This window comes from Streptomyces zingiberis, from assembly GCF_012034935.1.
Taxonomy (GTDB): domain Bacteria; phylum Actinomycetota; class Actinomycetes; order Streptomycetales; family Streptomycetaceae; genus Streptomyces; species Streptomyces zingiberis.
The window spans coordinates 1-57,671 of sequence record NZ_JAATEN010000003.1 but is presented as its reverse complement, the minus strand read 5'-3'; the positions used below and the strand labels follow the sequence as shown (position 1 = coordinate 57,671).

43 protein-coding genes, 1 tRNA gene and 2 pseudogenes (1 of these 46 running past the window's edge) are annotated in these 57,671 nt (G+C 74.7%); 33 read left to right on the top strand and 13 right to left on the bottom strand.

Features of this window, described 5'->3' with window-relative positions; translation table 11 throughout:
- The 3 genes from pfkB to HCK00_RS04505 form a co-directional block, all read left to right on the top strand.
- A protein-coding gene (gene pfkB, locus HCK00_RS04515) for a 1-phosphofructokinase (protein WP_168100448.1) crosses the window boundary here: on the top strand, positions 1 to 393 show its 3' end. Its footprint begins 558 nt before the window's first position; the window shows 393 of its 951 coding nt (coding positions 559-951); the start codon falls outside the window, past its left edge; its stop codon occupies positions 391 to 393.
- Positions 394 to 449: 56 nt separating this feature from the next.
- Positions 450 to 2,615 (top strand): PTS fructose transporter subunit IIABC, encoded by a 2,166-nt coding sequence (locus HCK00_RS04510; protein WP_168100447.1) that lies wholly within the window; start codon positions 450 to 452, stop codon positions 2,613 to 2,615.
- Between the two features lie 114 nt (positions 2,616 to 2,729).
- The gene (locus HCK00_RS04505) at positions 2,730 to 2,912 is read left to right on the top strand and encodes a hypothetical protein (RefSeq protein ID WP_168100446.1); all 183 of its coding nucleotides are present in this window, start codon (positions 2,730 to 2,732) and stop codon (positions 2,910 to 2,912) included.
- Positions 2,913 to 3,082: 170 nt separating this feature from the next.
- Here HCK00_RS04505 and HCK00_RS04500 read toward each other — a convergent pair whose 3' ends face one another.
- The 5 genes from HCK00_RS04500 to HCK00_RS04480 form a co-directional block, all read right to left on the bottom strand.
- On the bottom strand, positions 3,083 to 3,523 hold the full coding sequence (locus HCK00_RS04500; RefSeq protein WP_206319965.1) for a large conductance mechanosensitive channel protein MscL: 441 nt from the start codon (positions 3,521 to 3,523) through the stop codon (positions 3,083 to 3,085).
- 1,689 nt (positions 3,524 to 5,212) lie between these two features.
- Positions 5,213 to 6,148 (bottom strand): S-methyl-5'-thioadenosine phosphorylase, encoded by a 936-nt coding sequence (locus tag HCK00_RS04495; protein WP_168100444.1) that lies wholly within the window; start codon positions 6,146 to 6,148, stop codon positions 5,213 to 5,215.
- A gap of 409 nt (positions 6,149 to 6,557) precedes the next feature.
- Positions 6,558 to 6,938 (bottom strand): FmdB family zinc ribbon protein, encoded by a 381-nt coding sequence (locus HCK00_RS04490; protein WP_168100443.1) that lies wholly within the window; start codon positions 6,936 to 6,938, stop codon positions 6,558 to 6,560.
- 67 nt (positions 6,939 to 7,005) lie between these two features.
- Complete coding sequence (locus HCK00_RS04485; RefSeq protein ID WP_168100442.1) at positions 7,006 to 8,529, bottom strand: MFS transporter; 1,524 nt, start codon at positions 8,527 to 8,529, stop codon at positions 7,006 to 7,008.
- Between the two features lie 518 nt (positions 8,530 to 9,047).
- Positions 9,048 to 10,550: a potassium/proton antiporter gene (locus HCK00_RS04480; protein WP_168100441.1), complete on the bottom strand. Its 1,503-nt coding sequence runs from the start codon at positions 10,548 to 10,550 to the stop codon at positions 9,048 to 9,050.
- 183 nt (positions 10,551 to 10,733) lie between these two features.
- Here HCK00_RS04480 and HCK00_RS04475 point away from each other — a divergent pair, with 183 nt between their 5' ends.
- Positions 10,734 to 13,523 carry a penicillin acylase family protein gene (locus HCK00_RS04475; protein ID WP_168100440.1) on the top strand — a complete coding sequence of 930 codons (2,790 nt, stop codon included), beginning with the start codon at positions 10,734 to 10,736 and terminating at the stop codon, positions 13,521 to 13,523.
- Positions 13,524 to 13,835: 312 nt separating this feature from the next.
- On the opposite strand, the gene HCK00_RS04470 is transcribed toward HCK00_RS04475, so the two are convergent.
- Complete coding sequence (locus HCK00_RS04470) at positions 13,836 to 14,453, bottom strand: 5-formyltetrahydrofolate cyclo-ligase (protein WP_168100439.1); 618 nt, start codon at positions 14,451 to 14,453, stop codon at positions 13,836 to 13,838.
- An 82-nt stretch (positions 14,454 to 14,535) separates the two neighbouring features.
- On the opposite strand from HCK00_RS04470, the gene galU reads away from it, so the two are divergent.
- The 16 genes from galU (at position 14,536) to HCK00_RS04390 (ending at position 32,032) form a co-directional block, all read left to right on the top strand.
- Entirely contained in the window at positions 14,536 to 15,438 is a 903-nt protein-coding gene (galU, locus tag HCK00_RS04465) for a UTP--glucose-1-phosphate uridylyltransferase GalU (protein ID WP_168100438.1), read from the top strand.
- Between the two features lie 243 nt (positions 15,439 to 15,681).
- Complete coding sequence (locus HCK00_RS04460; protein WP_311765169.1) at positions 15,682 to 17,190, top strand: molybdopterin molybdotransferase MoeA; 1,509 nt, start codon at positions 15,682 to 15,684, stop codon at positions 17,188 to 17,190.
- 54 nt (positions 17,191 to 17,244) lie between these two features.
- Positions 17,245 to 17,811, top strand: coding sequence for a cyclic pyranopterin monophosphate synthase MoaC (gene moaC, locus HCK00_RS04455; RefSeq protein WP_206319949.1), 567 nt, complete (start codon positions 17,245 to 17,247; stop codon positions 17,809 to 17,811).
- A complete protein-coding gene (locus HCK00_RS04450; RefSeq protein ID WP_168100437.1) occupies positions 17,808 to 18,449 on the top strand; it encodes a MogA/MoaB family molybdenum cofactor biosynthesis protein in 642 nt (213 codons plus the stop codon). The genes moaC and HCK00_RS04450 overlap by 4 nt, the downstream gene beginning before the upstream one ends.
- Positions 18,450 to 18,463: 14 nt before the next feature.
- Positions 18,464 to 19,069, top strand: coding sequence for a GNAT family N-acetyltransferase (locus HCK00_RS04445; protein WP_168100681.1), 606 nt, complete (start codon positions 18,464 to 18,466; stop codon positions 19,067 to 19,069).
- Positions 19,070 to 19,221: 152 nt separating this feature from the next.
- On the top strand, positions 19,222 to 20,433 hold the full coding sequence (sepX, locus tag HCK00_RS04440) for a divisome protein SepX/GlpR (protein WP_168100436.1): 1,212 nt from the start codon (positions 19,222 to 19,224) through the stop codon (positions 20,431 to 20,433).
- Between the two features lie 85 nt (positions 20,434 to 20,518).
- Positions 20,519 to 20,592 (top strand) — tRNA-Ala (locus HCK00_RS04435).
- Positions 20,593 to 21,199: 607 nt separating this feature from the next.
- Complete coding sequence (locus HCK00_RS04430) at positions 21,200 to 22,507, top strand: ABC transporter substrate-binding protein (protein ID WP_168100435.1); 1,308 nt, start codon at positions 21,200 to 21,202, stop codon at positions 22,505 to 22,507.
- On the top strand, positions 22,504 to 23,475 hold the full coding sequence (locus HCK00_RS04425) for a carbohydrate ABC transporter permease (RefSeq protein WP_168100434.1): 972 nt from the start codon (positions 22,504 to 22,506) through the stop codon (positions 23,473 to 23,475). The genes HCK00_RS04430 and HCK00_RS04425 overlap by 4 nt, the downstream gene beginning before the upstream one ends.
- Before the next feature lie 65 nt (positions 23,476 to 23,540).
- A complete protein-coding gene (locus HCK00_RS04420; RefSeq protein ID WP_168100680.1) occupies positions 23,541 to 24,365 on the top strand; it encodes a carbohydrate ABC transporter permease in 825 nt (274 codons plus the stop codon).
- Positions 24,366 to 24,451: 86 nt separating this feature from the next.
- Positions 24,452 to 26,845: an alpha-xylosidase gene (gene yicI, locus HCK00_RS04415; RefSeq protein WP_240965258.1), complete on the top strand. Its 2,394-nt coding sequence runs from the start codon at positions 24,452 to 24,454 to the stop codon at positions 26,843 to 26,845.
- A gap of 213 nt (positions 26,846 to 27,058) precedes the next feature.
- On the top strand, positions 27,059 to 28,084 hold the full coding sequence (locus tag HCK00_RS04410) for a LacI family DNA-binding transcriptional regulator (RefSeq protein ID WP_311765144.1): 1,026 nt from the start codon (positions 27,059 to 27,061) through the stop codon (positions 28,082 to 28,084).
- Between the two features lie 173 nt (positions 28,085 to 28,257).
- Positions 28,258 to 28,638, top strand: coding sequence for a VOC family protein (locus HCK00_RS04405; RefSeq protein ID WP_168100432.1), 381 nt, complete (start codon positions 28,258 to 28,260; stop codon positions 28,636 to 28,638).
- Positions 28,639 to 29,156: 518 nt separating this feature from the next.
- Positions 29,157 to 30,083, top strand: a complete 927-nt coding sequence (locus HCK00_RS04400; RefSeq protein WP_168100679.1) for a GNAT family N-acetyltransferase — start codon at positions 29,157 to 29,159, stop codon at positions 30,081 to 30,083.
- Between the two features lie 149 nt (positions 30,084 to 30,232).
- Positions 30,233 to 31,369, top strand: coding sequence for an AAA family ATPase (locus HCK00_RS04395; RefSeq protein WP_168100431.1), 1,137 nt, complete (start codon positions 30,233 to 30,235; stop codon positions 31,367 to 31,369).
- 24 nt (positions 31,370 to 31,393) lie between these two features.
- Positions 31,394 to 32,032, top strand: a complete 639-nt coding sequence (locus HCK00_RS04390) for a DUF4276 family protein (protein ID WP_311765143.1) — start codon at positions 31,394 to 31,396, stop codon at positions 32,030 to 32,032.
- Positions 32,033 to 32,123: 91 nt separating this feature from the next.
- Here the strand turns inward: HCK00_RS04390 and trxA are convergent, their stop codons facing one another.
- A complete protein-coding gene (gene trxA / locus HCK00_RS04385; RefSeq protein WP_168100429.1) occupies positions 32,124 to 32,543 on the bottom strand; it encodes a thioredoxin in 420 nt (139 codons plus the stop codon).
- 419 nt (positions 32,544 to 32,962) lie between these two features.
- On the opposite strand from trxA, the gene HCK00_RS04380 reads away from it, so the two are divergent.
- Positions 32,963 to 34,474, top strand: a complete 1,512-nt coding sequence (locus tag HCK00_RS04380) for a dihydrolipoyl dehydrogenase family protein (RefSeq protein WP_168100428.1) — start codon at positions 32,963 to 32,965, stop codon at positions 34,472 to 34,474.
- Positions 34,475 to 34,918: 444 nt separating this feature from the next.
- On the opposite strand, the pseudogene HCK00_RS04375 reads toward HCK00_RS04380, so the two are convergent.
- Positions 34,919 to 35,416, bottom strand: a pseudogene (locus HCK00_RS04375) (GNAT family N-acetyltransferase); the annotation flags it as partial.
- A 108-nt stretch (positions 35,417 to 35,524) separates the two neighbouring features.
- On the opposite strand from HCK00_RS04375, the gene HCK00_RS04370 reads away from it, so the two are divergent.
- Positions 35,525 to 36,331 carry an exodeoxyribonuclease III gene (locus HCK00_RS04370; protein ID WP_168100426.1) on the top strand — a complete coding sequence of 269 codons (807 nt, stop codon included), beginning with the start codon at positions 35,525 to 35,527 and terminating at the stop codon, positions 36,329 to 36,331.
- On the opposite strand, the gene HCK00_RS04365 is transcribed toward HCK00_RS04370, so the two are convergent.
- A complete protein-coding gene (locus HCK00_RS04365) occupies positions 36,306 to 37,472 on the bottom strand; it encodes a MerR family transcriptional regulator (RefSeq protein WP_375781912.1) in 1,167 nt (388 codons plus the stop codon). The genes HCK00_RS04370 and HCK00_RS04365 overlap by 26 nt on opposite strands.
- A 446-nt stretch (positions 37,473 to 37,918) precedes the next feature.
- On the opposite strand from HCK00_RS04365, the gene HCK00_RS04360 reads away from it, so the two are divergent.
- The 5 genes from HCK00_RS04360 to HCK00_RS04340 all read left to right on the top strand — a co-directional run bounded on the left by HCK00_RS04360 (position 37,919) and on the right by HCK00_RS04340 (position 45,381).
- A complete protein-coding gene (locus tag HCK00_RS04360; protein ID WP_168100425.1) occupies positions 37,919 to 39,514 on the top strand; it encodes a flavin-containing monooxygenase in 1,596 nt (531 codons plus the stop codon).
- Positions 39,511 to 40,524: an alpha/beta fold hydrolase gene (locus HCK00_RS04355; RefSeq protein WP_168100424.1), complete on the top strand. Its 1,014-nt coding sequence runs from the start codon at positions 39,511 to 39,513 to the stop codon at positions 40,522 to 40,524. The genes HCK00_RS04360 and HCK00_RS04355 overlap by 4 nt, the downstream gene beginning before the upstream one ends.
- Positions 40,521 to 41,432, top strand: a complete 912-nt coding sequence (locus HCK00_RS04350; RefSeq protein WP_168100423.1) for an SDR family oxidoreductase — start codon at positions 40,521 to 40,523, stop codon at positions 41,430 to 41,432. Before HCK00_RS04355 ends, HCK00_RS04350 begins: the two co-directional genes overlap by 4 nt.
- A 587-nt stretch (positions 41,433 to 42,019) precedes the next feature.
- On the top strand, positions 42,020 to 42,652 hold the full coding sequence (locus HCK00_RS04345; protein WP_168100422.1) for a TetR/AcrR family transcriptional regulator: 633 nt from the start codon (positions 42,020 to 42,022) through the stop codon (positions 42,650 to 42,652).
- Positions 42,653 to 42,969: 317 nt separating this feature from the next.
- Positions 42,970 to 45,381: an MMPL family transporter gene (locus HCK00_RS04340; RefSeq protein ID WP_168100421.1), complete on the top strand. Its 2,412-nt coding sequence runs from the start codon at positions 42,970 to 42,972 to the stop codon at positions 45,379 to 45,381.
- A gap of 97 nt (positions 45,382 to 45,478) precedes the next feature.
- Here HCK00_RS04340 and HCK00_RS04335 read toward each other — a convergent pair whose 3' ends face one another.
- Positions 45,479 to 45,775 (bottom strand): GntR family transcriptional regulator, encoded by a 297-nt coding sequence (locus HCK00_RS04335; protein WP_240965257.1) that lies wholly within the window; start codon positions 45,773 to 45,775, stop codon positions 45,479 to 45,481.
- A gap of 159 nt (positions 45,776 to 45,934) precedes the next feature.
- On the opposite strand from HCK00_RS04335, the gene HCK00_RS04330 reads away from it, so the two are divergent.
- Positions 45,935 to 46,288, top strand: a complete 354-nt coding sequence (locus tag HCK00_RS04330; RefSeq protein ID WP_168100420.1) for a hypothetical protein — start codon at positions 45,935 to 45,937, stop codon at positions 46,286 to 46,288.
- Positions 46,288 to 46,662: a hypothetical protein gene (locus tag HCK00_RS04325; protein WP_240965256.1), complete on the top strand. Its 375-nt coding sequence runs from the start codon at positions 46,288 to 46,290 to the stop codon at positions 46,660 to 46,662. Before HCK00_RS04330 ends, HCK00_RS04325 begins: the two co-directional genes overlap by 1 nt.
- Positions 46,663 to 46,819: 157 nt before the next feature.
- On the opposite strand, the gene HCK00_RS04320 is transcribed toward HCK00_RS04325, so the two are convergent.
- Positions 46,820 to 48,106, bottom strand: coding sequence for a DUF6357 family protein (locus HCK00_RS04320; RefSeq protein ID WP_168100419.1), 1,287 nt, complete (start codon positions 48,104 to 48,106; stop codon positions 46,820 to 46,822).
- 325 nt (positions 48,107 to 48,431) lie between these two features.
- Between HCK00_RS04320 and HCK00_RS04315 the strand changes: the two are divergent.
- Positions 48,432 to 48,632, top strand: a pseudogene (locus tag HCK00_RS04315) (SDR family NAD(P)-dependent oxidoreductase); the annotation flags it as partial.
- 256 nt (positions 48,633 to 48,888) lie between these two features.
- Positions 48,889 to 50,103 (top strand): serine hydrolase domain-containing protein, encoded by a 1,215-nt coding sequence (locus HCK00_RS04310; RefSeq protein ID WP_168100418.1) that lies wholly within the window; start codon positions 48,889 to 48,891, stop codon positions 50,101 to 50,103.
- Positions 50,104 to 50,621: 518 nt separating this feature from the next.
- Here HCK00_RS04310 and HCK00_RS04305 read toward each other — a convergent pair.
- Positions 50,622 to 52,259 (bottom strand): penicillin-binding transpeptidase domain-containing protein, encoded by a 1,638-nt coding sequence (locus HCK00_RS04305; protein WP_168100417.1) that lies wholly within the window; start codon positions 52,257 to 52,259, stop codon positions 50,622 to 50,624.
- 89 nt (positions 52,260 to 52,348) lie between these two features.
- On the bottom strand, positions 52,349 to 54,352 hold the full coding sequence (locus tag HCK00_RS04300) for a dolichyl-phosphate-mannose--protein mannosyltransferase (RefSeq protein ID WP_375781911.1): 2,004 nt from the start codon (positions 54,350 to 54,352) through the stop codon (positions 52,349 to 52,351).
- A gap of 149 nt (positions 54,353 to 54,501) precedes the next feature.
- Here HCK00_RS04300 and rsmI point away from each other — a divergent pair, with 149 nt between their 5' ends.
- Together rsmI and HCK00_RS04290 are read left to right on the top strand one after the other, a co-directional pair.
- Positions 54,502 to 55,395: a 16S rRNA (cytidine(1402)-2'-O)-methyltransferase gene (gene rsmI, locus HCK00_RS04295; protein WP_168100416.1), complete on the top strand. Its 894-nt coding sequence runs from the start codon at positions 54,502 to 54,504 to the stop codon at positions 55,393 to 55,395.
- 453 nt (positions 55,396 to 55,848) lie between these two features.
- Positions 55,849 to 56,676, top strand: coding sequence for a TatD family hydrolase (locus HCK00_RS04290; protein ID WP_375781910.1), 828 nt, complete (start codon positions 55,849 to 55,851; stop codon positions 56,674 to 56,676).
- The last annotated feature ends 995 nt before the right edge of the window (positions 56,677 to 57,671 follow it).

Genomic DNA, 57,671 nt, shown 5'->3' with positions numbered 1-57,671 from the left:
GAGCTGGCGGAGGCCGTCGGCCGCCGGCTGCTGACCCTCGGCGACGTGGTGAAGGCGGCCTGCGAACTGCGGGACAGCGGCGCGCACGCCGTGCTCGCCAGCCTCGGCGCCGACGGACAGGTGCTCGTCGACGACGGTGGCGTCCGCCACGGCACCGCCCAGGTCACCGCCGTCCGCTCCAACGTGGGCGCGGGCGACGCCTCCCTCGCCGGCTTCCTCGGCGCCGGAGGCCACGGGTCCGCCGCGCTCGCCGCCGCCCTCGCCCACGGCGCGGCGGCGGTCCAGCTGCCGGGCAGCGCCATGCCGACCCCGGCCGACCTCGAACCGTCGGCCGTCACGGTCACGGCCGATCCACCCCTGGACCGGCTCCTGACCGAACCCGCGACCCCCTGATCTGTCCCCGCACCCCCGGCCGCCCCAGCGGCGGTGCACGAGCAACGGAGCACGAGATGAGCGAGCTGATCACCGCGGATCTGGTCGATCTCGGCCTGTCCGCCGACACGAAGGACGAGGCCGCCCGGTCGCTGGCCGAACGGATGGCCGCCGCGGGCCGCGTCACCGACCTCGACGGCTTCCTCGCCGACGTGGCCGCGCGCGAGGCGCAGATGCCGACCGGTCTGGAGGGCGGCATCGGCATACCGCACTGCCGGTCCGCCCATGTCACCGCGCCGACACTCGCGTTCGGCCGTGCCGAACGCGGCATCGACTTCGGCGCGGCCGACGGACCCGCCGACCTGGTCTTCCTCATCGCCGCGCCGGCCGGAGGCGACACCGATCACCTCGCGGTCCTCTCCGCCCTGGCCCGGCGCCTGATGGACGAGTCCTTCACCCGGGCCCTCCGGGAGAGCACGGACCCCGCCGAGGCCGCCGCGCTGATCGCCGGCGAACCGCCGGCACCGGCGGAGACGGGGCAGGCCACCGCCGCGGGCGGCACCGGGCCGGCGGCCGGCGTGACCGGGACGGCCGGGTCCGCCACGGCTGCCCAGGCCCAGGGCGGCCGACCGGAAGAAGCGGGCGGCGCCGCGCCGGACGCTCCCGCGGAGGAACTCCCGCTGAACCCCGCCCCGGCGGAGGCCGCCGCCGGTATTTCCGGGGAGGGCGCCTCCGGCGCCCCCTTCCGTATCGTCGCGGTCACCTCCTGTCCCACGGGGATCGCCCACACCTACATGGCGGCCGAGGCCCTGGAGCAGGCGGCGCGCGAGGCCGGCGCCGAACTCGTGGCGGAGACCCAGGGCTCCGGCGGCTTCACCCGGCTCGACCCGGAAGTGATCGCCGCGGCCGACGCGGTGATCCTCGCGCACGATGTGGAGGTGCGGGAGAAGGAGCGCTTCGCGGGTAAGCCGACCGTCGACACCGGGGTGAAGGCCGCGATCAACCGGCCCGCCGCGCTGATCGCCGAGGTACGCGCCAAGGCCGAACGCGGGGAGACCACCGCCGCCGCCCGCCCCGGTACGGACCCGTCCGAAAGCCCCGCGGGAAACCAGGAGGAGGGCTTCGGCTCCCGGCTGCGCCGGTACCTGATGAGCGGTGTGAGCTACATGGTGCCGTTCGTCGCCGCGGGCGGGCTGCTCATCGCGCTCTCCTTCGCGCTCGGCGGCTACGAGATCACCGAGGCGAAGCCCGTCGCCGAGCACTTCGCCTGGACCGAGGTGGCGAGCTGGGCAGCGCTGTTCAACCAGGTCGGAGGGGCCGCCTTCGCCTTCCTCATCCCCGTGCTGGCGGGATACATCGCCTATGGCATGGCCGACAGGCCCGGGTTGGTGCCGGGGTTCGTCGGCGGTTCCGTGGCCGTGACCATCGAGGCCGGATTCCTGGGCGGCCTGGTGGCCGGTCTCATCGCCGGAGCGGTGGTGCGGGCGATCCAGCGGGTCAAGGTGCCCACGACCCTGCGCGGCATCATGCCGGTGCTGGTGATCCCCCTGGTCGGCTCGGTGGTCGTCGGCTTCCTCATGTACGTCGTGGTCGGCGAGCCCGTTGCGGCGATCCAGCGCGGGCTGACCAGCTGGCTCAGCGGCCTCTCCGGCTCCAACGCCCTCATCCTCGGTGCCGTGCTCGGTCTGATGATGTGCTTCGACCTCGGCGGACCGCTCAACAAGGTCGCCTACACCTTCGCGGTCGGCGGGCTGGCCGATCCCACCAGCGGATCGCTGAAGGTCATGGCCGCCGTGATGGCCGCCGGCATGGTGCCCCCGCTGGCCATGGCGCTGGCCACCGCCGTCCGGGCCCGGCTGTTCACCGCCGCCGAACGGGAGAACGGCAAGGCAGCCTGGGTGCTGGGCGCCTCGTTCATCACCGAGGGCGCGATTCCCTTCGCCGCCGCCGACCCGCTGCGGGTGATCCCCTCCGCCATGGCGGGCGGCGCGGTCACCGGCGCCCTGTCGATGGCCTTCGGCTCGACCCTGCGGGCCCCGCACGGCGGGGTGTTCGTGGTCCCGCTGATCAGCGGCCCGCTGCTGTACCTGGTGGCGATCGCCGCCGGAACGGCCGTGACCGCCGGCCTGGTCGTGCTCCTCAAGGAGATCCGTAACCGGGCGGCCGAGGCCGGTCCGCGGCCCGAGGCCGCCGGAGACACCACGGCTTCGGAACGGGAACCCGCCGGAGCCACCGCCGGCTGAGCCGGTGGTGGCCGGGGAGGCGCCCCGTCGCGAGGAGCGGGGCGCGGCGGAGGGCGCCGGCAGGCCGTGCCCGGGCCGGGCCCGCACCGGCCCGGGCGGCCGTACCCTGGACGGATGAGCACCCCCGCCCCGGGCCCCGCGCCCCGCGACCCGGCCGCCCGCCTGACCTTCGACGACCCGCTCGCCGAGCGCTCCGCCGACGACGGCGACACCGGCTGGGGCGAACGGGCGCGCGGCGGTGACGGCGCCGCGGACCTCGCACGGTTCCTCGACGAGAAGCCGCCGCACCACCTCTGAGGGCCGCGGCGGCCCCTCCCCGCCGGGCCCGTGCCCCGGCCTGGCCACGGCGGCGGTGAGCCCGCACGCCGCACGGACCACGGTGAGGGCGAGCCCATGCGCCGTCCACCGCGACCGGCGGGCCACCGCATGCCGGAACAGCAGGCCGGCGGCTGCGTGGACCCGGACGATCAGGAGCGTGCTGCCGGGGGTGGCGGGTTCGCGCCGCCCCGCTGAGCGATCAGCTCGTCCCGGATCTCCCGCAGCAGCACGATCTCCGCCGCCTCGACCTCGACCTGCTTCTCCTCCGCCAGCTTCTGCCGGGCCGCCTTGCGGGCGAGGAAGCGCGCCATCGGCAGCACCATGAGGAAGTAGACGACCGCCGCCGTGATCAGGAAGCTGAGGGTGGCGCTCAGCACCGATCCCCACATGATCGGGATTCCCTTGACCACCTCGCCCGCCTGATTGGTCTCGCAGGGACCGTTCAGGCAGGACCGGTAGTGGTCGAGATCCTTGGTCCCGAACGCGCCCACCACCGGGTTGATGAGCCCCTTCACCACCGAGTTGACCACGTTGGTGAACGCGGTGCCGATGACCACCGCGACCGCCAGGTCGATGACGTTCCCCCGCATGAGGAAGGCTTTGAAGCCCTCCCATACGCTCTCCTTCTGCTCCTGCTGGTCCGCGCTCACGGAGCCCCTCTCCCATCGTTGCGTCGGAACTCTGCGTTCCCGGTACGGGCGGTGGCAACCCGGGGCCCGGCGCCCGTGAGATGCCCGGCGCGCGGCTCATCGCCCCGCCAGCGCGTCGAGAACGGACACCGACACCGCGACGGCCGCCGCCAGCGTCAGGGCGGCCGACCGCCCGCGCCGAACCGTATCCCGCAGCCGCCGCGGGCCGCCGCCCGGTCTCAACGGAGCGAACTGCGGCACCTCCCGGGCCGGGAGCACCGGACGCGGGGGCCCCACGGGGATGCCGTCGGCACCGTAGGGACGGGAGGTGGAGCCCCGGGGCGGGGACTGCCGGGGGTGCGGGGAAGTCGACTGCCGGGAAGCGGGTGGGCGGAGCGTGGGCGGGTGGGGCTCGGGCGGCTGCGCCGGCGCCGCGCACCCCGTGCCGGGCGGGCGGGGGCCGCCGCGCGCCGCCGGGCCCGGCGGCGGACCCGCGAACGCGGAGCGGCCCGGCTGCGGATGCCCGTTGGTGCCGATACCTCCGGGGGCCGCGGAGGGGCCGGCCCCTCCGCCGTGCCTGGCCTCATCGCCGTACCCGAACCCACCGCCGTACCCGAACCCACCGCCGTACCCGATCCCACCGCCGTACCCGATCCCACCGCCGTACCCGATCCCACCGCCGCACCCGGCCCCGGCCTCGCTTCCGGGTACGTCGCCGGCGCCGTACCCGGAAGCGGCGGGTGGTCCGGACGGAGCCGGGACGGCGTGCGCGGCTCCCGCGCCGCGCGGACCCGCGCCACCGGGCGGCGCCGCGGTCCCGGGCGGACGGGCGGCCCCCGGCGACGGCGGTGCCCCGTACGCCGGGTCGGGTGAACCGGTGGCCGGTGGCGTGACGCGAACCGACGCGGAGAAGGCCCCGGGAAAGGTGACGGGACCGGAAGGGGCGCCGCGCTCCGTGAGCGCGGCAGGCACACCCGGCGCGGACGTTCCCGGGAGTCCGGGCCTGTCCGGCGCCGGTTGCCAGGCCCACCCCGGCTGCCTGGGCGGTGTGGGCCGCATGGGCGGCACCGCTGGTGTGGGCGGAGTGGAGGGGTGCGTGGACATGGGTCATCACCTGCTCGAAGAGGGCTGGTCGCGATGCGGCCCTCACGATGCCGGGATTTCCGTCGCGCCGTCCGCGCCTGTGGACAACCCGCGGGTTGTGGACAACTCCGCCACCCACAGGAGTTGTCCACAGTGACGTGGACGCTGCTCGGCCGGCCCCGGGGCCCCGGGACTCCGGGCCATGGACCAGGAGCCTGGCACCAAGCCCCGGGCACCAAGTAGCCCCAGGAACGCTGGAACCAGGGCCCCGGACCCATGGGCGTCGGCCCGGGACCCCGCTGTTCCGAGACGCCGGAACCCCGGGTGCCCGGGAGCGCGGATCCCCTTGGCAGGTCAACCGGAGGAACCCCGGACCCATGAGCGCGCCGGCCCGGACCCCGGCCCCTCGCGCTGCCGGAGACGCGGAGACCCGAAACCCGGGAGCCCTGGCAGCCCAGGAGCCGTCGGCCGGCGGAGCCCCGGGCCCGTGACCACCTGGTCCGGTGACCACCCGGGCCTGTGCCCACCCGATCCGGTGACCACCCGGGCCCGTGCCCACGCCCCCTGTCAGGGCAGCGTGATCCCGGTGTCCATCCCGTCCAGCGCCGAGGCGCACAGGCAGTCCCGCTTCCCCGTCTCCGGCAGGGCGGCGACCGCGTCGAACAACACCGGCCGCAGTCGCCCGATGTTCTCCGCGAAGACCCGCAGCACCTCCTCGTGGGAGACTCCCTCGCCCGTCTCGGCCCCCGCGTCCAGGTCCGTCACCAGGGCGATCGACGTGTAGCAGAGCGCCAGTTCACGGGCGAGCACCGCCTCCGGGTGCCCCGTCATGCCGACGATCGACCACCCTTGCGCGGCATGCCAGCGGGACTCCGCGCGGGTCGAGAAGCGCGGACCCTCGATCACCACGAGCGTGCCGCCGTCGACGGGCTCCCAGTTCTGCCCCCGCGCCGCCGTCACGGCCGTCCGCCGGCCAGCCGGGCAGTAGGGGTCGGCGAAGGACATGTGGACGACCTGGGGCACCGAGCCGTCGGCCAGCGCCTCGCCGTCGTAGTACGTCTGTACGCGGGACTTGGTCCGGTCCACGAGCTGGTCCGGGACGAGGAGGGTGCCCGGTCCGTACTCCTCGCGCAGCCCGCCGACCGCGCAGGGTGCCAGAACCTGGCGCACGCCCACCGAGCGCAGGGCCCAGAGATTCGCCCGGTAGTTGATCCGGGCCGGCGGAAGGTGGTGCCCCCGGCCGTGCCGGGGAAGGAAGGCGACCTTCCGGCCGGCGATCTCGCCGACGAACAGGGAGTCGCTGGGACTTCCGTAGGGCGTCTCGACGGTGACCTCGGTCACGTCGTCGAGGAAGGAGTAGAAACCGGACCCGCCTATGACACCGATGTCGGCCAGGGGGTCGGCGAGGGTGCCCGTTCCCGCCGCGTGGGCGGCGTCCGCCACCTCGGCTGTGTCCGCCGGGGAACCGGTTCCGTTCGAGGAAATGCTGCTGCTCTCGGCCATGCCGCTCACCCTAATGCGGTCGCCGGGGGAGGCCGGGCGGGTCTGCCGGGAAGCTCGCGCGCCCGGTGCGGTGCGGCGGACGGTGCGCGTCACCCGGGCTCCCGGAGGCCCCGGGACAGGGGCGCGGTGATCAGCTGCGAGGACCCTCCGGCCGCAGGGCACCAGCGCCGTGGAGGGCGCTGTGGGTGGGACCGTCCGGCCGCAGCGGCCTGAGGGGCCGCGGGCCGGATCGCGTTCCTGCCGGGCGCGAGGCGGTGCGCGCCCCGCGCTCGACGGGGCCGTCCGCGCCCGGACTCACCACCAAACGGCCCCAACCACCGCGGCCCCCGCCGGAGCGGGGGCCGCGGTCGATGTTCAGGTGTTCCGGACCGCATCCGAGCGGCCGTCCGGCGTGCGTTCGCGCGGCAGGTCAGGCCGCCGACGAGCCGGACGAGGTGCTGGACGACGAGGACGAGGACGAGGAGGACGACGAGGCGGAGGAGCCGGTCGAGCCGGACGACCCCGCGGAGCCGGAGTCCGAGCCGGAGGACCCGCCGGAACTCCCCGAGTTGTCGCTCTTCGCCTTGGACGCGCCCGATGCCCCCGAGGAGGCGGACGAGCCTCCGGAGGACGAGCTGCGGCTGTCGGTCCGGTAGAACCCGGAGCCCTTGAAGACGACACCGACCGCGGAGAACACCTTGCGCAGGCGCCCCTTGCAAGCGGGGCACTCGGTGAGCGCCTCGTCGGTGAACTTCTGCACCGCTTCGAGGCCCTCGCCGCAATCGGTGCACTGGTACTGGTAGGTCGGCACGTACTCCTCCTGGCACTCTCACTCGTTGAGTGCTAACGACGCTCCATAGTGCAGCATTCCGGGGCTCTCAGTCCACTGCGGCGGTCCGACGGTGATCCACCCCACCCGTCGCCGGCCGCGCGGCGCGGCCCGGCACGAGCCGTTTCCGCAGCGCCAGCGCGATCAGCAGGGCGAGCCCGGTACCGGCCAGCGGCACCGTGAAACCGGCGCTCGCGCCGAAGCCGTCGGCGAGCTGCCCGGACGCCGTCACCGCGAGCGCCTGCCCCAGTGCTATCGCCCCGGCCAGCCAGGTGAACGCCTCCGTACGGGCCCGGGCGGGGGCCAGCGACTCCACCAGGGTGAAGCCCGTGATCATGGCCGGGGCGACACACAACCCGACGATCAGGCCGAGCGCCCCCAGCGTCCCCGGTGAATCCGCGGCCCACAACGGAGACGCCGCCAGCGCGAGCACCCCGTACGCCACGAGCAGCCGCCACTGCGCCGGGCGGCGCCAGGCGACGGCCCCGAACACGGCGGCCGCGAGCATGTTGCCGCCCGCGAAGACGCCGTAGAGCGCGCCGTTCAGCTCCGGCCGGCCGATCTCCTGGGTGAAGGCCGTCAGTGAGACCTGCATCCCGCCGAAGACGGACCCGATGCCGAGGAAGAGCACGGCGAGAACCCGCACGCCGGGCGCCGACAGCGCGGACGCCCGCTTTTCCCGCGCGCGACTCTCCGGGGACGGGCGCCCGGTGGCCCCGGACCCGGCGCCCGCCGCGGGGCCGGCCTGCGCGCCGCCGTCGTCCCGCGTGAGCTCGCCCCGCGGGAGCTCGTCCCGCGGGACGCCGTCCCGGCCGGAGGCGTCCCGCCCGGTGCCGTTCGGGTGCGCCCCGGCGCGTGCGCCCTCCGCCGCGCGCGCCACCGGCGGCTGGGTGCCCCGCTGCGCGGCGAACAGCAGGCCGCCCACCAGGGTCAGCGCGCCCTCGGCCAGCAGTCCGGCGGCGGGATGGATCCCGGTGCACAGGGCCGTCGCCAGGACCGGCCCGACCACGAAGGTGAACTCGTCGGTCACCGACTCGAACGCGGCGGCCGTCGCGAGCAGCGGCGAGCGCTCCGGGTGCCCGGCCCGCGCGCCCGCGCCGTCCTCTCGCGCCCCTGCGCCGTCCTCCACCGTGCCGGTGCCCAGCACCGCGGCCCAGCGGGAGCGGACCATCGGCGAGACCTGGGGTACCGAGGCACCGGCCGGGACGGCGGCCGCGAACAGCGCCCACAGCGGCGCGCCCAGCAGCGCCAGCGAGGTCAGCAGGGCGATGGCGGTGGCGTGCAGCAGGACGCCCGGGACCAGCACCGCGGACTGCCCGAAGCGGTCCGCGAGCCGGCCGCCCAACGGCGCGAACAGCGCCATGGAGATGCCCGTGGCCGCCGCCACCGCGCCCGCGCTGCCGTAGGAGCCGGTGGTGTCCCGCACCAGGAGCACGATGGCGAGCGTCAGCATCGCGAAGGGAAGCCGCGCCGCGAAGCCGGGTACCAGGAACGTCCACGCCCCGGGGGTGCGGAGCAGCCGGCCGTACCGGGATCGCCCGGTGTCCGGCGGCGGGGAGACCGTGGTCGCCACGGCCGTGCCTTTCTGCCGCCTGGTAGCGCGTCACGGCTGGGTCGTGCCGGTCGTGCCGGTCGCCGTGCGGCCGCGCCGAAGGCTGTCCTCTCGCGCTGGACCGGGGTAGATACCGGGTCCCCACCCCGAGGACCGGGACACCGGGGGACCGCGGCCGCCGAGCGGTCGCGCCAGCCTTGCGTCAGGCAGGGTGGGTTTCGATTGCCGGGTCATCCTACTAGGCCCCGGCCGTCCCGTGCCCGACTGCGCGGCCCCGGCCATCCCGTGCCCGCGCGGCGGGTACGGGGCGGGCGCGGGGTGACCGGGACGGATGCCGGAAGGGGACGGGCCCACGGCGTGCGCCGGCAGGCGGCGCCCCCGCCCGGGCGGGGGCGCCCTTGGAGCGTGCGGCGGCGCCCGCCGCCACCCACCGGGCGAGCTCCCACCGCCCGGCGCCCCGCGCCCGTCACGCACCCCCCGCCCGCGCACCCCGCCCGCTCCCGGTGGCACCCCGCTCAGCCGCTCAGCCGCTCAGCCGCTCATCCCGTCCCCAGCCACCCGGCCAGCTTGCCGCCCCGGGCGACGGCGCGAAGCCGCTTCTCCGCCGTGTCCCGTACCGGGTCGGTGGCGATGACCAGCAGTTCGTCCCCGCGGCGCAGCATCGTCGCCGGGGTCGGGACGAAGCTCGCGCCGTCCCGGACCACCAGAGTGACCGCCGCGCCCTGCGGCAGCCGCAGTTCGGCGACCTCCACACCGTGCAGCCGGGAGTTCTCGGCCACGGTGGTCGACAGCAGATGGCCGCGGAGCCGTTCGAGGGGAGCCGACTCGATCCCGAGGTCCGCCGCCGCCTCGGTGTCCCTGATCCGCAGCATCCGGGCGACCCAGGGCAGCGTCGGCCCCTGGACCAGCGTGTAGACGATGACCAGCAGGAAGACGATGTTGAACAGCCGCTGGCTGCCCGGGACGCCGGCCACCATGGGGATGGTGGCGAACACGATCGGCACCGCCCCGCGCAGCCCCGCCCAGGAGAGCAGCGCCTGGTCCCGCCACGGCATCCGGAACGGCAGGCAGGTCACCAGCACCGACACCGGCCGCGCCACCAGGGTGAGCACCAGCCCCACGACCACCGCGGGCCACAGGTCGGCCAGCAGTTCGTGCGGGGTGACCAGCAGGCCGAGCAGGATGAACATGCCGATCTGCGCCAGCCAGCCCAGGCCGTCGGCGAACCCCCGGGTCGCGGGGGAGTGCGGCAGCCGCGCGTTGCCCAGCACCAGCGAGGCGAGGTACACGGCGAGGAAGCCGCTGCCGTGCGCGAGCGCCCCCGCGGCGTAGGCGCTGACGGCGATGGCCAGGACGGCGATGGGGTAGAGGCCGGAGGCCGGCAGGGCCACGCGGCGCAGCGCCTGCGCGCCGAGCCAGCCCACCGCGAGCCCGATGGCCGCGCCGATGGCCAGCTCCAGCGCGATCTTCCCGACCAGGAGGTACCAGGCGTCGATCGGCCCGGCCGTGGCGAAGGCGACGACCAGGATGACGACCGGAGCGTCGTTGAAGCCGGACTCCGCCTCCAGCGCGCCGGTCAGCCGGGACGGCAGCGGCACCCGGCGCAGTACGGAGAAGACGGCGGCCGCGTCCGTGGAGGAGACCACCGCGCCGATGATCAGTGATTGCCGCCAGTCCAGGCCGACCAGGTAGTGCGCCCCGGCGGCGGTGATGCCGACGCTGACCGCGACGCCGACGGTGGAGAGCGCGGCGCCCACCCGCAGCACCGGCTTGATGTCTTTCCAGGGGGTGCCGAGGCCGCCCTCGGCGAGGATCACGACCAGCGCCGCGTACCCCAGGACCTGGGTGAGTTCGGGGTCGCTGAAGTCGATCCCGAGGCCGTCGGAGCCCATCGCGACGCCGATGCCCAGGTAGACGAGGAGGCTGGGGAGGCCGGAGCGCGAGGAGATCCGGACCGCGGCGACGGCGACGAGCAGCACGACGGAACCGAGCAGCATGAGCTCGTTCAGCTGATGGATAGTCAGGGGCCTGAACCCTTTCATGAGGTATCGGCCGACATGTCCCCCCGGCCGCCACAGAACTTCATTGCCTTACCTAATATTTTACGGGTTCTTGACGCCGCCGGAGACCGTACCGCGGGACCTGACTCCGTGTGGGGGCCGCCGGTGCCTGCGCCTAGAGTTGGCCCAGCACTCCAGGTCCCCCCTGCCCCGCGAAGGACAGCGATGCCCGCCAACACCAACGGCCCTTCCGGCAAGAAGAGGAAGAGCCGCGCGCGCCTCCTCGTGATCGTGACCGTGCTGGCCCTCCTGGCGGGCCTCGGCTACGGCGCGTTCTGGAGCGTGGACACCGTCCGGGCGTCCTTCCCGGAGACCACGGGCACCCTCCGCCTCAAGGGCCTGGCCAAGCCGGTGGAGGTCAAGCGGGACGCCCAGGGCATCCCGCAGATCTACGCCTCGACGGACGAGGACCTCTTCCGCGCCCAGGGCTATGTCCACGCGCAGGACCGCTTCTGGGAGATGGACGTCCGGCGCCACCTCACCGCGGGCCGGCTCTCCGAGATGTTCGGCGAGAGCCAGGTCGAGACCGACGCCTTCCTCCGCACCCTCGGCTGGCACCGGGTCGCCGAGCAGGAGTACGAGAACAAGCTCTCGTCCCGGACGAAGAAGTTCCTGCAGGCCTACGCGGACGGCGTCAACTCCTACCTGTCCGGGCGGGACGGCGCCCAGCTCTCCGTCGAGTACGCGGCGCTGGGCTTCACCAACGACTACCGCCCGGAGCGGTGGGAGCCGGTCGACTCCGTGGCCTGGCTCAAGGCCATGGCCTGGGACCTGCGCGGCAACATGCAGGAGGAGATAGACCGGGCCCTGATGACGAGCCGGTTCACCGAGAAGCAGATCGACCAGCTCTACCCGGCGTACCCGGCGGACCGGAACAAGCCCATCGTGCGGGACGGCGCGGTGGGCGAGCTGACGGACGAGTTCGACCCCGAGGCCACGGCCACGGAGAACACCGCGGGGAACGGCACCGGCACGGGCACCGGCGTGGGCGACGGCACCGGGACCGGCGCGGAGGCCGGCACCGGGGAGGCGGGCACGGGCACCGGCGAGGCGGGCGGCCTCCAGTCCCAGCTCGGCTCCCTCTCCCGCACGCTGGAGCAGATCCCCGCGCTGCTCGGCCCGGCGGGCAACGGCATCGGCTCCAACTCCTGGGTCGTCTCCGGAAAGCACACCACCACCGGCAAGCCCCTGCTCGCCAACGACCCGCACCTCGCCCCGCAGATGCCGTCCCTCTGGTACCAGATGGGGCTGCACTGCCGCGCGGTGAGCGAGGAGTGCGGCTTCGACGTCGCGGGCTTCACCTTCTCCGGCATGCCGGGCGTCGTCATCGGCCACAACCAGCAGATCTCCTGGGGCTTCACCAACCTCGGCGCCGACGTGACCGACCTCTACCTGGAGAAGATCACCGCCGAGGGCTACCTCTACGACGGCGAGCAGAAGCCCTTCACCACCCGCAGGGAGACCATCAAGGTCGCCGGCGGCCCCGCACGCAAGATCACCGTCCGGTCCACCGGGAACGGCCCCGTCGTCTCCGACCGCAGCGACGAACTCAACGACGTGGGGCGGTCGGCGCCCGTCGCCGACGGCTCGCCGGACCGCGCCAGCGGTTACGCCGTCTCCCTCCGCTGGACGGCGCTCACCCCGGGCCGCGCGATGGACGCGGTCTTCGCCCTCAACCAGGCGGGGGACTTCACCGAGTTCCGCAAGGCTGCCCGCTTCTTCGACGTCCCCGCGCAGAACCTCCTCTACGCCGACACCGAGGGCCACATCGGCTACCAGGCGCCGGGACGCATACCCGTCCGCGGCAAGGGGGACGGCCGCTACCCGGCCCCCGGCTGGGACCCGGAGTACCGCTGGACCGGTTACGTCCCCCAGTCCGCGCTGCCCTGGGAGAAGGACCCGGCCCGGGGGTACATCGTCACGGCCAACCAGGCCGTCGTGGACCCGGAGAAGTACCCCTACGCCCTCACCGAGGACTGGGGCTACGGCGCCCGCAGCCAGCGGCTCGACAACCTGATCCAGTCGAAGATCCGCGACGGCGGCAAGATCTCCACCAAGGACATGCAGACCATGCAGATGGACGACAGCAGTGAGATCGCCAAGCTGCTGACGCCCTATCTGCTCAAGATCGACGTCGCGGACCCCTACATCCGCGAGGCGCAGAAGCTGCTGGAGGGCTGGGACTACACCCAGGACTCCGACTCGGCGGCCGCCGCCTACTTCAACGGCGTCTGGCGCCACACCCTCAAACTGGCCTTCGGCAACAAGCTCCCCAAGGAGCTGCGGGTCACCGGCGAATGCGTGCGCGTCGCCCCGGCCAACGACTCCGGCCCGCTGGAGGACCTCGACGGCGACTCCCTGGTGCGCGAGTGCGGCGAGCGCGCCCCGGACGCCGCCCAGCCCGACGGCGGCGACCGCTGGTTCGAGGTGGTCCGCTCCATCCTGACCGACCAGGACAACGACTGGTGGCGGACGGACGCCGGCGACCCCGCCAAGGGCGACCGGGACCGGCTGCTGGCGCGGGCCATGAAGGACGCCCGCTGGGAGCTGACCGCGAAGCTGGGCAAGGACATCGACAGCTGGAGCTGGGGCCGGCTGCACCAGCTGACCCTCCGCAACCAGACCCTGGGGCTCAAGGGCCCCGCCGTGCTCCGCTGGGCCCTCAACCGCGGCCCGTGGAACCTCGGCGGCGGCGAGGCCGCGGTCAACGCCACCGGCTGGAACGCGGCCGGCGGCTACGGGGTGGTCTGGGTGCCGTCGATGCGGATGGTCGTCAACCTGGAGGACTTCGACAAGTCGAAGTGGATCAACCTCTCCGGGGCGTCCGGCCACGCCTATCACCCGAACTACAGCGACCAGACCACCAAGTGGGCGACGGGCGAGCTGCTGCCCTGGGCGTTCAGCCGGGACGCGGTCGCGAAGTCCGCCGAGGACTCGCTGGCGCTCATCCCGTGATCCCCGGCGCCATGCCCTGACCCTTCGGGGGACCCCCGGGCCCGGGGGTCATCCCGCGCCCCCGCGCCCCCGTGCCCTCCGGGCTCGCCGCCTGATCGCGGCGGCCCGTGCCGGGCAGGCGCGGGGGCGCGTCTCATGGGGGCCGCGTCGCGGCCCGGCCCTCCCGGCCCACGGCCTCGCCGGTGCCCCACGGCCGGGGCGGCGCCCCCGCCGCACGGGTACGCGTCCCCGGCGCCGGGCGGCCGGCCGTGGGGACGTACCGGACCGACGCCTGTGCCGCCCTCCGTGCCGGTCCCCGCCGCCCCGCGCGGATCAGCGGGGCCCGTCCGCGGGGAAGCGGTGTACCCCGGAAGGGGTCACCGCGGCCCGCACCGGCCGGTCGTGCGGCTCGGCCGGCACCGCGTCCACGACCTCGCCGTCGTACAGCAGAACGATCAGCGCAGGGTGTGCGCCGGCCTCCGCCAGCCGCTCCAGCACCCGGTCGTAGCTGCCGCCGCCGCGTCCGAGCCGCAGCCCGCGCCCGTCCACGGCGAGCCCCGGCAGCAGCAGGGCGTCCGCCGCCAGCACGGCGCGGCGGCCCAGCGGCTCGTCCGCCGGCTCGCGCAGCATCAGCCGGCCCGGCCGCCCGGCGGCCACCAGCCGCTCCGGCCCGGTGTACGGACCCCAGTCGAGGTCGTCGTCGTCCCGGAGGACGGGCAGCAGCACCCGCACGCCCCGCGCGCGCAGCGCGTCCAGCAGGGGCCCGGTGCCCGGCTCACGACCCACCGAGACATAGGCGCAGACCGTCCGTGCGGACGCCAGTTCGGGGAGACGCAGCGCGTGGCGCGCCAGCGCGGCCCCCGCCACCGTGATGTCATCCTCCGTCAACCGGGACCTCATCCGGCCGAGGGTGTGCCGCAACTCCGCCTTGCGAGTCTTCTGGGTGGACATCCGTTCCGGGAATCCTCTCGTATCCGGCCACACTTACCGGATCGTCACGTTCCGCCTATACGCACCGGTTATGGTTCTCCGCATGACTGAATCGCGTACCCGGATGAACAAGGCTGTCATTCCCGCGGCAGGCCTCGGGACCCGCTTCCTCCCCGCCACCAAGGCCACCCCCAAGGAGATGCTGCCGGTCGTCGACAAGCCCGCGATCCAGTATGTGGTCGAGGAGGCCGTCACGGCAGGACTCTCGGACGTCCTCATGGTCACCGGGCGTAACAAGCGCCCCCTGGAAGACCACTTCGACCGCAACTACGAGCTGGAGGAGATGCTCCGGCACAAGGGAGACGGGCACCGCCTCTCCCGGGTGCAGGAGTCCAGCGACCTGGCGACCATGCACTACGTCCGCCAGGGCGACCCCCGCGGCCTGGGCCACGCCGTCCTCTGCGCCGCGCCCCACGTCGGCCGGGAGCCCTTCGCCGTCCTCCTCGGCGACGACCTGATCGACCCCCGTGACCCCCTCCTCACCCGCATGATCGAGGTCCAGGAGCGGCACGGCGGCAGCGTCGTCGCCCTGCTGGAGGTCGACCCCGACCAGGTGCACCTCTACGGCTGCGCCGTGATCGAGTCCACCGGCGAGGACGACATCCACCGGGTCACCGGGCTCGTCGAGAAGCCCAGCCCCGACGAGGCGCCCAGCAACTACGCCATCATCGGCCGCTACGTCCTCGACGCCGCCGTGTTCGACGTGCTGCGGGAGACCGAGCCCGGCCGGGGCGGCGAGATCCAGCTCACCGACGCCCTGCAGACGCTGGCGCAGAACCCGGACCTCGGCGGCCCGGTGCACGGTGTCCTCTTCAAGGGCCGCCGCTACGACACCGGCGACCGGTCCGACTACCTCCGCGCCATTGTCCGGCTCGCATGCGAACGTGAGGACCTGGGACCGGAGTTCCGGACCTGGCTTCGGAGGTACGTCACGGAGGAGATGTAGACCTTGAGCACCGCTGAACAGGCCGCGGACCGGGCGGCCGAGGTCCCCGGCACCCCGTCCCCGGAGGGGGACCGCCCGCCGGGCGAGGGCCCCGCTCCCGCCGGCGCCCCGGCCGCCGGGAGCCCCGCCCCGCCCCCCGCCCGGCCCGGGGAGCCGGAGGGACCGGAGCAACCCGTGGCACCGGCAACGCCCGAGGCGCCGCAGGAGTCGCGGGGGCCCCAGGAGCCTGGGGAGGAGTCGCGGGTGTGGAGTGTCGACGAGCATCTGGCGGACATCCTCCGCCAGGTCAGCCCGCTCGAACCGCTGGAGCTCCAGCTGCTCGACGCCCAGGGCTGCGTCCTCACCGAGGACGTCACCGCCGCCGTGGCCCTGCCGCCGTTCGACAACAGCTCCATGGACGGCTACGCGGTCCGGGCCGAGGACGTCGAGGGCGCCTCCGCGGAGTCCCCGCGGACGCTCACCGTCATCGGGGACATCGCGGCGGGCAGCGGCGGGCTCCCCACCGTCGGGCCCGGCACGGCGGCCCGCATCATGACCGGCGCGCCGCTTCCCCCCGGGGCGGACGCCGTCGTACCGGTCGAGTGGACGGACGGCGGCACCGGCGGTGGCCCGGCCACGGCGATGAGGGCGCACAGCACCGCCCCGGAGGGCGCCACCGGCGAGGTGCGGGTGCACCGCCCCGCGCCCGCCGGGAGCCATGTCCGCCGCCGTGGCTGTGATGTCGCCGACGGGGACACCGTCCTCCGCTCGGGCACCCTGCTGGGCCCCGCGCAGCTCGGGCTGGCGGCCGCCATCGGCCGGGGCTCCGTCCGGGTCCGGCCGCGCCCGCGGGTGGTCGTGATGTCCACCGGCAGCGAACTCGTCCCGCCCGGCACCGAGCTGCCCCCCGGCCGGATCCACGACTCCAACAGCTTCGCGCTGACCGCCGCCGCCCGGGACGCCGGCGCTCTCGCCTACCGCGTCACCGCCGTCGCCGACGACGCCGCCTCGCTCCGCGCCGCCGTCGAGGAACAGCTCATCCGCGCCGATCTCGTGGTCACCAGCGGGGGTGTGAGCGTCGGCGCCTATGACGTGGTGAAGGAGGCCTTCTCGGGGCCAGGGAGGGGTGCCTTCTCCGGGGAGGGGCCGGAGGGAGGCGCACCCTCCGGCGAGGAGCCCGTCGCCGCCGGAGACCCCGGTGGCGGCCGGGGTGACGGCCGGGGCGACGGGGCCGCCACCGGAGTGGAGGAGACGGATCCGGGCGCCGAGCCCTCGCACACGCGGCCGGGCGGCGCCGGGACCGCCGGACGATCCGCCGCCGGCGGGAGCGGAAGTCCCGCGTCCGCCGCGCCGCCCCCGCCGCCCGCCGACCGTGTCGACTTCCGCCGGCTCGCCATGCAACCCGGCAAACCCCAGGGGTTCGGCCGCGTCGGTCCGGACGGCACCCCGCTGCTGGCCCTTCCCGGCAATCCGGTCAGCGCCTTCGTCTCCTTCGAGCTCTTCGTCCGTCCGGCGATCCGTGCCCTCATGGGCCTCCCGCCCCAGGGGCGCGGGACGGTCCGCGCGGTCTGCCCCGAGGGCGTCACCTCCTCGCCCGCGGGGAAACGCCAGTATCTGCGGGGCCGGTTCGCCGACGGGCGGGTCACCCCGCTCGGGGGCCCCGGCTCCCATCTGATGAAGGCCCTCGCCGACGCCGACGCGCTGATCGTCGTCCCCGAGGAGGCCACCTCCGTACCGCCCGGCGGGGAGGTCGACGTGATCCTGCTGCGCTGAACCCCCGTCGTCCCGGTACGGTTGCTGCCCAGAAATGACCGGACCGGGAGAACGATGAGCAGCGCCCAGCACCACCTCACGCACCTCGACGACCGCGGCGCCGCGCGGATGGTCGACGTCTCGGACAAGGACGTCACCACCCGCACGGCGCGCGCGAGCGGACGGGTGCTCGTCTCGCCCCGCGTCGTCGAGCTGCTGCGCGGCGAGGGGGTCCCCAAGGGGGACGCCCTCGCCACCGCGCGCATCGCGGGCATCATGGGCGTCAAACGCACGCCCGAACTCGTCCCGCTCTGCCACCCGCTGGCCGTCTCCGGGGTGACCGTCGACCTCACGGTCGCGGACGACGCCGTGGAGATCACGGCCACGGTACGCACCACCGACCGCACCGGCGTCGAGATGGAGGCGCTGACCGCGGTCACCGTCGCCGCCCTCACCGTCGTGGACATGGTCAAGGCCGTGGACAAGGGGGCCGTGATCACCGACGTCCGGGTCGAGGAGAAGACCGGAGGCGCGTCCGGCACCTGGACCCGGGAACCCGGGACTCCGGCCCCGAGCGGCCCGGCCCCGGGCGGGCCCACCCCCGCGGACCCCACCGCCACGGACCGAGGCGGGCGCGCATGAGCGGCTACCGGGCGCTGGCCGTGACCGCCTCCAACCGGGCCGCCGCCGGCGTCTACGCCGACAAGGGCGGGCCGCTCCTGGCCGAGGGGCTGACCGCGATGGGGTTCGCCACCGACGGCCCGCGGGTCGTCCCGGACGGCGAGCCCGTGGCGGCCGTCCTGCGGGAGGCCGTCGCCGCCGGCTACGACGTGGTGGTCACCACCGGCGGCACGGGCATCTCGCCGACCGACCGCACCCCGGAGATGACCCGGTCCGTGCTGGACAGCGAGATCCCCGGTATCGCCGAGGCGATCCGCGCCGAGGGGCTGCCCTCGGTGCCGACCGCCGCCCTCTCCCGCGGTCTCGCCGGGGTGGCCGGGCGGACGCTGATCGTCAATCTCCCCGGCTCCACCGGCGGGGTCCGCGACGGGCTCGCCGTCCTCGGCCGTCTCCTCGTCCACGCCGTCGACCAGCTCCGTGGCGGTGACCACCCCGGCCCGGCGGCGGAACACGGCGACGGCGCCCCGGCGGCGGACCAGGCGGACCGGGAGGACCAGGAGGAGCAGGAGAACCGGGAGGAGCAGGAGAACCGGGAGGGCCGGGAAGGCCGTCCCCGTCCTGCCGCGCAGGGCGACGATCCGCGCGCGGCCCGCCCATGACCCACGTCTGGCCGGTGGCGCTCGGGGAGGGGGACGTCACCCTGCGGCCGATCCGGATGCGGGACCAGCGGGACTGGCGCGAGGTCAACCGCCGCAACCGCGACTGGCTGCGCCCGTGGGAGGCGACGATCCCGCCGCCCGTCGCGGGCGGCCCCGCGGCCCAGCGGCCCACCTACCGGCAGATGGTGCGCCATCTGCGATCCGAGGCGAACGCGGGCCGGATGCTCCCCTTCGTCATCGAGTACCGGGGCCGTCTGGCCGGGCAGTTGACGGTCGCGGGAATGACCTGGGGCTCGATGTGCTCGGGGCACATCGGTTACTGGGTGGACCAGGACGTGGCGGGGCGCGGGGTCACGCCGACGGCCGTCGCGCTCGCGGTGGACCACAGTTTCCACACGGTGGGGCTGCACCGCGTCGAGGTGTGCATCCGGCCGGAGAACGGGCCGAGCCGGCGCGTGGTGGAGAAACTCGGATTCCGGGAGGAAGGGCTGCGCCCGCGCTATCTCCACATCGACGGCGCCTGGCGTGACCACCTCGTCTTCGCGCTGACCGCGGAGGAGGTGCCCGGCGGTCTGATGGCCCGCTGGCACCGGGCCCGCCCGGGAACAGCCCACAAATAAAATGTATGTTCGATAATTGCGGGCCCGATGGCGGCTTTCCCCACCTTTCCGGCCCGAAAATAAGAATAAACGTTCGAAAAGTCGTCCGGATTGTGCGACACACCGCGGCAATTGGCGGATGGCCTTGCGGCAACCCCTCTACCGTGTGAGGCGTGAGCAGCAGCGGCCTCATCTACGCAGTCATCGTCGGGGCCTGGGCCGCCTATCTGGTGCCGATGTGGCTCCGTAGGCAGGACGAACTCAACGAGGCTCGTCCAACGGAACGCTTCTCCACCGCCATACGGCTGTTGTCCGGCCGGGCGGCGATGGAGCGGCGTTACGCCAAGGACCTCGCCGGGCGCCACGCAGGGGAGGCGGACGGCGGCGCCGGCCTCGGCGCCGGATCCGCCACCCCGGGAACGGGCGCCGGTGACCCGGACGCGCCGACCGGCACGGTCGACGTCCGGGACTTCGCGCTGTCCGCGGCCATGCCCGTGCCCGGCCCGCTGCGCGGGGACGGCGGGCACCCCGGCCCCGCCCGCCCGGCCGTGGCCGACGGGGGCGGCGGAGCCGGTGAGGGCGGCGGCGGCGAAGGCGGCGGAATCGACGGGCGTGCCGGCCGGCGCGCGGCCTCCGTGGCCGAACGGGCCCGCCGTTCCAAGGTGCTCGCCCGCCGCCGCCGCACCACCATGGTGCTGTTCCTCGCCTTCGCGCTGGGCGCCGTCGTCGCGGCCGTCGGCGGCCTGGCTTTCCTCTGGGCCCCCGCCGTCCCCGCCGTGCTGCTCAGCTCGTACATCGTCCACCTCCGCGCCCAGGAGCGCCGCCGCTTCGCCTTCACCATGGACCAGCGGCGTGCCGAGGCCGCCGCCCAGCAGGTACGCGAACGCGGCCCGCGCGGTGGCCGCCGACCGGCCCGGCCCGCCGCCGCGGACGAGGGCGCCGGGGACGACGAGCCCGGCCCGGTGGCCACGCCCGAACCCGCGCCCGCCTCGCCGCACACGGCGGGCCGGCGTGCCCTCGTCGAGCAGACCGACCACGCCGAGTGGGTCGACCAGCAGCGGGAGCGGGGCCGTTCGGAGGGTGAGAGCTGGGAGCCGGTGCCCGTACCGCTGCCCACCTACGTCACGGCACCGGTCGCCCCCCGCGCCGCCACCGGTCTGGACCTGGACGCCCCCGGCGCCTGGAGCTCCGCCCGCTCCGCCCCCGCCGGCAGCACCCCGCAGGGTGAGGTCCCCGCGAGCCGCCCCGCGGACGGCGAGGAGGAGGCGCCCCCGGCGGCCCCGGAGCGACGCCGGGACCGCCCGCGCCGGGGCCGTGACCGGGACCGGACACCGCTCTTCGACCAGTACGCCGACGAGGACCGCCCCCGCGCCGCCAACGAGTGAACCCGGAGGTCCGCCGGGCCGTGGCCCGACCGGCATCGGATTACCGGATGGCCCGGCCGGAGTGCTAAGGTTTCACTCGTTGCAAGGGCCTGTGGCGCAGTCTGGTAGCGCACCTCGTTCGCATCGAGGGGGTCTGGGGTTCAAATCCCCACAGGTCCACAACAACACCACGGCGAAGGCCCCGACGATCATCCCGATCGTCGGGGCCTTCGTCGTCTCCGGCTCGCAGGACGTGGTTCCGTCGTGGCCGAGGCGGCGTCCGCAAAGCGGACCTCCCAGTGGCTTCCCCGTGGCTTCCCGGTGCCGGGGGTGGGGCGCGGTCGCCGCGACCCGCGGTCACGCGACGTCCCGCGGGTCCGGAACCGGGCCGTAGTCCTCGCCGTGGTCCCGGGTGAGTGCGGCCGGCGGTTCGGGGCCGGAGTAGACCTCGGCGGTGTGCTCCAGGTGCGCCGTCATGCCGTGGTGCCCCCGGGGCCCGGTCCCGCCGGTCCGCCGGCGTGCGCGGCACCGGTCCGGGGTGGTCTCGCCGGGCCGGGGCCTGCGGGGCCTGCGGGGCCGCCGCGCGGGCCGGGGCCGTGAGGGCCTCGGGGCGGGCCGCCGGCGCAGGGCGGAGGGCGTTTTTGTCAACGCCATTGACATACCCAGGACCTGCCCTTACGTTCCCCGTCGAAGCGCTTCGATTCTTTCTTCGAAACGCTTCGACGCGGGGGCGGGGAACTCCGCGCCATCTCCTCCTTCTCCGATCCCACTCTCCCGGAGGTAGCGGATGTCGACGGCACGGAAGCGCGGGGCGAGCCTGCTGGCTGCGGCGCTCGCGGGAGCCCTGACCCTGGCACTGAGCGGCTGCGGCGGCTCGGACGGCGGGTCCGCGGGCGACGGGAAGACGCTCAGGCTCTGGCACTACGAAAGCCCGAACGGCGCGATGGGCCGCGCCTGGGCCGAGGCGATCAAGGAGTTCGAGAAGACCCACCCGGGGGTGAAGGTCGAGTTCGAGGAGAAGGGGTTCGAGCAGATCCAGAAGACCGCCCCGATGGTCCTCAACTCCGATGACGCCCCCGACCTCCTGGAGTACAACAAGGGCAACGCCACCACCGGTCTGCTCTCCCGGCAGGGGCTGCTGACCGACCTCAGCGCCGAGGCCGCCGAGCGCGGCTGGGACAAGAAGCTGGGCGCGGGGGTCGAGACCACCAGCCGGTACGACGAGAACGGTGTGATGGGCTCCGGCAAATGGTTCGGCGTGCCCAACTACGCCGAGTACACGATGATGTACTACAACAAGGACCTGTTCGAGAAGCACGATGTGGAGATCCCCACCAGTTTCTCCGAACTCACCGACGCGCTCGCCGCGTTCAAGGCGAAGGGCGTCACCCCGCTCGCCAACGCCGGCGCCGAGTACCCGGCCCACCAGTACGTCTACCAGCTCGCCCTCTCCAAGGCGGACCGTTCCTTCGTCGACGCGTACCAGCTCTACCAGGGCAAGCCGGACTTCCGCGACGAGGCCTGGACCTACGCCGCCGAGACCTTCGCCGACTGGGTGGAGAAGGGTTACATCGCGAAGAGCACCAGCGGCGCCAAGGCCGAGCAGGCGGGTGTCGCGTTCATCTCCGGCGAGTACCCGATCCTGTTCTCCGGCAGCTGGTGGTTCGGCCGCTTCCGGAGCGAGATCGAGAAGTTCGACTGGGACACCACCCTGTGGCCCGATTCCGACCTGACCCTGGGCTCCGGCGGCAACCTGTGGGTGGTGCCCGAGGGCGCCCGCAACAAGGAACTCGCCTACGACTTCATCGACATCACGATGGAGAAGGGCATCCAGAACATCCTGGGCAACAACGGCGGCGTCCCGGTCGCCGCCGATCCCGACGCGATCACCGACAAGCAGTCCAAGACGCTCATCGACAACTTCACCCAGGTCGCCGACCGGGACGGTCTCGCCTTCTACCCGGACTGGCCGGTCCCCGGCTTCTACGACGTCCTGGTCTCCGAGACGCAGAAGCTGATGACCGGCAGCGCCTCCCCGGAGCAGTACCTGGACGCCCTCCAGAAGGCGTACGACGCGGGTGCGCCGCAGTCGTGAGCACCGTCACCGAGCGGTCCGCGGCCCGCCGGGGAGGGGCGTCCCGGCGGGCCCGCGGCGGCGGTCCACGGCCCCGGCCCGCCCGCCGCGACTCCTACGCCCTCTTCCTCCTCCCCGGCGCCCTCGCGTTCCTTCTCGTCGTCCTCCTCCCGTTCGCCATGAACACGGGCCTGAGCTTCACCGACTGGCGGGGCGTGGGCGACGCCCGGTGGATCGGGCTGGACAACTACCGGCAGCTCGCCGGGGACTCCGCCTTCTGGGAGTCCTTCCGGCACAGCGTCGCCATGGTGGTGGCGATGGCGCTGCTGCCGACGGCCGCGGGGCTGGTGCTGGCGGCGGCCCTGTTCGACTTCGTCGGCAAGCACTTCGGGCCGCGCTGGGCGGCGGTGCTGCGGGCCTGCTACTACCTGCCGCAGGTGCTGCCGATCGCCGTGGCGGGCATCGTCTGGTCCTGGATCCTCGCCCCGGAGAACGGCTCGCTCAACGAACTGCTCGCCGCCGTGGGCCTGGGCTCGCTCCAGCAGGACTGGCTGGGCGACCCCGACCTCGCGCTGTACGGCGTGATGGCGGTGATGGTCTGGGTCCAGCTCGGCTTCCCGCTGGTTGTCTTCATGGCGGGGCTCCAGCGCGTCGACCCGGGGCTGTACGAGGCGGCCGAGCTGGACGGCGCGGGCTGGTGGCGCCGGTTCCGGCATGTGACGCTGCCCCAGATCCGTCCCGAGATCTACGTCGTGATGGTGTGGTGCACCATCGCCGCGCTGAAGGTCTTCGGCGCCGTCTACGTGCTCACCAAGGGCGGCCCGGGCGGCGCGACCAACGTCCCGTCCTACTTCTCCTTCCAGAACTTCTTCGAGAAGACGCAGGTGGGCTACGGCTCGGCGGTGTCCACCGTGCTCACCGCGCTCATCCTGGTGCTGGCCCTCGTCGGGCTGCGCCTGCAAACCCGGGCGGAGGACGAGGAACGATGACCGTCACAGCCCCCGCCGCCACGCGCGCCCCCGCGTCCCGCCGGCCCGCGTCCCGGCCCCCGGGCCTGGCCGGCGCCGCCCGGCGGTACCCGGTACTGGTGGCGCTCTGCGTCGGCGCCGTGTTCATGGTGCTGCCGTTCGCCGTCGTGGCGCTCAACGCCGTCAAGTCCCCCGCCGAGTACAGCGCGGGCGGGCCGCTCTCGCTGCCCGAGGGGATCTACCTCGACGGGCTGCGGGACTTCTGGCAGCGCGTCGACTTCGGGCAGAAACTCTTCAACTCGGTGCTGATCAGCGGCTCGGTGGCGGCCGGCGCGGTCGTGCTGTCCGTGCTGAACGCGTATGCGATCGGCATCGGGCGGATCAAGGGCCGCCCCTATGTGCTGGCCTTTTTCGTGCTGGCCAACATGGTGCCGCAGGAGGCGCTGGTCTACCCGGTGTACTACCTCTCCAAGCAGGCGGGGCTCTACGACACCCGGCTGAGCGTGATCATCGTCTTCACGGTGATCCAGGCCGCCTTCGGCACGTATCTGCTCGCCTCCGTGCTGGGCCACTTCCCGCGGGAGGTCATCGAGGCGGCGCGGATCGACGGGGCCGGAAAATGGCAGGTGCTGTGGCGGATCGTCGTCCCCGTCAGCCGCCCCACCATCGGTGTGCTGCTGGTCTTCTTCTTCATCTGGACCTGGAACGAGTTCCTGCTGCCGCTGGTCATGCTGGTCTCCAACGACAACCAGACGGTCTCGGTGGCGCTCGGCGTGCTCCAGGGGCAGCGGCTGATGGACGCCACCATGACCAACGCCGCGGCGCTGCTGGGCGTCCTCCCGGCGATCGTCTTCTTCCTGATCTTCCAGCGGACCCTGACCCGCGGCATCGCCGTGGGCGCCGTCAAATGACCGTGCACGTGACCCGCCACCCGACCCGTCAACCGGCCAGGTACCCCGGCCCCGGCCGGCCACCCGTGAAGCGAAAGGGCTGAGCGATGAAGTTCACCGACGGCTACTGGCTGATGCGCGAAGGAGTGACCCCGTCCTACCCGGCCGAAGTCCTCGACGTCACCACGGGGCCGGGCACCCTGGAGATCCACGCGCCCACCCGGCCCGTGCTCCACCGCGGCGACCTCCTCAAGGGCCCCGTCCTCACCCTGACCTGCACCGCGCCGATGCCGGACGTGATCGGCGTCCGCCTCACCCACTTCGCCGGTGACGCCGGCCGGGGGCCGCACTTCCCGCTCACCACCGAGGGGGACTTCACGCCCGAGGTGGCCTATGACGGCGAGGAGGCGGTCCTCACCTCCGGCCGTCTGTCGCTGACGACCGGCCGCAAGGGCCCCTGGGAACTCGCCTTCCAGGCGGGCGGGCGGACGCTCACCGCCAGTGGCGTCAAGGGCATGGGCATCATGGAGACCGCCGACGGCGGCCACTACCTGCGCGAACAGCTCGACCTGCGGGTCGGCACCAGCGTCTACGGGCTCGGCGAGCGCTTCGGGCCGCTGGTGAAGAACGGCCAGGCCGTGGAGGTCTGGAACGCCGACGGCGGCACCTCCAGCGAACAGGCCTACAAGAACGTGCCGTTCTACCTCACCGACGCCGGCTACGGGGTCTTCGTCGACCACCCGGGCAAGGTCTCCTTCGAGGTCGGTTCCGAGGCCGTCTCCCGGGTGCAGTTCAGCGTCGAGGGCCAGGAGCTGGGCTACTACGTGATCTACGGGCCCACCCCGAAGGAGATCCTCCGCAAGTACACCGCCCTCACCGGGCGTCCCGCCCTGCCGCCCGACTGGTCCTTCGGGCTCTGGCTGTCCACCTCGTTCACCACCGACTACGACGAGGAGACCGTCACCTCCTTCATCGAGGGCATGGCCGAGCGCGAACTGCCGCTCTCCGTCTTCCACTTCGACTGCTTCTGGATGCGGGAGCACCACTGGTGCGACTTCGCGTGGGACAGCCGGGTCTTCCCCGACCCGGAGGGCATGCTGCGGCGGCTGAAGGAGCGTGGTCTGCGCATCTCCGTGTGGATCAACCCGTACATCGCCCAGCGCTCCCCGCTCTTCGCGGAGGGCCGCGACCGCGGCTATCTGCTGCGGCGGGCGGACGGCAGCGTGTGGCAGTGGGACCTGTGGCAGCCCGGCATGGCCCTGGTGGACTTCACCGATCCCGAGGCCCGCGCCTGGTACGCCGGCAAGCTGAAGCGGCTGCTCGACATGGGTGTGGACTGCTTCAAGACCGACTTCGGCGAGCGGGTCCCCACCGACGTGGTGTACGCCGACGGCTCCGACCCCGAGCGGATGCACAACTACTACACCCAGCTCTACAACGAGACCGTCTTCGAACTCCTGCGCCGTGAACGCGGCGAGGGTGACGCCGTCCTCTTCGCCCGCTCGGCCACCGTCGGCGGCCAGCGCTTCCCCGTGCACTGGGGCGGCGACTGCGAGTCCACCTACGCCTCGATGGCCGAATCGCTGCGCGGCGGGCTGTCGCTGGGACTCTCCGGGTTCGGCTACTGGTCGCACGACATCGGCGGCTTCGAGGGCACCCCGGACCCCGCGCTGTTCAAGCGGTGGATCGCCTTCGGGCTGCTGTCCTCGCACAGCCGGCTGCACGGCTCGTCCTCCTACCGCGTGCCGTGGCGGTTCGACGAGGAGGCCGTGGACGTGCTGCGGTTCTTCACCCGGCTCAAGCTGCGGCTGATGCCCTATCTGGGCGAGGTGGCCCGGCAGGCCCACACCGAGGGCGTGCCGATGATGCGGGCCATGGCACTGGAGTTCCCGGACGACCCGGCCTGCGCGCACCTGGAACGCCAGTACATGCTCGGCCCGGATCTGCTGGTCGCGCCGGTCTTCTCGGACGAGGGCGAGGTCTCCTACTACGTGCCGGAGGGGACGTGGACCCGGCTCCTGACCGGCGAGCCGGTCACCGGGCCCCGGTGGGTGCGCGAGACCCACGGCTTCCTCAGCGCGCCGGTGCTGGTGCGCCCCGGCGCCGTCCTCCCGTTCGGCGCGGTGGACGGCCGGCCGGACTACGACTGGGCGGACGGCGTCACCCTGCTCCCCTACGAGCTCGCGGACGGCGCCGAGGTGACGGTGCGGGTGCCGCCGGGCGCCGAGTACACCGTGCGGCGGGAGGGCGGCGAGGTGCGGGTCACCGCGCACGGCGCGGAGGGACGGCCGTGGCACCTGGCCGAGCAGGGGAGCGGGCTGCCGGAGGGGATCGCGGACATGCGCGGTGGCGCGGGCTCCGGCGGGTCCTCCTCCGGTCCGGCGGGACCCGGCGGCTCCCGGGACCCCGAGGGCTCCGGCGGATCCGGCGGATCCGGCGGATCCGGCGGTCCCGGGTGGCCGGGGATCCCCTCCCGGGGGGACGGGGACGGTGCGCCGTGACGGCCGGCGGGCGTTCCGGGGACTCCGGGAACCGGGCGGGTTCCGCCCGGCCCGGGATCTCCGGGAGCGCCACGGGCTCAGGGATCCGCGGGATCTCAGGGAGCTTAGGGGGCTCCGGAGCTTCCGGGATCTCCGGGAGCTTCGGGGGCTGCGGGGTCTGCGGGGTCTGCGGGGTCTGCGGGGTCTCCAGGGTCTTCGGGGAGGATGTCCCCCGTGGTCAAGATCACTGATGTGGCGCGCCATGCCGGGGTCTCCCCCAGCACGGTCAGCTACGCCCTGAACGGCAAGCGGCCGATATCGGAGGCCACCCGGCGCCGGATCGAGGCCAGCATCCGGGAGCTGGGCTACCACCCGCACGCCGGGGCGCGCGCCCTGGCCGGTGCCCGCTCCCATGTGCTGGCCCTCGTCATGCCGTTGCGGAGGGGGGTGGACCTGCCGGTGGTCACACGGTTCGCCATGTCGGTGGTCACCACGGCCCGCCGCCACGGCCACGACGTCCTGCTGCTCACGGGGGAGGAGGGCGAGGACGGTCTGCGCCGGGTCGCGGACAGCGCGCGGGCCGACGGCTTCGTGGTCATGGACGTCCAGCTCGACGACCGCCGGCTGCCGCTGCTGCGGGCGCTGCGCCGCCCGTCGGTACTGATCGGCCTCCCCGCCGACCCGGCCGGGCTGACCTGCGTCGACCTCGACTTCCGGGCGGCCGGCGAGGCGTGCGTCGAGCATCTGGCGCTGCTCGGTCACCGCCGGGTGGCGCTGCTCGGCTCGCCGCCGGAGGTCTACGCGCGGGGGACCGGTTACGCGCGGCGCGTCGCGGACGGGGTCACCGCCGCCGCCGGGCGTAACGGGCTCACCGCGTCGGTCCACCCCTGCGCGTCCGACCCGGGCGCCGCCCCCGCCCTGGTCCGGCGGCTGCTCGGGGCGGACCCCGCGCCGACCGGGCTGGTGGTCCACAATGAGGCGCTGCTCGGCCCGCTGGCCGACGCGCTCCGGGCGGAGGGCGTGCGGGTGCCGGAGGACCTGTCGGTGGTGGCACTCTGCCCCGACGACCTCGCCGAGCGGGCGGCGACCCCGCTGACCTCGGTCTCCGTCCCGGCCGCGGAACTGGGCGCGCGGGCGGTGGAGTTGCTGATCGGAAAACTCGGCGCGGAGACCGGCCCGGCGCCGGGACTCGCGGCGCCGGACGTCACCCTGCTCCCGCCGCGCCTGACGGTACGTTCGAGTACGGCACCCCGGGGGTGAGGCGGTTCGTGCCCGGGGCAACCGCCGGCGCGCCGAACCGGGCGGGGAGGGCCGGAAAACCCTTCGCCCCCGCTCGCCTCGCGCGGTACGGTCGCGGACGTTTTCGCGCGGGGTCCTCCGGGGTTCCGCGCGGTCGTCCCCGACGTTCCCGAGTGGAAAGCAGGTTCCGTTCCATGGCATGCCGCATCAGTGAACTCGTGCTCGAATGCCGGGACCCCGAGGCCCTGGCGCGCTTCTGGTGTGAGGTCCTGGACTTCGTGGTGCTGGACCGCGTAGGGGACGGCAGCCTGGAGATCGGGCCGCGCGAAGGGTTCGGCGGCCCCCAGCCGACGATCATCCTCAGCCCCAGGGACGAGCCGGAACGGGCGAAGCCGCGGCTCCACATCGACGTCAACGCGACCGACCGCGACCAGGACGCCGAGCTGGAGCGCCTCCTGAAGCTCGGGGCCCGCCCCGCCGACGTCGGCCAGACCGGTGACGAGTCCTGGCACGTCCTCGCCGACCCCGAGGGCAACGAGTTCTGCCTGCTCAGGGCACGTCTCAACCCGCTCTGACGTCGCGCCTCCGGCAGCGTCCCCGCCTGCTGCCTCTGCCTCTTGGCCGCTGCCCCTGCCGCTGCCGACGGTGCCGGGCCGGGTACGGTCTGCCGGCCCTCGGCAGGAGCAGGGCAGGGGCAGGGCGGACGCGTGGCGTCCGGCCGCCAGGGCGGGATCACCGTGGAGCCGGTAGGCACCTGACGGCGGCACGGGCCGGCCGGACGGAGGTACGAGCCGGACGGAGGCACGGGCCGGCGGCACCGGCCGATGGGCGGTGCGGAACGGCCCCGCCCGGCCGCCGCCCGGCGCGGGACGCGGAAAAAACGTTGCGGACGGGGGACCCTCGCCGGTAGGAATCCGGTGACGAACGGCGGACCCCGGCAGTGGGCCGGGGGCCACGACAGCGAGAGGAGGGGTGAGCCGATGTCCCGTACGACCACCGCGCTTGTCTCTTCCCGGGGTGCCCAGGACAGCTGAACCCCCGGAGCGGGCGGGCGCCTTCACCGGAGCGTGCCTCAACCGTGAACACCACCGATATGATCCTGCGTCCGATCACCGGGCGCGAAGAACTCAGCCTGTTCAACCGATTCCCCTACGTCCTCAACGAGGAGCTGGCGGACGACCTCGGCCACGGCCGCCGGCGGCCGGAGTGGATGTGGGTCGCCCTGCGGGACGGCCGGCCGCTCGCCCGGCTCGCCTGGTGGAGCCGTCCCGGCGACGAGCTCCCGTTCCTGCTGGACATCCTCGATCTGGACGGAGCCCTGCCGGTCCCCGAACGCCTGGACGCCGGCGAGCGCCTGGTGCGCGCGGCGATGGCGGCGACCCTCCCGCGGGGCTCCCGCCCGCCGGAGCACACCACCCGCTTCGCCACCCCCGGCGGGCAGGAGGGCCCGCCCCGGGCCGTCCGGGACCGCATGGCGGTCCTGGAGCGCACGGGCGCGCGGCTGTTCGTCGAACGGCTCCGGCTGGAGTGGCGGCCGGGCACCCCCGTCCCGGAACCGGACGGCCGGCTCGTCTTCCGGCCGGTCCGCGAGGACGGGGAACTCGTCGCCCTGATGACCGCGGTCCTGGACGGGACGCTGGACGCGCACAGCCGTGACGAGCTGACGCGCATGTCCCCCCGGGAAGCGGCGGCCAAGCAGTACGAGGAGGAACTCCTCCGCTACCCGAGCCCACGCGACCGGTGGCGCGTCGCGACGCTGCCGTCGGGGGAGCCGGTCGGGTTCGTGCTCCCGGCGCACAACGGCTACAACCCGGTCATCGCCTACATCGGCGTCCTGCCCGCGCACCGCGGCAACGGCTACATCGACGCCGTCCTCGCCGAGGGCACCCGCCTCCTCGCCGCCCGCTCGGTGCCCCGGATCCGCGCCGCCACCGACCTGGGCAACACCCCGATGGCGCACGCCTTCCGGCGCGCCGGGTACGTCACCTTCGAGCACGAGATCAACATGACGTGGAACTGACGGCGGGGGTGCGGCCGCGCCGCCGCGCATGACCGTCCGCCGGCGGCGGCACGATCACCGGCCGGTGGCCCGGGACCCACCGGGGCCACCGGCCGCGTCGCCGTCGCCCGTGCCCGGAAGGACGCCGTTGCGTCGGTAGATTGGGGCGCATGTCACGCAGGGTCAAGCGCATCACCGTCGGCGGCTACAAGTCGATCGAGGAGGCCGAGCTTCCTCTCGGGCCGCTCACCGCCCTCGTCGGCCCCAACGGCGCGGGTAAGAGCAACGTCATCGAGGCTGTCGAGTTGCTCGGCCGCATCGCGGACGGGGACCTGCGGATGCGCGTCGGCCTCCTCGGTGGTGCCGAGGCCGTGCTCCGGGACGGGGCGAAGGGGCGCGCGCGGATCAGGCTGCGGGTCGAGGCGGGGGATGGCGCGCTGGACAACGCCTACGAGGCGGTTCTCGTCCCCGCCGCGCAAGGAGAGCTGATCTTCGAGCGGGAGGTGGTGGAGTTCCACGACACCGCTCGTCACGGGGAACCGTTGCGGAACGAGATCATCGGCCGCGGCAACCGGGAAACACGTCTCGCCGAGGCGGCCGAGGAGGGGCCGCCAGGCGTGGGCGGAGCCGCCCGCCACACGCTGGCCATACTGCAGGGCTGCCGTGTCCACCACTTTCACGACACCACTCCGGGCGCGCCGGTGAAGCAGGCCGCTTACGTCTCCGACGCGGAGTCCTTGCACCCGGACGCAGGAAACCTGGCGGCCTTTCTGCTCCGGCTCCGGGACGAAGGCGCGCCGGAGTATCGGCACATCGTGCGGACCGTGCGATCCGTCGCGCCGTTCTTCCGGGATTTCGTGCTCGGCCAGGACTCCGGCGGGCGGGTGCGCCTGCGCTGGAAGCAGTTCGGCTCGGACACCGTCTTCCCCGCCGACGCGCTGTCCGACGGCACCTTGCGTTTCATCTGTCTGAGCACCCTCCTCCTCCAGCCGAAGCCACCTGAACTCCTCGCCCTCGACGAACCGGAACTCGGGCTGCACCCGTTCGCGATCAGTGTGCTCGCGGAGCTGCTGCGCTCGGCCACCGATCGCAGCCAGATCTTGGTGGCCACCCAGTCCGTGACGCTGCTGGACGAGTTCGACCTCGGCGAACTTGTGGTCGTCGAGCGGGTCGACGGCCGGACCGAGCTCCGGCGGCCCGACCGGGAAGCCCTGGTGGCCTGGCTCGACGACTACTCGCTCGGCGATCTCTGGCTCAAGAACCTTCTGGGGGGCCGCCCCCGCCCCGAGCGGGAAAGGCACAGCTGAGCCATGCGGCAGATCCATGTACTGGTGGAAGGCTCGACCGAAGAACGCGTCGTCGCGCAGGTTCTCCAGCCCTGGCTGAGCGGCCGTGGTGTGTGGCTCACGCCCGTCGCCCTCAAGACGCGCAAGGCCGCAGGGCAGCCGCATCACCGTGGAGGGGTCAGCAAGTGGTCGAGGATCGAAGCGGAGATCCGGGCGCTCCTGCGGAACTCGGCCGTGGACAGGGTGACCACCTTGCTCGACTTCTACGGACTTCCCTCCGACACCCCGGGCCGCCGCGGGGTTCCGTCCGGAGACGCGTACGCGCGCGTCTCCCACGTGGAGAAAGCGGTCGCAGAAGTCGTCGATGACGCCCGCTTTCTGCCCTTCATCGTCCTGCACGAGACGGAGGCCTGGGTACTGGCCGCCGCGCGGGAACTCGCGGAACTGCTGGACGCCCCCAAGCTGGGAATCGAACTGGAGTCACAGGTACGTGCCGCTGGGGGACCCGAACTCGTCAACGACGGTCCTGACACGGCGCCCTCGAAACGGCTGCTGACGGCGTACCCCGGCTACCGCAAGGTCGTGGACGGGCCGGACGCGATCGAACTTCTCGGCCTCGACGCCTTGCGTGCCGTGTGCCCGCATCTCGATCACTGGCTCGACCGGCTCATGACCTCAGGGTGACCAGCCGGTGGGACTGCCGCCGGCGAAGGCGGGTGCCCGGGCCGCCGCGTCCGCCTTCCCGGAGGCGGGGAACGGGGCCCGGGCCCGGGTTTCAGACCGCCGGGTCGGAGGGGCCGGGGGGCTGGGTGCCGCCGGCCTGGTGTTCGGCGGCGGCCTTCTGCTGGGCCACGGACTCGTGGACCTGCGCCATGTCCAGGTCCCGGGCCTGGTTGATCACATCTTCCAGGGCGGGCTCGGGCAGCGCGCCGGGCTGGGCGTAGACGGCGACGTTCTCCCGGACGACCATCAGCGTCGGGATGGAGCTGATGTCGAAGGCCGCCGCCAGCTCCGGCTGGGCCTCCGTGTCCACCTTGCCGAAGAGCAGATCCGTGTGGCGCTCCGACGCCCGCTCGTACACCGGTGCGAAGGTGCGGCACGGGCCGCACCAGGAGGCCCAGAAATCGATCAGTACGAAGCCGTTCCCGGAGACGACCTCGTCGAAGTTCTCCTTGGTCAGCTCGACCGTGCTCATGCGTTCTACCTGCTTCCCGAGATGTGTGCTGTCGGTTGTCGGTGGCCGGCGGTGTGACGGTGTTCCGGATGTCGCGGGTGTCGGGGTGTCGGGGTGGGCTTCGGCGGAGCGCGGGACCGGGGTCCTGGACTCCGGCCCGGTTCCGGTGTCCTCCGGTGTACGGGCTCCCGCCCGGGCGGGCCGGGCGCCCGTCGTACCGCCGCGGTCCGGTACCCCGCCCGGCCCCGTGCCCGGGCCGTCGCCGCCCCGGTCCGGCGGGCCGCCGGGATCGCGGCCGTCCCGCGATCCTGGGAAGCCTGTCCGGTGCCCGCCGGTTCATGTCTCCCTCTCCCGGCGATCTCCCCATCGGGCGGTGTGAGACGGCCCTGACGGGCACCCGGCCCTCCACGGGTACCCGGATACGGAGAGGCGGAACAGCGATGACGGACCGGACGCCGGACGCGGACGGAGACGGGGGAACGGACGAGGCGCCGTGGCGGCGAGGGGTGCACCGGCCCGCGGCGGCGGAGTACGACGTGATCGTGGTCGGCGCCGGGCCCGTGGGGGAGAACGCCGCCGGCAGCGCCCGGGCCGCCGGGCTGTCCGTGGCGGTCGTCGAGGGCGACCTGGTCGGCGGCTCCTGCTCCTACTGGGCCTGTATGCCCAGCAAGGCGCTGCTGCGCCCGGTGCTGGCCCTGGCCGCGGCGGAGGATGTCGCCGGTGCGCGGGAGGCGGTGAGCGGCCCGCTCGCGGCGGAGGCCGTGCTCGAGCGCCGGGACGCCTTCGCCTCGCACTGGCAGGACGGCCCGCAGGTGGACTGGGTGCTGGGCGTGGGCGCCGACCTGATCCGCGGGCACGGGCGGCTCGACGGACCGCGCCGCGTCGTCGTCCACCCGCCGGAGGGCCCGGTGCGGGAGCTCACCGCGCGCCGGGCCGTGGTGGTGGCCGTGGGCAGCGCGCCCCGGCTGCCCGATGTGCCGGGGCTGGCCACCGCCCGGCCGTGGACCAACCGGGAGGCCACCGCCTCGAAGGAGATCCCGGAGCGGCTGGCGGTGGTCGGCGGCGGCGCGGTCGCCGTGGAGATGGCCCGCGCCTGGCAGGCGCTCGGATCGGCGGTGACGATGTTCGTCCGCGGCGAGCGGCTGCTCGGCTCCATGGAGCCCTTCGCGGGGGAACTCGTGGCCGAGGGGCTGGCGGCGGCCGGGGTCGAGATTCGTACGGGTGTCCAGGTCAGCGAGGTGCGGCGCCCCTCGCCCGGCGCCACCGTGACGCTGGTCCTGGCCGGCCTGGGGGAGAGCGAGGCCGACGAGGTCCTGTTCGCCACGGGGCGCCGCCCACGCACCGGCGACCTCGGCCTGGAGACGGTCGGCCTGGAGCCCGGGGGCTGGCTGGAGACCGACGGCTCCGGGCTGGTCACCGGGGTGGACGGCGACTGGCTGTACGCGGTGGGCGACACCACCGGGCGGGCGCTCCTCACCCACCAGGGCAAGTACCAGGCGCGCATCGCGGGCGCGGCCATCGCCGCCCGGGCGCGCCACGAACCGCTCGACACCGCGCCCTGGGGAGCGCACACCGCCACGGCGGACGCGGCGGCCGTGCCCCAGGTGGTGTTCGGCGAGCCGGAGGTGGCCTCGGTGGGGCTGACCCTCGCGGAGGCGGAGCGGCGCGGTCACCGGGTGCGCGCCGTCGACCACGACCTCGGCGCCGTCGCGGGCGCGGCCCTCCACGCCGACCACTTCCGGGGCCATGCCCGGATCGTGGCCGACCTCGACCGGAAGGTGCTGCTCGGCGCCACCTTCGTCGGTCCCGACGTGGCCGAACTGCTGCACGCGGCGACGGTCGCGGTGGCCGGGGAGGTCCCGCTGGACCGGCTGTGGCACGCGGTCCCCGTCTTCCCGGCGATGAGCGAGGTCTGGCTGCGGCTGCTGGAGGAGTACCGGCGCGGGCGGTAGCGGCCCGGGCCGCACGGGTCCCCCCGGCCCGGGCAGGGGAGGGGCGTGCGCCGGAGCGCGGTGTCCGGCCGGGCGCTTCGCCGGCTCCCGCCCGGGGGTGCCCCAGCCGCTGCCGGGGCATCCGGGTAGGTCCGCCCGGGTGTCCGCCCCGTGGCTGGGAGTACATCGCGCGGGCCCGGCGGGCGGGGCACCGCGGGCGCCGGGGGTTTCCCGGCGCGCCTGCCCGGTCCCGCTCCCGCCCCGCCCGGCTCTCCTGGCCCCCTGGCCCCCTGGCCATGGTCTCGGTGACACCGGCCGGGCGCTCGGCTACGCGGAGGGCTGGGCCGTCCGCGCGGTGCCGGCGGGGTCCGCGTCGGCCGGTCCCGGCGCGGAGTGGGGCGACGGCGCCGCTCCCGGCTCCCGGGCCGGGCCCGCCGGCTCCAGGACTGCCGTCTCCGGGACAGCCGCTTCCGGGCCTGCCGGGGCCGGAGCGAGGGGCTTGGCGAAGCAGCGGCTCTCCGTCTCGAAGCGGTAGAGGCCGAACTTGGCTGCCGGTTCGTAGCCGCAGGAGAGGTAGAGGCCGATCGCCTCCGGCTGCTTGGTGCCGGTCTCCAGCACCATGCGGACCCGTCCCGCCGCCCGGGCGCTGTCCTCCAGCGCGGCGAGCACGAGCCGGGCGATGCCCCGGCCGCGCGCCTCGGGGACCACGTACATCCGCTTGATCTCGGCGTCGCCGTCCGCGTACCCCTCGTCGTTCCGGTCCTGCGCGCGCCAGGCGCCGGTGGCCACCGGGGTGCCGTCCTCGTCGTGGACCAGCAGGTAGAGGCCGTTCGGCGGGTCGAACTGGGCCGGGTCCATCTCGGTGAGGTCCGGCTGGCCGTAACGCTCGGTGTACTCGAGCTGCACCCGGTCGTTCAGCTTCCGGGCGTCGGGGTGGTCGTGGCGGACGGTACGCAGCTGCATAGGCGTAATCGTACGGATTGCCACCTGCCGGCGGAGGCGCCGGGGCGGCCCGGGGCGCCGGTGGGGGCGGGCGGGGGCGGCCGTCCGGGGGCCGGGTAGGGTGCGCCGGTGCTCACTGTGACCTCCGTGAATGTCAACGGTCTCCGCGCCGCCGCCAAGAAGGGCTACGTGGAGTGGCTCGCCGGGACCGCCGCCGATGTGGTCTGCCTCCAGGAGGTGCGGGCCGAGCCGGGGCAGCTCCCGGAGGCCGTCCGCGCCCCCGAGGGGTGGCACGCCGTCCACGCGCCCGCCGCCGCCAAGGGCCGGGCCGGGGTCTCCGTGCTGTCCCGCCGGGTGCCGGACGCCGTCCGGATCGGCTTCGGGTGCGCGGAGTTCGAGGACAGCGGCCGGTACGCGGAGATCGACCTGCCGGGCCTCACCGTGGCCAGCCTCTACCTGCCCTCCGGCGAGGTGGGCACCGAGCGGCAGGCCGAGAAGGAGCGGTTCATGGCGGCGTTCCTGCCCTATCTCACCGGGCTGCGCGAGCGCGCCGCCGCCGGCGGCCGGGAGGTGCTCGTCTGCGGCGACTGGAACATCGCGCACCGCGAGGCCGATCTGAAGAACTGGCGCGCGAACCGCAAGAAGGCGGGCTTCCTCCCGGAGGAGCGGGACTGGCTCGGCCGGGTCTACGCCGAGGCGGGCTACGCGGATGTGGTGCGCGAACTCCACCCGGAGCAGGACGGCCCCTACTCGTGGTGGTCCTACCGGGGACGGGCGTTCGACAACGACAGCGGCTGGCGCATCGACCTGCACGTGGCCTCACGCGGACTGGCCGGGCGGGCCGTCAAGGCCGAGGTCGAGCGGGCGCCGAGCCATGAACTGCGCTGGTCGGACCATGCGCCCGTGACGGTCAGCTACGACCTGGCGGCGGGCTGACGCCTTCGGCCGGCGGTGGCTCGCGTGTCCCGCCGCCGTGCTCGCCGCGCCGGCCGTCCAGCGCCGCGGAGATACGGCGTTCCATCGCCATGGCGAGTTCCGCGTCCATGACGACCTCGGCGATGGGTCGCAGCCGCTCCACCGCCTCGCGTATCCGGCCGAGTTCGGCGGGGCTCAGCGGTTGCTCGCCGTCCCGGTGGTCGAGGAGGCCGCCGAGGACGTGGGTGCGGAGAAGACCGGTGATGACCTCGGCGAGGGCGTCGGCGTGCACCCGCACCCGGCGGGCGGCGGCGAGGACGGCGGCCAGCGGCACCCCCTCGTCCACGAGGGCGCCCGACGCCTCCAGCAGCCTGCGGCTGACGTGCACCACGGCGTCCCCGTCCAGGGCGACATAGCCGAGGTCCAGGCTGGCCTGGAGGTTCTCGGTGGTGACCTGGCCCTCGAAGTGGTCGGCCAGTTCCTCGGGGGAGAGCCGTACCGGGGTCTCCTCGGACCAGCGGACCTCCGAGGAGCCCGGCAGGCCGAGCAGTTCGCCGACGCCGCGCCCGCTCTCGAAGGCGCCGATCAGATCGGCGATGCCGTGGAGGGTGTGGCCGCGGTCGAGGAGGGCGGCGATGGTGCGCAGCCGGGCCAGGTGGTGCTCGTTGTACCAGGCGATCCGCCCCTCGCGGCGCGGCGGCGGCAGGAGCTTGCGCTCGCGGTAGAAGCGCAGGGTGCGGACGGGGAGACCGGCCTCCGCGGCCAGGTCCTCCACGCGGTACTCGCGGAGAGCGGAGGCCCCGGCGCCGGCGCTCGGCGGTCCGCCGGGTTCACCGGCGGGTCGGCCCGCCGCCTCGCCGTCCGGCGCGGAGCCGCCCGGTTCACCGGCCGGCCCGCCGATCGGGGTGGCGCCCCTCTCATCGGCCGGCCCGTCGGCCGCCCGGCCGGTGGCGTCACCGCTGCCCGTCTCCGGCACGTCCGTCACATCTGCCGCGCCTGCCGTATCCGTCGCGGGCGTCACGTGGGGCGACTCGGCCGGGGTGGCCGCGCCCGACCCGCTCGCGGGGTGCGCGGCCGTGCGGGGCGCGTCGCCGCGTACCGCCGCGCGTGCGGCGCCGGTCGTCCGGGCTGGTGCGGGGTTCTCCCGTTCGTCGTTCGCCACACCGGCAGCCTAGTGCTGTGACCGGGAAGGTTCAGCGGGTCGCGGCACCCGGCGCGGAACTCCCCCGGCCTCCGGCACGGACCGGCACGGCACGGCGCGGACCGGGCCATCACGGCGCTTGTGGTGCCGCTCAGTCCGGGGACACCCCGCGCCGGCCCCGGGGGCCCCGGCAGGTCTGCCCGGCCCCGTGCCCGGCCGGTCCCGGTCCCGTGCCCATGTCCGGGACCGCCGGGGACTGCCGACCGGGCGCCCGTCGGCCCGGAGAGGAGGTGCAACCGGCGGTAACTTCTTTGGGCCGACCCCCTACCCACCGGTACGTTCCTGCTCTACTCTCCCAACCATGCCAGTAATCGCTGGCGCAATGGTTCCGTGAAGGACCCGTGGCCGTACGGCGGGTGCCGGTGTCGCGGAGCCGTACGGCTGAACGGCGGTTCGGGAGGCGGGAGATGGCCGAGCGGGAACAGGGGCACCGGCGGCGGCACAGGCACGTGAGGGTGGCGGTGATCGGCTCCGGGTTCGGTGGCCTGGGCGCCGCCGTCCGGCTGCGCCGCGCGGGGATCACGGACTTCGCCGTGCTGGAGCGGGCCGACGCGATCGGCGGCACCTGGCGCGACAACGACTACCCCGGCTGTGCCTGCGACGTCCCGTCCCACCTGTACTCCTTCTCCTTCGCGCCCAACGCCGACTGGCCGCGCGCCTTCTCCGGCCAGCCGTACATCCGCGCGTATCTGGAGCGGGTCACCGACACCTTCGGCCTGCGTCCGCACCTCCGCTTCGACAGCGAGGTGCGCGGCGCCCGCTGGAACACCGAGCGGCTCCACTGGGAGCTGGAGACGGCGAGCGGCCCGCTCACCGCCGATGTGGTGATCTCCGCGACCGGGCCGCTCTCCGAGCCCCGGATCCCGGACGTTCCCGGACTCGGCACCTTCCCCGGCAAGGTCTTCCACTCCGCGCGCTGGGACCACTCCTACGACCTGCGCGGCAAGCGCGTCGCGGTGGTCGGCACCGGCGCCTCCGCGATCCAGATCGTCCCCGAACTCCAGCCCGAGGTGGAGCGGCTCACCCTCTTCCAGCGCACGCCGCCGTGGGTGATGCCGCGGGTGGACCGGCCGATCGGCGCCCTCGAACGACGGCTGCACGGCGCGCTGCCGGTCACGGCGGGTCTGCGCCGGCTGCTGCTGTGGGGCGTCCGGGAATTGCAGGTGCAGGCGTTCACCAAGCGGCCCCAGATGCTGGGCGCGGTGGAGAAGCTGGCCGCGCGCCACCTGCGCAAGGCCGTCGCGGATTCCGGGCTGCGGGCGAAGCTCACCCCGGACTACCGGATCGGCTGCAAGCGGATCCTGCTGTCCAACACCTACTACCCGGCGCTCGCCCGGCCCAACGTGGACGTGGTGGCCTCGGGCCTGGCCGAGGTGCGCGGCTCCACGCTCGTCGCCGCCGACGGCACCCGGACCGAGGCGGACGCCGTCGTCTTCGGCACCGGTTTCCACGTCACCGACATGCCCATCGCGGAGCGCGTCACCGGCGCGGACGGCCGCACGCTCGCGGAGACGTGGCGGGAGAGCGGGATGCGGGCGCTGCGCGGCGCCGCCGTGCCCGGCTTCCCCAACTTCCTCATGGTCATCGGGCCCAACACCGGGCTGGGGAACAGCTCGATGATCCTCATGATCGAGTCCCAGCTCAACTACGCCATCGACCACCTGCGCCGGCTCGACCGGCTCGGCGGCCCCGGCACCGTGGCCCTGGACGCCCGTGAGGACGCCACCGGCGCCTGGAACGACCGGGTGCAGGAGCGGATGCTCCGCACCGTGTGGAACACCGGCGGCTGCACGAGCTGGTACCTCGACGCCGCGGGCCGCAACACCACCGTCTGGCCCGGCACCACCGGCGAGTTCCGCCGGGCCACCCGGCGGCTCGACCCCGCCGAGTACACCGTCGTCCGCGCACCCGCCACTACCGGCCCCGTGCCCGCGAACGCCGCCGCCCGGGCGGGCGGGCCCGCGCCCTCCGCCCCCCGACCCACCGGGGAGTCCTCCGCATGAGCCGCGTCCCACCGGCGCCCGGCGGGCGGTACGCGCCGCTCGCCCCCGTCCGCGAACTGACCGTGACCTCCGCCGACGGCTCCCGCCTCCACACCGAGGTGTACGGCCCGGCGGACGCGCCGGCCGTCGTCCTCGTCCATGGCTGGACCTGCTCGATCGCCTTCTGGGCCGCCGTCGCCCGTGACCTCGCCGCCGACCACCGGGTGATCGCCTACGACCAGCGCGGCCACGGCCGCAGTCCCGCCCCCGGCCCCGGCGGCTGCTCGACCACCGCCCTCGCCGAGGATCTCGAAGCGGTGCTCGGCGCCACCCTCGCGCCCGGTGAACGCGCCGTCCTCGCGGGGCACTCCATGGGCGGGATGACGGTGATGGCCGCGGCCGGCCGCCCCGTTCTCGCCGAGCGCGCCGCCGCCGCGCTGCTCTGCAACACCGGCAGTTCCCGGCTGCTCGCGGAGTCCACCGTGCTGCCGCTGCGGGCCGGCCGGGTCCGCACCGCGATCCAGCGGGCCCTGCTGGGCTCCGCCGCCCCGCTCGGCCCCGTCAACCGGATCTCCCGCAGGCTCCTCCGTCACGTGACCATGGGGCCCGGCGCCACCCGCGAGCAGATCGACGTCTGCGCGGGCATCGTCCACGCCTGCCCGCGCCGGGTCCGCTCCCGCTGGGCGGCCGACGTGCTCGCCGTGCTCGACCTGGACGCCGGCCTCGCCGGGCTGACGGTCCCCACGGCCGTCCTCACCGGGAGCGCCGACCGGCTCACGCCGCCCGCCCTCTCCCACCGCGTCGTGGCCGCCCTGCCGCACTCCACGGGCCTGGTCACCCTCGACGGTGTGGGCCACATGGCGCCCGTCGAGGCGCCGGAGAAGGTGAGCGGGGCCGTGCGCGGCCTGGTCCGGGACCACCTCGCGGGGGAACGGGCGGCCGGCGGCCGCGCGCCGGCCGGTGGCGCGACGGCGGAACGAAACGTACCGGCACCGGCCGGGGAGCGAGTGATCAGGGAGGAGTCCGCATGAGCGTCCGGACGGACGGAGGCCGGCAGAGCAGGGTCGCGGGGCGGGTCGCCGTCGTCACCGGCGCGGCGCGCGGCGTCGGGGAGCTGATGGCGCGGCGGCTGGCGGCCCGCGGCGCGCGGGTCGCGCTGCTCGGCCTGGAGCCGGACCGGCTCCGGGAGGTCGCGGCCGACATCGGCGGCGACACCGCCCACTGGACGGTGGACGTCACCGACGCCGAGGCGATGGAGCGGGTGGCCGGGGAGGTGCGGGACCGGTTCGGCCAGGTGGACATCGTCGTCGCCAACGCGGGTGTGGCGACGGGCGGGCCGTTCACCGACTCCGACACCGCCGCCTGGAACCGCGTCCTCCAGGTGAACCTGATGGGCAGCGCGACCACCGCGCGGGCCTTCCTGCCCGCGCTGCTGGACAGCCGCGGCTATCTGCTCCAGGTCGCCTCGCTCGCCGCGATCACCCCGTCCCCGATGATGTCGGCGTACTGCGCGTCGAAGTCCGGGGTGGAGGCGTTCGCCCACTGCCTGCGCGCCGAGGTGGGGTACAAGGGCGTCGGGGTCGGCGTCGCCTATCTGAGCTGGACCGACACCGACATGGTGCGCGGCGCCGACGAGAACGAGGTCATGCGGGACCTGCGGGCCGGGCTGCCCTGGCCGGCGAACCGCACCTACCCGCTCGCCCCCGCCGTCGAACGGCTGGTGGACGGCGTCGAGCGCCGCTCCTCCCACGTGTACGGCCAGTGGTGGCTGCGCGGTATGCAGGCGGTGCGCGGCGTCCTGCCGAGCGTGATCGGGCTCGCCGGGCAGCGCGAGATGCGGCGCGCAGAGCCCCGGCTGGCGGCGTCGGGCCCGCCCCGGGGGCTCGTCGGCGCGGGCGGCGCGGCGGACGAGGCGGCCCGGCGGGAGAGCACGGGGTGACCCTTCGGGGCCCGGGGCCCGGGGCGCACGGGATGACCGCGTGCTGAGCGCGTGCTGACATGAGGTCACGCGGTGACGCGTGAGGACGGCGCGCGTGGAGGGACGGCGCGCACGGACGGAGGGGCCGCCGGGCTTCCGGCCTCCTCGGTGAGAGGCGCACCGCCGGATCCGGCGGTGCGCCTCCGCGCGTCGCGGAGCCGCGCGGCGGCATGGGCACGTCCGGAGCCGCGGGCGCACGCCGTTGGTGGGGGCTGGACGCCGGGGAAGGCGCGCGGGCAGGCCGGTGGGCTGACGTGTGGGCTGTCACGGCCCGGGGCCGCGTCGGGGCGGCGGCTCGGGGAAAGCGGTTCGGGGACGTGCCCGGGACCGGGCCACGGGACGGCCGGTGACACTCGCGCGCGTGCCGCGCACCGGGTTCGCGTCGGGCTGTGACGGGGCGCACACCCGCCGGACAGCGAAACGGGAACGTTTCGCTGCGGGCCGGAGTTAGAGTCTGCGGTACGAAACCGTTTCGTACGCGTGCCGCGCCGTGACGGCGGGGTGGGCGCGCGGAGGAACGGAGACCCGGCAGGCAGGGAGGAGTCGTCATGGTGGAGAAGGCCGCGTCGTCCGCGTGCCGCAGTCTGCTGGACTGTGCCCCGGGGGCGGCCCGCCGCAGCCGGCTCACCCCCGAGCGGGCGGCGGAGCTGTACGAGGCCGTCCTCGGCCTGCTGCGCGAGGTCGGTTACGAGGCGCTGACCATGGACGCGGTGGCCCAGCGCACCCGGTCCAGCAAGGCCACGCTCTACCGCCAGTGGAAGGGCAAACCGGAGCTGGTCGTCTCCGCGCTGCGCCACGGGGTGCCGCCCGAGCTGGCCGACGTGGACACCGGCACGCTCCGCGGCGACATGCGGGAGATCACCCGGCGCTTCGACGACGTCAAGCTGTGCCACGAGGCCGAGCTGCTGGCCGCCCTCGGTCACGCCATCCACCGGAACGCCGATCTCCACCAGGCGCTGCGTGAACTGCTGATCGAGCCTGAGATGCGCGCCATCGACCAGGTGCTCCAGCGTGCCGTGGACCGGGGGGAACTGGACGCGGACGCCCCCGCCCGGCGGTATGTGCCGCACCTGCTGATCGGCGCCGTCGTCACGACCTTCCTGATCGACGGCGTGTATGCCGACTCCCGTTCCCTGACCGACTATCTGGACTCCGTGGTTCTGCCGGTCCTGGGCGTCTGAGGGATGCCCGTGCCTTCCCGCCTCCGAAAGTCGCCGTCGCCGTCGTCGTCGCCGCCGTCGCCGTCCGGCGTGCCGCGTGTGCGGCGATGCGCCACCGGCGTGCGCCCGGCCTGATCCGGCCGCCGTCACCCGCCGTCCGTCGCCGTTCGAAACCCACCCCTATTCGTCCCTCCCGTCCCCACCTGTGCCCGTCCGCCCCGGGCGCCGGCCCCCGGACGCCATCCGGGCAGGTCACCGAAGTGCTGTCCGCGACCTCACCCGGTCGTGGCACGCACCGAGATCCGAGACCCGACACCCGAAACGGGAGCATCCTTCCAGTGGCCACCTTCCTCTACCGCATCGGCCGATTCGCCTTCCGGCGGCGCGGGCTGACCGCCCTGATATGGGCGGTGCTGCTGGCCGGCGTGGGCTTCGCCGCGGCGTCCGCGCCCGCCCCCGCCGGCAACTCCTTCTCGATCCCCGGCACGGAGGCGCAGCGCGCCTTCGACGTCATGGAGGAACGTTTCCCCGGAAGCGCCGCGGACGGCGCCACGGCCCGCGTCGTCTTCCGCGCGCCGGACGGTGAGAAGATCACCGACCCGGCGAACCGGGACGCGGTCCGCGCGGTCGTCACCGAGCTGCGCTCCGGCGAACAGGTCGCCGACGCCCCCGACCCCTTCAAGACCAAGGCCGTCAGCAGGGACGGCACCACCGCCTACAGCCAGGTCGGTTACGACGTGACCGGCTTCGAGCTGACCGAGGAGTCCCGCCAAGAACTGCTGGACGCCGCCGAGGCGGGCCGTGACAGCGGACTGACCGTCGAGACCGGGGGTGACGCCCTCCAGGCCATCCCCTCGACCGGCACGGGCGAGGTCGTCGGCGTCGCCGTATCCGCGATCGTGCTGCTGATCACCTTCGGCTCGCTGATCGCGGCGGGGATGCCGCTGGTCACCGCGTTGATCGGGGTCGGCGTCGGGGTGGGGACCATCACCGCCCTCGGCAGCGTGCTGGACCTCTCCTCCACCACCTCGATCCTCGCCACGATGATCGGCCTGGCGGTCGGCATCGACTACGCCCTCTTCATCGTCTCCCGCCACCGCGCCGAACTCGCCGAGGGCCGCGAACCCGAGGACGCGGCGGGGCGGGCCGTGGGCACGGCCGGATCCGCCGTGGTCTTCGCCGGGCTCACCGTGGTCATCGCCCTGGCCGGCCTCTCCGTCGTCAACATCCCGATGCTGACCACGATGGGGCTCGCCGCGGCCGGCACGGTCGTCGTCGCCGTCCTCGTGGCGCTCACCCTCATCCCCGCGCTGCTGGGCTTCGCCGGGCGGCGGGTGCTGGGGCGCAAGGCGCGCAAGGGCGGCAAGGCCGGCAAGGGTGCGGCCGAGGGCGCCGGGGCCGCGGCCGTCACGTCCGGGGAGCCCGCCGGGGCGGCCGCCGGGCACGCCCCGGAGCGGGACAAGCCGAACCTGGGCACCCGCTGGGCCCGCGCCGTCCTGCGCCGGCCGGTCGTGGCGCTCCTCGCCGGTGTCCTCGGTCTCGGCGTCCTCGCCCTCCCGGCCGCGGACCTGAGCCTCGGCCTGCCGGACGACGGCAGCCAGCCCACCAGCACCACCCAGCGCAAGGCGTACGACCTGCTCGCCGACTCCTTCGGCCCCGGGTTCAACGGACCGCTGGTCGGCGTCGTGGACGCGGAGGGCAGCGACGACCCGCAGGCCGCCGCCAAGCGCGTCACCGACCGGGTCGCCGAACTGGACGGGGTCGCCACCGTCACCCCGGCACAGTTCAACAAGGCGGGCGACACGGCCCTGTTCACCGTGATCCCGGCAACGGCGCCGACGAGCGCCGAGACCGAGGACCTGGTCGCCGACATCCGCGCCGAGGCCACGGACCTCGCGGACGCCACCGGCGCCCAGACCCTCGTCACCGGCTCCACCGCCATGAACATCGACGTCTCGCAGAAGCTCGACGACGCCCTGCTGCCCTATCTGGCCCTCGTCGTCGGCCTCGCGTTCGTGCTGCTGACGGTGGTGTTCCGCTCGCTGCTCGTCCCGCTCAAGGCGGCGCTCGGCTTCCTGCTCTCCGTGGTCGCGGCGCTCGGCGCCGTGGTGGCGGTCTTCCAGTGGGGCTGGCTGGGCGGTCTGTTCGGGGTCGAGGAGACCGGCCCCGTGATGAGCATGATGCCGATCTTCCTGGTGGGGGTCGTGTTCGGGCTGGCCATGGACTACGAGGTCTTCCTGGTCACGCGGATGCGCGAGGCGTACGTCCACGGGGAGAGCCCGCGGGAGGCCGTCGTCACCGGCTTCCGGCACGGCGCGCGGGTGGTCACGGCCGCCGCGATCATCATGATCAGCGTCTTCGCGGGCTTCATCGGCTCCTCCGACTCCATGGTCAAGATGATCGGCTTCGGCCTCGCGATCGCCGTGCTGTTCGACGCCTTCGTGGTGCGGATGACCCTCGTCCCGGCCGTGCTCGGGCTGCTCTCCAAGGCGGCCTGGTGGCTGCCGCGCGGCCTGGACCGGATCCTCCCGGACGTCGACGTGGAGGGCGAGAAACTCCACCGCGCGCTGGCCGGAAGCGGAACGGACGGAGCCGGTGAGAACGGCGGCTCCGCCGGCACGGCCAACGGGACCGGCACGGCGGACGGCGACGGCCCCGCCGGCGGGACCACGGCGGGTGGGATCGCGGGAGACGCGCCCACCGGCCCCCGAACCGGCGAGCCGGTCTCCGGGGCGGACCGGGTCCGCTGACGCCACGGGCCGGGCGGACCGCCGGTGCACGGCGGTCCGCCCGGCCCGGACGCGCGAAGGCTCCCCGCGGCAGATGCAGAACGGAGGGGCGGGACCGTCAGCCGGCGGTCCCGCCCTCTTCCGTGGACGCGGTGGGCGGCTGTTCGACGACGAAGGACCCCTTGCCGCGCACGGTCACGATGAGCCCGCGTTCCCGGAGTTCCTGCGCCGCCCGCCGTGCGGTGAGCCGAGCCACGCCGTATTCGTCGGCGAGATGGTTCTCGGAGGGGATCGGCCTGTCGGGTGCCAGCTCACCCGACTCGATCTTCTTCCCGATCACGTCGGCCAGCTGAACGTAGAGCGGTCGTGCGCTCATCGCGTCCAGGGTGGGTTTCGACTCCGCTCCATCGCTCATATGTCCACGGTATGCATGCCCTGAGCTACACGAACGAGTGGTTCCCTCTGTACTTGTATACAGAGGTCTGTAGACGGGCGTACGTTCGTGAACACGAAGACCCGGCGAGGTGAGCAGGGGCCTCCCGGGGCACGGCCAACGCTGCACAGGAGCGCCGACATGCCCGACCTCGTCCGCCGCCTCGCCCACCGGCTGGGCGCCCTCCTCGGTCCCGGTACGGGAACCCACCGGGCGGGTGGCCCTCGCCACGCGCGTCCCGCCCACGTCCCGGCCCGGGCCGCCGATGCCGTCCGCCTTCCGCTGCCCCGCTCCCCGTACGGCCGGTACCGTCCCCTCGACGGTGCCGGCTCCCGGCTCGTCCGCCCCTATCGCGTCGCCCACGAACAGGAACAGGTGCGGCGCAGGCAGGAACGGGCGCGCCGGGGCCGTTGCCGGGTCACGTTCGTCCTCGCCGCCGATCCGGGTTCCGGCCTCGGCCGGCACCTCACCGGCGCGGGGAAGGTGGCCGCGTGATGGAGTCGGCACGCTCGCTCCGGCTGCTGCCCTGGTCCTCGCCGGACGGCAAGCCCTGCTTCCTCGCCGCGGCGGACGGCGGAGGGTACGTCTCGCGGCGCGCCGACGAGGTGGAGGCCCGGCAGCTCGCGGACGGCCTGGACGTCCTCCTCCGCGCCCGGCGGGTGCTGGAGGACCCGATGTCGCCGCAGGCCGAGGTGCGGTACGCCGCCATCCGCCTCACCGAGTGCCTGGCCGACGTCCTGCGCGTCGCGGACTCCCGCGGACGGCGCCTGCCTTCACCTGCCGGCGCCGCATCCGCTGCCGCCACCGCCGCCGTAGCCATCGAGGACGGTGGCGGCCATGACGACGCCGGCCCGTCCGGAAGGGGATGAACGGGGCCGAACCCCCGGCGTCCTCGCGTGCCTTGTGTTCCACCGTTCCCTCGGTCACCGAAGGCCGGGAGGAGAGGGGCGGCCCGGGGGACAGGGCTCACCGGTGACGCGTCAGGTCCCCACGCCCCGCAGGACGATGATCCCCGATGAACGAGATTCACTTCCGCGACGGACCTCGGCGCGCCTCGCGCCGCCTTCGGCGCGCGCGTTCGAACTCGGCGGCATCCGGTATCCAGGGACCGTACGGTTCGAGTGCGGCGCAGCCGCCGCGGGCGAAGGCGCTCACCAGCTTCCGGTATCCGCCGAGCCCGTCGACCAGGCTGTACTCGACCCGGTACGCCGGATCCGATCCGCCCTCGCCCTCGCCTACCGTCGTGATCCGGGCGGCGGAGTCCGCGTAGAAGTGGAGCTGGATCCCCTCGCCCCTCTCCTCGTCCTCGATGGTGAACACCTCGTTGTCCGCGGCGGAGCGCTCGCCGACGAACTGCCAGAACTCCGCGGAGGCGCTGCGCGGGCCGTCCCGCAGCCACGTCCTCCGGGCGTCCTTGTCGTCGGTGAACAACAGGGCGGTCTTTCCCTCGCTCCCACCGCGGCCGGCGCGGTCGGCGGCGGCCTCCGCGTCGTCTTCTTCCGCCGGTGTGTTCCTGGAGCGGTCCGCGGTCTCCGAGCACATCAGGAAGCTCACCGAACGCACCGTGTCGTCGGCGAGTGCGGGGTGCGCGTGGCGGACGGCCGCGTCGACCGTCGCCGCCACCCGTTTCCAGTCGTGCTTGTCCGTGGCGCGGTTTCCGCGTCGCGGATCGAGGCCGATCCGCATCCCGGCGCAGGCCCGCTCCGCGGTGGCGATCACGCGCATCACCTCCGGCAGCAGCGTGGCGTCGACGGCGCCGGGCAGTCGCCGGGGAACCGTCCCGCCGTGCGCGTACTGGCCCGTGTACCGCAGGATCGCGGCGTCCAGCGGGCCGAGGACCACCCCGCGTTCGGCCCGGCGCCTGCGGGCGTGATGTTCCCGGGCACGCTTCTCGTCCGGTGTCCCGGTCGCCGATCGCATCGCCGCGCAGACCTCTCCGCGCTCGAGCAGATCGATGTCGGCGCCGTGGGCGATGAGCCGGCTCCTGTCCCACGGGATGCGCCGGAAGAGCGCGTCGACGTCCGCCGGCGAGGCGAGCAGGACCGGGTCCAGGAGCGCGGTGGCGGCATCCTCGTCGAGCGGGCCCCGGGTTCCGGCGGCGGCACAGAGCGGAAGGACCGCGCTCCACAGCAGCAGGTGCCTGGGCAGGTCCTCCCGGACCACCGCGAGGTGGGCCTCCCCGACGGGGAAGGTGAACGTGCGGGGGTCGTGGTTGGCGTCGGCCCCGGCGCCGAGCATCAGTCTCAGCTCGCCGTCCTCGCGGATCACGACCGGGATCCAGCCGCTGCCGCGGGTGAACACGATGTCTCTCATGGGCTCACGGCCTCTTCGGAACGGCCCCGGCCGGACCTGGTCGATACCGGAAGCGCGCCGGGAACGCCGGGAACGCCACGCAGGCCCCCTGCGGGTCGCGCACGGAGACCCGCCGGCCGTTGCCGTCACCGACGGCGAGGACGGGCTGCTCCGGTCCGGAGGCAGGGGGACGGGCCATGGGCGTCCTTCGTTCGTGTGCCGGCTCCGGCAGCCTAGTCCCACCGGCGCGGACGTGACCGCCGCCCGTCGCCGGCGAGCAGGGGCGTTCACCGGCATCCCGCGCCCGGACGGACTCACCCCGGCCCTTCCCGGCGGCCGGCCCGGCCTGCGGCCCCGGGGAGTCCGGGTGATCTCCCTCGACCCGCCCGACTTCGACAACCCTGACCCGCTCTCCGAGCAGTGGGACACCACACCCCGCAGGGCCGGGGACGCCCTCACCGCGCAGTCACCCGTGGAGTGCGTCCTCTTCGCGGTCGGCCGGCCCCGCGACTGCTTCATCAAGGCGTTCCCCTTCGAACAGGTCTGAGGATTCCCGGCACGCCCGCCCACGGCGTCCCCCCACCGCGGCCCGGCGGCTCACGGGGACCGGGCCGGGGGCGCGCGGACCGTTCCCCGCCCCGGCTCACCGGGGGAAGCCGCGAGCCGGCGGGGTGGCCCTGAGCGGCGAGCCCGGCCGATCTCCTCGCGCCCGGCCACGGGCGGTGCCGCCGCGCACCGCGCCCGGTGTGGGCGCCCCGGGCGGGACCCGCCGCCCGGGCGGGGCGGCATACCAGGCACTATGGATGCGCGGTGACGTAAACGGGCAACGGGAGCGCAGCACAGTGGTGGACGTCCACGGCACGGTGGCGGACGGCTTCGAGCCGGTCCGGGAGGCCTTCGTCCGCAACTTCCAGGAGCGCGGGGAGCGCGGCGCGGCCGTCGCCGTGCACCGCGACGGCGAGAAGGTGGTCGACCTCTGGGCCGGCACCTCCGGCCCGGACACCGACGAGCCGTGGACCGAGGGCACCGCCCAACTGGTCCGCTCCGTCACCAAGGGGATCGTGGCGGCCGTGCCGCTCCTGCTCCAGCAGCGCGGCCAGCTCGACCTCGACGCGCCGCTCTCCACCTACTGGCCCGAGGCCAAGGCCGCCGGCAAGGAGCGCCTGCTGGTGCGGCAGGTGCTCAGCCACCGGGCCGGGCTGCCCGCGCTGGACACCCCGCTGACCCCCGCCGAGGCGCTGGACGGGGTCTCCGCGCCACGCGCGCTGGCCGCCCAGACGCCGGCCTGGGAGCCGGGGACGGCCCACGGCTACCACGCCATGACCTACGGCTGGCTCCTGGCCGAACTCGTGCTGCGCGCCACCGGCCGCACCGTCGGCCGCTGGATCGCCGAGGAGATCGCCGGCCCACTCGGGCTCGAACTGTGGTTGGGGCTGCCGGCGGCGGAGCGGCACCGGGTCGGCCGGATCGGCCCCGTCACCGCCCCGCCCCCGCCGGCCGCGGCGGGGCTGCGGGTCCGCGCCAAACCGTCCGTCACCGCCGCCTGGGAGGATCCGGGTTCGCTCACCCGGCGCGCGTTCGCCGCCGTCGCCCCGCCGCCGGCGGAGAACGCCCCGGACTACCAGGCGGCCGAGGTCCCCGCCTCCGGCGGGATCGCCACCGCCCGGGCGCTGTCCCGCTTCTACGCGGCGCTGATCGGCCCCGTCGCGGGCGGCCGGCGGCTGTTCGCGCCGGCCACCCTCACCCAGGCGCGGACGGAGGAGTCGGCCGGGCCGGACCGCGTCCTCGTCGTCAACACCCGCTTCGGGCCGGGCCACATGCTGCACGGGCCGTCCTGCCCGCTGCTCTCCCGCGGCTCCTTCGGCCACCCGGGGCGCGGCGGCTCGCTGGCCTTCGCCGACCCGGAGGCGGGCATCGGCTTCGGCTACGTCACCTGCGGCATGCAGCGCAACGTGACCGCCGACCCCCGCGCCCAGGCCCTCGTCCGCGCCCTGCGCTCCTGCCCGGCCGGGGACTGACCGGCCGGCAACTGACCGGCCGGCAACTGACCGGCGGGCGGCTGACCGGCCCCACCGGCCCGTCGGGACGTGCCGCCGGTGCGGCCAACGGCCGATCCGGCGGACGTCCGGACGGCGGGACAGTGCGCGGCGGGGCCGTCGACGGAACGCGGAGGAGAGGACCGGCCCGGGGCGACTCCGGTGCCGACACGGTTGCGGCCGGGAGGCTGAACCCCGGGACACCGAACTCCGGGACCACGGACGCCCGGTGATGCTCTCCGGCAACACGGTGTGCCGTGCCACGGGCCGAGTCGCAGGGGGTACGGCTTCCGGTGGATACGTGACCGCCCGTCACGTATCGGGAGCCGCCGGAGTGGGCGCTGCCGCTCTCGTCGCACGCGCCGGCGGTCCGGCCCGGCCCTCGCCGCGCCGGCCGCCGGGCGCGTCACGCGCCGGGAAACGCCGCGGGCGGTCCGGGAGGTGGCACGAAAGTGCCGCACCCGGACCGCCCGCGGTGAACGAACGGCGCTCCGCGCCCGTCAGCCCCCGGCGCGCAGGATGTCGGCGACGATCGGACCGGCCGTCTTGCCGCCGTGCCCCGCGGCCTGGGCGACGGCCGCCGCGGCCAGGTCGCCCCGGTAGGCGGTGAACCAGCCGTTGGGCTTCTTCTGCGAGTCCACCTCGGCCGAGCCGGTCTTGCCGCCGATGTCCCCGGAGAGCCCCGCCATGGCCTCGGCGGCCGTGCCGGAGGTCGCGGTGAGCTTCATCAGCCCGCGGAGCTCGTCGGCCACCGCGGGCGGCAGCGAGGACGGCGCCTTGGCGATCGCCCGGTCGTCCACGGACACCGGTACGAGCACGGGCTGGCGGAACACGCCCGCCTTCACCGTGGCCGAGACCGAGGCCATCGTCAGCGGGTTCATCCGCACCCCGCCCTGCCCGATGAGCGAGGCGGCCATGGGCGCGTCCCGCTGGGTGGGCACGGCGCCGTCGAAGGTGGCCACGCCCGTCTTCCAGTCGAGGCCCAGGCCGAAGAAGTCGCGGGAGACCTTGCCCAGGTCACTGCCGGACAGCTCCTTCGCCTGCGAGATGAAGGCGGTGTTGCAGGAGGCGGCGAAGGACTGCGCGAACGTCCCGCCGGCGATCTCGAACTTGTCGAGGTTCTGGAACTTCCAGCCGCCGTAGGAGGAGTACTTGGGGCACGGGTGCGCCTTCTGCGGCGACGCCAGCCCCTTGTCCAGCAGCATCGCCGAGGTGACGACCTTCATCGTGGAGCCCGGCGCCAGCGAGCCGCGCAGCGCCACGTTGAAGCCGTCGGCCGGGTTGTTGGCTACGGCGAGGATCTCACCGGTGCTGGGCCGCACCGCCACCGCGGCCGACCGGTCGCGCTTGGCGACGGCCTGCTCGGCGGCGGCCTGCAGACCGGCGTCGATCGTGGTCTTCAGCTCGCCCGGCTCGCCCTCGCTGAGCACCTTGAGCGTCTTGTCCGGCTGCTCGTCGCCCTTGTCGCGGCGGACGGCCACCTCCACGGCGGGCTTGCCGCCGGCCTTGTCGCCGTACCGCTCGCGCAGGCTGTCCAGGACCTCGGCGAGCGTGGGGTGCGCCTCCTTGGTCAGCTCCGCGCCGTCCCGGTCCAGGGCCTTGATCGGGGGCGCCTCGGAGTCGCCGGTGACGAGGGTGTCGCCCTTCCCCAGCTCCGGGTGGAGGACGGAGGGCTTCCAGCGGACGACGGCCTTGCCGGTCTTCTCGTCCCGGACGACCGTCAGGGAGGACTCGTACGCGAGTGAGGTCCGCTGCTTCTCGTAAGTGATCTCCGCGGTGGCGGTGAACGGGATCTTCGCGCCGGAGGCGGCGGCCGGCTCCAGGGTGACCTTGGTCACGTGGGCCTCGTCGCGGTAGCCGGTGAGGGCGGCGCGGGCGGCCTTCGGGTCGTCGGTGAGCGCCGCGGCCTTCCCCGGCTCGCCGGCGGCCCAGGCGGTGAGGAATCCCTCGGAGGTCTCCTGGATCTCCTCGGCGTCCGGCGGGCCCGTCCGCACCTCCGGGCTCTCGGGTGCGGTCCGCGCCGTGCCGCCGTTCCCGGCCGGCCCGTCGTCCGACGTCAGGGCGTGGACGCCGAAACCCGCCCCCACCACCGCCGCGAACACGCCACCGGCCACGGCGGCTTTCGCGCCACTACGCATCGGAGAAACCCCCACAGATCTCGGGTACTTGGAAGCTCGACCCCCGGTGTCAAGCGCAGTGCGGCGCACTCTACGGCATGGCCGCGGCCTCACACCCAGGTGTCCAGCCACATGCGGTCCTGCCAGGACTCCAGCGGAATCGCCTGCCCGGTGAAGAGGGGGAAGAAGTACACGAAGTTCCAGATGATCAGCAGGACGAGCACCCCGGCGCCCACCGCCCCGAACACCCGGCGCCGTTCCGGGGCGCCCGGCGGCCCGAGCAGCGCGCCGATCATCATCGCCACCGCGAGACAGAGGAACGGGGCGAACACCACGGCGTAGAAGAGGAAGATGGTCCGCTCCTGGTAGAGGAACCAGGGCAGCCAGCCGGCGGCCACCCCGCACAGCACGGCGCCCGCGCGCCAGTCGCGGCGGAAGAACCACCGGTAGAGCAGGTACAGCACCGCGAAGCACGCCGCCCACCACAGCATCGGCGTGCCCAGGGCGAGCACCTCCCGGGCGCACTTGTCCACGGTGTCCGCCGGGCAGCCGTCCTCGCCCGGCTTCGGCGACTCGTAGAAGTACGACACCGGGCGCCCCAGCACCAGCCAGGACCACGGATTCGACTGGTAGGGGTGTGGATCGACCAGGTTGACGTGGAAGCGGTACGCCTCCGCGTGGTAGTGCCACAGGCTGCGCAGCGCCTCCGGCACCCACGTCAGGTCCACCTGGGGCAGCGGGATCCGCACCCCGGCCAGGGACACGGCATCCGGCGAGAGGCCCCGGCGGCCCTCCGCCCAGTCGCGGAAGTAGCCGCCGCTCGTGGCGAACCAGCCCGCCCAGGAGGCGATGTAGGTGACCACGGCGACGGGGACGAGGGAGAGGAACGCCGGGCCCGCGTCCCGCCGCAGCATCGACCGGTACGGGCGCCGCGCTCCCGCGGTGCGGCGCGCCCCGGCGTACCACAGGACGGTCAGCACGCCGAACGCCGCCAGCACGTACAGCCCGTTCCACTTGGTGGCGCAGGCCAGCCCGAGGAAGAGACCCGCGGCGAGCCGCCAGGGGCGGGCGCCGAGCCGCAGCCGGTCCCCGACGGCGGGGTCGGGCCGGGCGGGATCCGGGTGTGCCGGGCCGGGGCCGCCGGACCGGCCGTCCGCCGCCGTCCCGGCGTCCGCGGGCTCCGTGCGGGAGAGGGGTGCCCTGGCCGTGCCGCCGGCCGGGCCGGCGGCCGTGGCGGCGCCGGTGCCGGCGTCCCCGGACCTGCCCGCGCCCTCGCCGGTGGCCGCGCGGGCGTCGAGCGCGTCGGCGAACCGGGCGCGCGCGGAGTCCCGGTCGATCAGCAGCGCGCCGAAGGCGGCCAGCACCCAGAACATCACCACCAGGTCGAGCAGCGCCGTCCGGCTCATCACGAAGTGCAGCCCGTCCACGGCGAGCAGCAGCCCCGCCAGGCAGCCCAGCGCGGTGGAGCGGAACAGGCGGCGGCCGATGCGGCAGAGCATCAGCACGGACAGGGTGCCGAGCACCGCCGTCGCGAACCGCCAGCCCAGCGGGGTGAGGCCGAAGACCGCCTCGCCCCAGGCGATCGTCCACTTCCCGACCGGCGGGTGGACGACGTAGCTGGCGTCGGGGCTGAGGGGGACGCGCTGCGGGTCGGCCAGGATCGCGGCGTTGGCCTTCTCCGCCCAGGTGCCCTCGTAGCCGTACCGCAGCAGCGACCAGGCGTCCTTCGCGTAGTACGTCTCGTCGAATATCACCGCCTCCGGGCTGCCGAGCTGCCAGAAGCGGAGCAGCCCCGCGAAGAGGGCGACGAGCAGCGGCGCGCCCCACGCGGACCAGCGCACCAGTTTCTCGGCGGTGTACGGATCCACGCCGAGGACGGTCCACACCCGGGTGCCCGCGGAGCGGAACGGCGGGACCAGCCGCTCGCGCAGCGGGACGCGGAGGTGCTCCGCCGGCCCGCGGTAGCCGTAGCGGCGCAGCCGGAGCTGCCAGGGCGTGCAGGCGGCGGTCCCGGTGGATCCGGCGGGCCCGGCCGCACCGTCGGGCGGCGCCGCGGAGGGCCGCTCGCCGAGCGCGGGCTCGTCGCGGGAGCCGGTGGCGGTGTCACTGGTCACCGCGCCATCGTAGGGAACGGCGGCGGAGGTCCGGCGCCGGACGGGCGGAGGGCCCCCACCCGCCGCCCGTCCGCCGCGGCGGGGCGCGGGGCGGCCGCCCGGGCCCAGGGGCGGCCGGGACGGCGCGCGGGAGCTGCGAGGATGGCCCGGTGACTGGAACGCTCGTACTGGCAGGGACACCCATCGGCGCGGTGGCGGACGCCCCGCCGCGGCTGGCGGAGGAGCTGGAGGCGGCCGACGTGGTCGCGGCCGAGGACACCCGCCGGCTGCGGCGGCTCACCCAGGCGCTCCAGGTGCGGACCCGCGGGCGCATCGTGTCGTACTTCGAGGGCAACGAGGCGGCCCGTACCCCGGAACTGGTGGCGGAGCTGGTGGGCGGCGCACGGGTGCTGCTCGTCACCGACGCCGGGATGCCCTCGGTGTCCGACCCCGGCTACCGGCTGGTGGCGGCGGCCGTGGAGCAGGGCATCCGGGTCACCGCCGTGCCCGGGCCGTCCGCCGTCCTCACGGCGCTGGCGCTCTCCGGGCTGCCGGTGGACCGTTTCTGCTTCGAGGGGTTCCCGCCCCGCAAGGCGGGCGAACGCCTGGGCCGGCTGCGGGAGGCCGCCGGGGAGCGGCGCACCCTCGTCTACTTCGAGTCCCCGCACCGGCTGGCCGGGACGCTCGCCGCGATGGCCGAGGTCTTCGGCGCCGACCGGCGCGCCGCCGTCTGCCGGGAGCTGACCAAGACCTACGAGGAGGTACGGCGCGGCCCGCTCGCCGAACTGGCGTCCTGGGCGGCCGAAGGGGTGCGCGGCGAGATCACCGTCGTCGTGGCGGGCGCCCCCGAACGCGGCCCGGCGGAGCTGGACGCGGGCGAGCTGGCCCGCCGGGTGCGGGTCCGGGAGGAGGCCGGCGAACGGCGCAAGGAGGCGATCGCGGCGGTCGCCACCGAGGCCGGGGTGCCCAAGCGCGAGGTGTTCGACGCGGTGGTGGCCGCCAAGACGGCCGCCGGCTCGGGGGAGACGACGGCCGGGGGTACGGAGCCGGAGCCCGGGCGGTAGCCGGCTCCCGGCCGGGCCGCCCCGGCGCGGAGCGCGGATCGTAGACTCGCCGCCATGGCGGCAGCGACGACAGCGAACGGGACCCCGGGGGACGACGGCGAGGGCGGTCGCGGGACCGGGAGCGGGACCGGAACCCGGAGCGCCGGCCGGCCCGTGGCGCCGGGCGAGCCCGGGGGAGTGGTGAGCGCGGGAGTGGCGAGCGCCGGGGCGTCCGGTGCCGTCGGCGCGTCCCCGGGGAGCGGTGCGGGGGGCGGGCCCACCGGGCGGGGCGGGTCCGGCGATGCCGGGCGGCCCGGTCCGGCCCCTGGAGGCGCCGGGGCCGGGAAACCCGCGAAGGCCGCGAAGGCCGGGAAGCCCGCCGGGGCCGGGAAAGCCGGTGAAGCCGGCGGGACCGGCAAGGCTGCCCGTGAAGCCGGCAAGGACTCCCCGCCCCCGCCGCCCGAACCGCTGCGCGTGCCGGTCACCGACTCGCACACCCACCTCGACATGCAGTCCGGCACGGTCGAGGCGGCCCTGGCCGCGGCCGCCGCCGTGGGCGTCACCCGGGTCGTGCAGGTCGGCTGCGACCTCGCCGGTTCACGCTGGGCGGCCGAGACGGCGGCCGCGCACGAGAGCGTCTGGGCGACGGTGGCGCTCCACCCCAACGAGGCGCCGCGGATCGTCCTCGGCGACCCCGACGGCTGGTCCCGGCAGGGGGCCCGCGTGCCCGGCGGCGACGCCGCTCTCGACGCCGCGCTGGACGAGATCGACGCGCTCGCCGCCCTCCCCCAGGTGCGGGGCGTGGGCGAGACCGGCCTCGACCACTTCCGCACCGGCCCCGAGGGCAGGGCGGCCCAGGAGCGGTCCTTCCGCCGCCACATCGCCATCGCCAAGCGGCACGGCAAGACGCTCGTCATCCACGACCGCGACGCCCACGAGGACGTGCTGCGGGTGCTGGCCGACGAGGGGGCGCCCGAACGGGTCGTCTTCCACTGCTTCTCCGGGGACGCGGCCATGGCCAGGACCTGCGCGGAGAACGGCTATTTCCTCTCCTTCGCCGGCAACGTCACGTTCAAGAACGCGCAGCCCCTGCGCGACGCACTCGCCGTCGCGCCCCTGGATCTGCTGCTGGTCGAGACGGACGCGCCGTTCCTGACGCCGGTGCCGTACCGGGGGCGCCCGGGCGGGCCGTATCTCATCCCGCTGACGCTGCGGGCGATGGCGCAGGTCAAGGGCGTTCCGGAGGACACGATGGCGGAGGCCGTGGCCGCCAACACCGACCGGGCCTTCGGCGCCGGCTGACCGGACGCGCGGGGAACGAAGCGCGGGGGCCGGACGCGCGGGTGACCGGACGCACGGGGGGCCCGGACAGGTGGGGCCCGGACGTCTGGGGCTCCTGAGGCCGGACGGGGCCGGTTCCGCGCCCGTTCGCGGCCTCATGATCCTCACACCGGGTAGTCGTACAACTGTGCTGAGTGGTGACATCTCCGCTACAGTCCGCCTCCGAACGCCGGACAGTGGAGCGCCGTGAGCACCTACCAACGACCGACCCGGCCGCCGGGTGAACCAGCGGCCGCCCCGGCACCTCCGTGGAACGGCGCGCCACCCGCCCCGCCGCCCCCGGCCGCGCCCCCGCGGTCTCCGGTCTCCGCGGCGCTCCCGGCCCGCCCACCGGCCGCACCGAGCAGGCCGAGCACGCCGGCCGTGCCGGCCCCGCCGCCCGCGCCGCCCGCGCCGCCTCCGCCGTCCGGGCAGCCGCTCCCGTACCCTCCGCCGTACCTCGCGGCCGATGGCCCCCCGCCGTACGGCTTCCGGCCCCCGGAGCCTCCCGGGCCGGCGCCCGCGGCCCCGCGTCCCGGGCCCCCCGCCGGGCCGCCTCGTCCCTACGGGCCCGCCCCCGTCCTCCCACCGCGGGAGGGGGACACCCTGCCCGAGCAGCACGGCCCGTACACGCATCCCCCGTACGACCCCTCCAGTGCGCGGACCGAGCCCCGGGACATGGTGGCCGGCCCCGCCGCCCCGCCGCGCCCGTCCCGCGCGCCGGACCCGCACGCCACACCGAACCCGGACCCGCACGCCACACCGAACCCGGACCCGCACGCCACACCGAACCCGGACCCGCACGCCGCACCGAACCCGGACCCGCACGCCGCACCGAACCCGGGCCCGGGGGCCGCACCGAACCCGGGCCCGGGGGCCGCGCCGGGCGCGGAGGGCGGGCCCGGCCCGTACGCCGTCCGCAGTCCGTACGCCGTCCGCAGCCCCTATGCCGTCCGGAGTCCCTACGCCGTTCCCGG

What these genes read in the sequence shown, in the direction of transcription:
- HCK00_RS04510 (WP_168100447.1), top strand. Translation starts at nt 450, where the DNA reads ATGAGCGAGCTGATCACCGCGGATCTGGTCGATCTCGGCCTGTCCGCC.
- HCK00_RS04505 (WP_168100446.1), top strand. Translation starts at nt 2,730, where the DNA reads ATGAGCACCCCCGCCCCGGGCCCCGCGCCCCGCGACCCGGCCGCCCGC.
- HCK00_RS04500 (WP_206319965.1), bottom strand. Translation starts at nt 3,523, where the DNA reads ATGCGGGGGAACGTCATCGACCTGGCGGTCGCGGTGGTCATCGGCACC.
- HCK00_RS04495 (WP_168100444.1), bottom strand. Translation starts at nt 6,148, where the DNA reads ATGGCCGAGAGCAGCAGCATTTCCTCGAACGGAACCGGTTCCCCGGCG.
- HCK00_RS04480 (WP_168100441.1), bottom strand. Translation starts at nt 10,550, where the DNA reads ATGAAAGGGTTCAGGCCCCTGACTATCCATCAGCTGAACGAGCTCATG.
- HCK00_RS04475 (WP_168100440.1), top strand. Translation starts at nt 10,734, where the DNA reads ATGCCCGCCAACACCAACGGCCCTTCCGGCAAGAAGAGGAAGAGCCGC.
- HCK00_RS04470 (WP_168100439.1), bottom strand. Translation starts at nt 14,453, where the DNA reads ATGTCCACCCAGAAGACTCGCAAGGCGGAGTTGCGGCACACCCTCGGC.
- galU (WP_168100438.1), top strand. Translation starts at nt 14,536, where the DNA reads ATGACTGAATCGCGTACCCGGATGAACAAGGCTGTCATTCCCGCGGCA.
- moaC (WP_206319949.1), top strand. Translation starts at nt 17,245, where the DNA reads ATGAGCAGCGCCCAGCACCACCTCACGCACCTCGACGACCGCGGCGCC.
- HCK00_RS04450 (WP_168100437.1), top strand. Translation starts at nt 17,808, where the DNA reads ATGAGCGGCTACCGGGCGCTGGCCGTGACCGCCTCCAACCGGGCCGCC.
- HCK00_RS04430 (WP_168100435.1), top strand. Translation starts at nt 21,200, where the DNA reads ATGTCGACGGCACGGAAGCGCGGGGCGAGCCTGCTGGCTGCGGCGCTC.
- yicI (WP_240965258.1), top strand. Translation starts at nt 24,452, where the DNA reads ATGAAGTTCACCGACGGCTACTGGCTGATGCGCGAAGGAGTGACCCCG.
- HCK00_RS04405 (WP_168100432.1), top strand. Translation starts at nt 28,258, where the DNA reads ATGGCATGCCGCATCAGTGAACTCGTGCTCGAATGCCGGGACCCCGAG.
- HCK00_RS04400 (WP_168100679.1), top strand. Translation starts at nt 29,157, where the DNA reads ATGATCCTGCGTCCGATCACCGGGCGCGAAGAACTCAGCCTGTTCAAC.
- HCK00_RS04395 (WP_168100431.1), top strand. Translation starts at nt 30,233, where the DNA reads ATGTCACGCAGGGTCAAGCGCATCACCGTCGGCGGCTACAAGTCGATC.
- trxA (WP_168100429.1), bottom strand. Translation starts at nt 32,543, where the DNA reads ATGAGCACGGTCGAGCTGACCAAGGAGAACTTCGACGAGGTCGTCTCC.
- HCK00_RS04380 (WP_168100428.1), top strand. Translation starts at nt 32,963, where the DNA reads ATGACGGACCGGACGCCGGACGCGGACGGAGACGGGGGAACGGACGAG.
- HCK00_RS04360 (WP_168100425.1), top strand. Translation starts at nt 37,919, where the DNA reads ATGGCCGAGCGGGAACAGGGGCACCGGCGGCGGCACAGGCACGTGAGG.
- HCK00_RS04355 (WP_168100424.1), top strand. Translation starts at nt 39,511, where the DNA reads ATGAGCCGCGTCCCACCGGCGCCCGGCGGGCGGTACGCGCCGCTCGCC.
- HCK00_RS04350 (WP_168100423.1), top strand. Translation starts at nt 40,521, where the DNA reads ATGAGCGTCCGGACGGACGGAGGCCGGCAGAGCAGGGTCGCGGGGCGG.
- HCK00_RS04345 (WP_168100422.1), top strand. Translation starts at nt 42,020, where the DNA reads ATGGTGGAGAAGGCCGCGTCGTCCGCGTGCCGCAGTCTGCTGGACTGT.
- HCK00_RS04335 (WP_240965257.1), bottom strand. Translation starts at nt 45,775, where the DNA reads ATGAGCGATGGAGCGGAGTCGAAACCCACCCTGGACGCGATGAGCGCA.
- HCK00_RS04330 (WP_168100420.1), top strand. Translation starts at nt 45,935, where the DNA reads ATGCCCGACCTCGTCCGCCGCCTCGCCCACCGGCTGGGCGCCCTCCTC.
- HCK00_RS04325 (WP_240965256.1), top strand. Translation starts at nt 46,288, where the DNA reads ATGGAGTCGGCACGCTCGCTCCGGCTGCTGCCCTGGTCCTCGCCGGAC.
- HCK00_RS04320 (WP_168100419.1), bottom strand. Translation starts at nt 48,106, where the DNA reads ATGAGAGACATCGTGTTCACCCGCGGCAGCGGCTGGATCCCGGTCGTG.
- HCK00_RS04310 (WP_168100418.1), top strand. Translation starts at nt 48,889, where the DNA reads ATGCGCGGTGACGTAAACGGGCAACGGGAGCGCAGCACAGTGGTGGAC.
- HCK00_RS04305 (WP_168100417.1), bottom strand. Translation starts at nt 52,259, where the DNA reads ATGCGTAGTGGCGCGAAAGCCGCCGTGGCCGGTGGCGTGTTCGCGGCG.